Consider the following 42996-nt stretch of genomic DNA (forward strand, 5'->3'; position numbering starts at 1 on the left):
GGCGTTGATCGCGACGTATGGGCGTGGGCGGTCCGGTGATCCGTTGTGGTTGGGGTCGGTCAAGTCGAATATCGGGCATAGTCAGGCTGCCGCGGGGATGGCGGGTGTGATCAAGGTGCTGATGGCGTTGCGTCATGGGGTGCTGCCGAAGACCCTGCATGTGGACGCGCCGACGTCGAAGGTGGATTGGGTGGATGCCGGTGTGGCGCTGCTGACCGAGGCTCGGCCGTGGCCGGCGACCGGTCGCCCGCGCCGCGCCGCGGTGTCGGCCTTCGGAATCGGCGGAACCAATGCGCACGTCATCGTCGAGCAGGCGGCCGAAACCGGTGAGCGGACCGCGCGGCCGCCCGTGCCACCGTTGGCCGCGGCCCCGGACGTCTGGGTGCTGTCGGCGAAATCGGCCGCGGCACTGACGGATCAGGCCCGGCGGCTGCGTGACCATGTGCTCGCCCACCCCGAACTCGACCCGGCGGATATCGGCTACTCGCTCGCGACCACGCGGGCCCGGCTGCCCTACTCCGCGGTGGCGGTCGGGTCCGATCGTGCGGAGCTCCTGGCTGGTCTGGAATCGGTGGTCCCGGGTCGTGCGAGCGGGTCCGGCCGGGTGGGTTTCGTCTTTCCGGGCCAGGGCGCGCAGTGGGCGGGGATGGCCGTCGAACTGCTGAAGTGCTCGCCGGTGTTCGCGGCGCGGATCGAGGATTGTGCGAAAGCGCTGGAGCCGCACATCGATTGGTCGTTGTCGGAGGTGCTGGCCGGCGCCGAGGGTGCGCCGTCGCTGGAACGTGTGGATGTGGTGCAGCCGGTGTTGTTTTCGGTGATGGTGTCGCTGGCCGCTGTCTGGGAGTCGTTCGGCGTGCGCCCGGATGGTGTGATCGGGCATTCGCAAGGTGAGGTGGCCGCGGCGTGTGTGGCCGGGGTGCTGTCGCTGGCGGACGCGGCGCAGATCGTGGCCGTGCGCAGTCGGTTGGTGCAGCAGTGTGTGGTTCGGGCCGGTGGCGGTGGTGGAATGGCGACGATTGCCGAACCGGTCGAGCGGGTGCGGGCACGGGTGGCCGAGTGGCCGGATCGGTTGTGGGTGGCCGCGGTGAACGGCCCGGCCGCGGTGACGATCACGGGGGATGTGGAGGCGTTGACCGCGGTGCTGGATCGGTGTGCGGCGGAAGGGGTGTGGGCCCGGCGGGTGCCGGTGGACTACGCCTCGCACAGCCCGCGCGTCGAGCCGGTCCGGGAACCGCTGCTGGCCGAGTTGGCCTCGGTGACACCGATCGACACCACGGCGGTGCGCTTCCATTCCACCGTGCTGAATTCGGTGGCCGAGCCGTCGCGGTTGGATGCGCCGTACTGGTTCCGGAACCTGCGGGAGCCGGTGCAATTCGACGCGGGCGTGCGCGGTATGGTCGAACAGGGCTATCGGGCATTGATCGAGATCAGCCCGCACCAGGTGCTGGCCATGTCGATCGGCCAGTCGATCGAGGCCACCGGGCGCGACCTCGACGAGGTCGCCGTGACAGGCACGCTGCGGCACGACGACGGCGGCGCCGCGCGGCTGGTGTCGTCGCTGGCGGAGGCGTACGTCGCGGGCGTGCCGGTGGACTGGTCGGTGCTGTACGCCGGGCAGGACCGCAATCGAGTCGATCTGCCGCCGTATGCCTTTCAACACGAACGGTACTGGCCGGTGACGCAGCCGGTAGCGGATGTGCATTCGGTGGGACTCGCCGAAGGTGACCATCCGCTGCTCGCGGCCTCGATACGGTTGGCCGACGGCACGGGCCTGCTGGGCGCCGGCATCCTGTCCACGGCCCGGCAGCCGTGGCTGCTGGATCACCGGGTGTTCGGCGAGGTCGTGGTGTCGGGGACCACCCTGGTGGAGCTCGCGGCCGCGATGGGCGCCCGGCTGGGCCGTCCGGTCGTCGCGGAACTACTGCTCGAGGCGCCGCTGATCGTGCCCGAGGACACCGCGGTGCGCATACAGGTACGGGTGAGCGAGCCCGACGAGCGCGGGATTGCCGCCTTCTCCGTGCACTCGAATGCGAAACCGGCTGGGGAAGGACCGGATTGGGTGCGCCACGCCACGGGTCAGCTGACCGCCGAGTCGAACGCGGAACCAGACACCGGCGATGAGGACACCTGGCCGCCCGCCGGTGCGACCGAAGTGTCGGTCGGCGATCGCTACGATCGGCTGGCCGATCGCGGCTTCGGCTACGGCACCCTGTTTCGCGGGATGCGCACGGTGTGGCGGCGTGGCGAGGAGATCTTCGCCGAAATATCGGTTCCCACAGCGCCGCCCGGATATCTGCTGCATCCCGGACTGCTCGACTCCGCGTTCCACCCGGCCCTGTTCGCCACCGAGGACGCCGCCGAACCGCGGGGCGTGGTGCTTCCGTTCGTGTGGTCGCGGGTGCGCCTGCGCGGCGGCAGTGAGCCACCCCGCACGCTGCGGGTCCGGCTGAACCGGACCGGCCCGGACAGTGTCACGATGACCGCCATCGATCTCGCCGGGCGACAGGTGGTTTCGGTGGGATCGGTCACCTCACGGCCGGTCTCCGAGGCACAGGTGTCCGCGCGCACCGAACACTCGCTGTTCGGTATCGAATGGCTCGAGGTACCCGCACCCGCCCCTGCGCCCACGGGCCACAAGGCGCTGATCGTCACCGAATCCGATGCCGCCGGGGCGGATTCGCGCGCACACTGCTACTCCGACATCGACACCCTCATCGCCGCCCTCGGCAGCGGCGCGGTCACGCCGGACGTCGTACTGGTCCCGATCGTCGCGGCCGACGCACGCGATGTACCCGCCGCCGTGCACGCGGTGACACAGGGCCTGCTGACCGTCGTGCAACGCTGGCTCACCGCGGCGGAACTGTCCGGCGCGAAACTGGTGGTCTTGACTCGCGATGCCATGGGACCCGATGCGCCACAGACCCTTTCGGCCGCGCCCGCCTGGGGGCTGATCCGCAGTGCGCAGGCCGAGCACCCCGGTCGCTTCGTCCTGGTCGACCTCGACACCGACCGGGACGCGGATCCGGAGCGCTGGTGGAGCGAGGTGGATGCGGCGCTCGCCACCGGCGAACCCCAGATCGCGGTGCGCGCCGGGCGACTGCGAATCCCGAAGCTGCGGCCGGCCGAGGTCGCCGCGGCCGGATCCGTCCCCTTCGAGGCCGACTCCACCGTTCTGATCACCGGCGGCACAAGCGGTTTGGGTGCGGTGGTGGCCCGTCACGCGGTGGCCGAGCACGGCGTTCGTTCGCTGGTACTCGCGAGCCGCAGCGGTCCCGCCGCTCTGGGCAGCGCCGCTCTGGAGGCGGAACTGACCGCACTCGGAGCGCGGGTGCGGGTGGTCGCCTGCGATATCACCGATCGCGCGGCCGTCGACGAGCTGATCGCCACCATCGACGATCTGCGGGTGGTGGTGCACAGCGCCGGCGTGCTCGCCGACGGGCTGATCGAGACCATGAGCGCCGAACAACTGGACCGTGTGCTCGCCGCCAAGGTGGACGCGGCCTGGCATTTGCACGAGGCGACCCGGGACCGTGATCTCACGGGATTCGTCGTGTTCTCCTCCGCGTCCGGGGTGATCGGCGGTGCGGGACAGGCGAACTACGCGGCGGCGAACGTCTTCCTCGACGCGCTGGCCCACTGGCGGCGCGGTAACGGCCTGCCCGCGCAGTCGCTCGCCTGGGGTTACTGGGCCGAGGCCACCGCCCTCACCGGCGGGCTCCGGCAGGTGGACATCTCCCGGATGAGCGATCTCGGCGTCGTCGCGATGTCGGCCGAGGAGGGACTCGCACTGTTCGACACCGCCCTCGCCACCGCGACGCCGGTGCTGTGCCCGATCCGGCTGGACCCGGCGACACTGCGGGCCAGGGCGGAAGCGGGCGCCCTGGCGCCGATGCTGGACACGCTCGTTGCGGTGCGCCCGCACACCCGCGAAACCGCCGAGCGAGCCGCGCGATTGCGCGCTGAACTGACCGAACTGCCCGGCGCCGACCGGATTCGGCGCCTGCTGCAGGCGGTGCGCACCGAAGTGGCCGCCGTCCTGCACCACGACAATCCGAGCGCGGTGGGATCCGATGCGGCCTTCAAGGAGCTCGGGTTCGACTCGCTGGCCGCGATCCAGCTTCGCAACCGGCTCGGCCGGGCCACCGGGCTCACCCTGCCCGCCACCCTCGTCTTCGACCACCCGACGCCGCGCGCGGTCACCGGCTACCTGATCGCGGCGCTGTTCCCCGTCGACGACGAGATCGACTCGACCGCAAGCCAATTCGAGCCCTTCGGTGACGAAGCAGACGATATCGCGGGGATGGCGGACGAGGAGCTGGTCCGGCTGGCGCTACGCGCCGAACAGCGGTAGCCGCGAGAGGGAGTTGTCCATGGCCATGTCCACCGACGAGGTGATAGCGGCGCTGCGCGCCTCGATGACCGAGAACGCGCGACTGCGCGCCGAACAGCGTCGGGCCGCCGAGCGGGCACACGAACCGATCGCGGTGGTGGGGATGTCGTGCCGGTATCCCGGCGGTGTGCAATCGCCGGATCAGCTCTGGCGGCTGGTCACCGACGAGGTCGACGCGATCTCTCCGTTCCCGTCCGATCGCGGCTGGGACGTGGCCGCCGGTTACCACCCCGATCCCGAACACCCCGGCACGACCTACTGCCGTTCGGGCGGTTTCCTCTCCGGCGCGGCGGATTTCGATGCGGCGTTCTTCGGTGTGGGTCCGCGGGAGGCGTTGGCGATGGATCCGCAGCAGCGGTTGCTGTTGGAGGGTACGTGGGAGGCGCTGGAGGATGCGGGGATCGATCCGGCGTCGTTGCGCGGCAGCGATACCGGCGTGTTCGCGGGCTCGATGTACCGGGACTACGAGATTGCCACGCGTACCCATGCCGATCTCGGCGGACACTGGGGTGTGGGCTCGGCCGGCGCCGTGCTGTCGGGACGGGTGGCATATTCGTTCGGGTTCACCGGGCCCGCGATGACGATCGATACCGCCTGCTCCTCGTCGCTGGTCGCGGTGCATCTGGCCTGTCAGTCGCTGCGGCGCGGCGAATGCGGGACGGCTATCGCGGCCGGGGTGACGGTGATCGCGACGCTCGGTGTGTTCGTGGAGTTCTCGCGGCAGCGGGTGATGTCGATCGACGGCCGGTGCCGGGCGTTCGCGGCGGACGCGGACGGCGCGGGCTGGTCGGAGGGCCTGGGTGTGGTGGTGCTCGAGCGCCTGTCCGAGGCGCAGCGCCGGGGACATCGAGTGCTGGGGGTGATCCGGGGATCGGCGGTGAACCAGGACGGCGCCTCGAACGGTCTGACCGCGCCGAACGGCCCGTCCCAGGAACGGGTGATCCGTGCGGCGCTGGCCGACGCGGGACTGCGGCCCGCCGATGTGGACGCGGTGGAGGCGCACGGCACCGGCACGGTGCTGGGCGATCCCATCGAAGCCCAGGCCCTCAGCGCCACCTACGGGCACAAGCGCACCGGTGAACCCGTATGGCTGGGGACGATCAAATCGAATATAGGCCACAGCCAGGCTGCTGCCGGGATGGCCGGACTGATCAAGATGATCCTGGCCATCCGGCACGGTGTACTGCCCAAGACCCTGCACGTGGACGCCCCGACGCCCAAGTTGGATTGGGCCACCGCGGGTGTGCGGCTGCTGACCGAGGCCCGGCCGTGGCCGCGGGTCGAACGTCCGCGCCGGGCCGGGGTGTCGTCGTTCGGAGTGTCGGGCACCAATGCCCACGTCATTCTCGAGCAGCCGCCCGAACCGGTTCCACCCGATGCCGCGGAGGCGGTCGCGCCCTTCTCCGGGGGGCCGACGGTGTGGGTGCTGTCGGCGAAATCGGCCGCGGCACTGGTCGAACAGGCGCGGCGCCTGCGTGCCCACCTGCTCGACCGGCCCGACCTGGACCCGGTCGACATCGCCGCCGCGCTGGTGCGGACCCGGGCGGTACTGACCCATCGCGCGGTGGTGATCGGCGCCGACCGGGCGGAGCTGCTGTCCGGTCTGGACGCGGTGATCGAGGACCGGCGCGAGGACGACGTCGTCACGGGACAGGCCGACCGCCGCGACGGAATCGGCTTCGTCTTCCCGGGCGCGGGCGGGCAGTGGGACGAGATGGCCCGCGAATTGCTCGACACCGCACCGGTATTCGCCGAACGGATCGCCGAGTGCGCGAAGGCGTTCGAGCCCCACCTGGACTGGTCGCTGACCGAGGCGCTGCGCGGCGCGCCGTCGCTGGATCGTGTGGATGTGGTTCAGCCCGTGCTGTTCTCGATGATGGTGTCGCTGGCCGCGCTGTGGGAATCGTTCGGTGTGCGCCCCGACGGCGTGATCGGGCACTCACAGGGCGAGATCGCCGCGGCCTACGTGGCCGGGGCGCTGTCGCTCGAGGATGCCGCGCGGATCGTCGCCACGCGCAGCCGGATGATCGCCGACCGGGTGACCGGCGGCGGTGCCCTGCTGTCGATCGTGGATTCCGCCGAGGCGGTCCGCACGGTACTCGCCGAATTCGACGGCGATGTCTCGGTGGCCGCGGTCAACGGCCCCCGCTCGGTGGTCGTCGCGGGGGAGCGCGACGCGCTCGCGCGGCTGGAACGGCATCTGGCCCGGGCGGGAACCATGCGCTGGCTGGTGGACGGCGTCGAATTCGTCGCCCACTCCTCCGCGATGGACGTGCTGCGCGAGCCGCTGATCGCGGCACTGCGGCCGGTGCGAGCCCGCATCGCGGCGGTGTCGTTCTACTCCACGGTGACCGGCGCGGCGCTGGACACCGCGACACTGGACGGGGAGTACTGGTACCGCAACCTGCGCGACCCGGTGCTGTACGAACCCGCCCTGCGCGCGCTGCTCGCGGCGGGGAACGAGGTCACCATCGAGGTGGGTCCGCATCCGCTGCTGACGCTCGGCACCGAGGAAACGGTGTCCGACATGGGGATCCGTGTCGCGGTCCTGGGTTCGCTGCGCCGTGGTGACGGCGGTGCGCGTCGGATGCTGCGGTCGCTGGCGCAGGTCTTCGTGGCGGGCGTGACCGTCGACTGGACCGTGCTGTTCGCCGGTCGAGCTGGCCGGTGGGTCGACCTGCCCACCTACCCCTTCGAACACCAGCGCTTCTGGGCCGTCGGCGAGCACACCGGCGATGTGCGCACCATGGGCCTGGCGACGGGCGGCCACCCGCTGCTCGCCGGGTCCGTACAGCTGGCCGATGGTTCGGGCCTGCTCTGCACCGCGGGGTGGTCGCTGGATCGCTATCCCTGGCTGGCCGATCACGCGGTCTTCGGCGGGGTGGTGGTGTCGGGAACGACACTGCTGGAGCTGGCCGCCGCGGTCGGCGCGCGCCTGGAATGTCCGACCGTTACCGAACTTCTGTTGGAAGCGCCGCTCACCGTTCCCGAGGACAGCACGGTGAGTGTGCAGCTGCGCATCGGCGCGTCCGACGGCGGGCAGCGGGAATTCACCGTGTACTCGATGCTCGGCGCGCTCGACGACAATCGCGGCGACTGGGTGCGCAACGCCTCGGGTGTCCTGTCGGCCGAATCCGCCGATCCGACGGACGAGCAGTGGGGCGAATGGCCACCGCACGAGGCCGAGCCGGTCCCCGTGGACGGCTGGTACGACCTGCTCGCCGACCGCGGATTCGGCTACGGCCCGCTGTTCCAGGGTGTGCGGGCGGTCTGGCGGCGCGGGGCGGAGCTGTTCGCCGAGGTGTCCTCGCCCACCGCCCCGCCCGGATATCTGGTCCATCCCGGAATCCTCGATGCCGCATTCCATCCGGCCCTGCTGAGCCCCGGCCCGGATGCCGCGGCGGACGGCGTCGTACTGCCCTTCGCCTGGACGCGGGTGCGGCTACGGGGCGGGGCGACCCGGACGCTGCGTGTGCGGCTGCATCGGGTCGACGCCCAGACGGTGGCGATGACCGGCGCCGATACCAGTGGGCGCGTGGTTGTTTCGGTGGGATCGGTGACGTCGCGGCCGGTATCGGCGGCGCAGCTGGCCCCGGCCCGGCGGGCACAGGGCGCAGGGCTGTACGAGATGCGCTGGGAGCCGCTGTCTTCGAGCTCGGGTTCGTTCAATGACTTCGCGGTGATCGCAGGCGGATTCGACCGTCCGGCCACAGGTCCTGTCCGGTACGAGGATTCGAGTGCGCTCGCGAGCGCCGTCGCGGCCGGTACGCCGGTACCGGACACCGTGCTGGTCGCGGTGGGCTCCGATGCCCCCGATCGGCCGCGCCCGGTGCTCGATCGCGTGCTGGCGCTGATTCGCGAATGGGTTGCGACACCGGAGTTCTCGCATTCGCGACTGGTGCTCGTCAGTCGCGGCGGCGTCGCCGTCGAGCCGGACGAGATGCCGGATCTGTGCTCGACGGCGGTGTGGGGACTGGTGCGCAGCGCCCAGGCCGAGCATCCGGACCGGCTGGTGCTCGTCGACGTGCCCGTCGCGGCGGAGCCGATCGCCGCCGCCGAGGTGGCCGCGGCCGTCGCCAGCGGCGAACCGCAACTCGCGCTGCGCGCGGGCCGCGTGTTCGTGCCCCGCCTGGCCCGCGTCGGCGCGTCGGCCGGCCCGGCCGATGGCCTGGATCCCGACTCGACCGCACTGATCACCGGCGGTACAGGCGGTTTGGGCGCACTGCTGGCCCGGCATCTCGTGGTCACCCACGGTGTGCGGTCACTGGTATTGGCCAGTCGCAGCGGCCCCGCGGCACCGGGGGCGGCGGAACTGACGGCCGAGCTGACCGAGCTCGGCGCCGCGGTCCGCGTGGTCGCCTGCGATGTCTGCGATCCCGTGGCGGTCACGGAGCTGATCGACTCGATCGATCCGGCGCGACCGCTGCGCATCGTCGTGCACGCGGCCGGTGTCCTCGCCGACGCGACCGTCGAATCGGTGACCGGCGATCAGCTCGATCGCGTCTTCGCCGCCAAGGCCGAGGCGGCGTGGAATCTGCACCGGGCGACGCGGGACCGCGAGCTGTCGGCCTTCGTGCTGTACTCCTCGGCCTCGGGCCTGCTCGGCGGTCCCGGCCAGGCCGCCTACGCGGCGGCCAATGTCTACCTCGATGGATTGGCCCGGTGGCGGCGCGCCCGGGACCTGCCCGCCGTCTCGATGGCCTGGGGTTTCTGGGCCGAAACCACCTCGATGACAAGGGAACTCACCGCTGTCGACGTCTCGCGTCTCGCCGACACCGGCATCGTGGCGATGTCGCCGGAGGAGGGGCTGGGACTGTTCGACGCCGCGCTGGCGGTGAATCTGCCCGTGGTGGCCCCGATGCGGCTGGATACCGTCGCACTGCGAAATCGCGCGCGCGGCGCTGGACTGCCGCCGCCGCTGCGGGGGCTCGTGCCCGTGGCGGGCCATCGCGGCGACCGTGGTTCGGCGGAACAACTGCGGTCTCGGCTGGCCGCGATGGCGGCCCCGGAACGCGAACATCACCTGCTGGGCCTGGTCTCGACCGAGGTCGCGCAGGCGCTGCACCACACCGGCGCCGAGGCGGTCGAACCCGACCGGCCGTTCAAGGAACTCGGCTTCGATTCGCTGACCGCCGTCGAACTGCGCAACCGCCTCGGCCACAGCACCGGGCTGACCCTGCCGCCGACCCTGGTCTTCGACCATCCGACGCCGAAAGCGGTGGCGGCGCATCTGCTTCGGCTGTTGCGCCCGGCCGAGCCGATCGATCCGATCGAGCAGGCCGTCACCCATCTCGCCGCACTCGTCGAGGGCCAGTCTCGGCAACGGCGGGCCGCGATCGCGCAGCGCCTGCGGGCACTGCAGCAGCAGCTCGAAGTGGGCGAGGCCAATACCGAACAGGACGACGACGAGCGCATCCGATCCGCGAGCGCCAGCGAGATCTTCGACCTGATCGACCGAGACCTCGGAGTGGACTGACCATGTCGGAAATGCTGACCACGATGCTGTGGCACGCCCACGCCCGCGGTGCGCTGGGCGAGGCGCTCGCGCAGGTACGCGAGGCATCGCGCAACCTACCCACCTTCACATCCGCCGACCCGGCCGTACCGCGGCCGCTGCTGGTCAGCGAGGGGGATGAGGTGCCGAGGCTGATCTTCGTGCCGTCCTTCCTGGTCGGCTCGGGACCGCATCAATTCGCGCGAATGGCAGCGAGTTTCACCCGCCGCTCGCGTGCCTCGGCGCTGGTGCTACCCGGATTCGACCGGACCGGAAAGGTTCCGGCCACCTGGGACGCCGCGCTCGCCGCACTGGCCCTCGCGGTCGAGACCGCCACCCAGGGAAAACCCTTTGCGCTGGTTGGCTATTCGATCGGCGGCACCATCGCGCACGCGCTGGCGAGCAGGCTCGAGGCCACCGGATGCGCACCCGTCGGCATCGTAATGATCGACACCATACATCCGGAGGCCGCAGACCGGGCCGCGGCCTTCGCCTGGGCACTGGGCAGCGTCGTGGAGCGCGACCGCGAGGGGCGCCTGATCTCCGCGCGCGGTCTGCTCGCCATGGGCGCGTACTTGCGCATCTTCGACGAATGGACGCCGGACCGGGTGGACGTCCCGACCCTGATGCTGTCCGCCGAGGCCACCGCATGGCCGAAATGGCCGGTGGCGGACTCGGTTTCGGTGGTTGCGGCCGATCACTTCTCGATCCTCGACGAACACGCCGAAACCACCGCGAAACTCATCGAAGGCTGGCTGCCGCGGTAGCCCGGCGGTCAACCGTTCCAGCGCACCGCCGCGGCGGCGGCGAAATCGCCCGCGTGCGCGAATCCGGCCATCACGATGAGCTTGTCCGCGCCGACGACCCCGTCGCGGATTGCCATGTCGAGAGTGATCGGAACCGCCGCGCCGTAGAGATTGCCACATCGGTCGAAGCTGTCGAGATGCTGATCCGTGGTGAGTCCCAGCGCGTTTCGCCAATTGCGCAGGAACAGCCGGTTCGGCTGATTGGTGACCAGATAGTCGATATTCGAGATCTCCAGATTCTTGCACAGTTCGCCGACCACCTCGGGGATGAGATTGTTGCCCCGTTCGATGATTTCCTTCGATTTCTCCTGAGCGAAGGCGATTTCCAGCTCGCCGGATCCTGGTTCCCAGTACTTGCGGCCGTCGCCGGTGGCGGGCGACATATCCTGGGCGAATGCCGGGGTACTGCGTACGTGGACACCCAGAACGGGGGAGCGGTCGTCGGCGGTCAGATAGGCGACACCGCAGCCGTCACCCGCGAGCGCGGCGGCCTGGCGGGTACCGATCTCCGGTTGCGCGAACAATTGACCCGCGGTGTTCTGAACGTTCGCCACCAGTACGGTTTTCGCCTCGCCGGTGGTGATCATCGCCCGGGCGATCTTCAGCATGTAGGGGAAGGCCGCGCACCCGGCGTTGTGCAGATCGAGCACGAGGTCCGGTTCGCAGCCGAGCCGATAGGCGGATTCCGCGCCGCAACCGGTGATGCATTCGTCGGGCAGCAGCGTATTGGTGATCAACATGTCGACATTTCCGGCCGGTGCACAGCCGAGTCGTTCGAACATGGGTCGTGCGGCCTTCTCGACCATCTCCGCCGCCCGTTCGCCGGGCGCGATCCGGTGCCGCTCGGCGGGCGGGCGGAAAAGCGGACTGGTGGCCATGAAATCGGTTTCGGCGTCGGCCGGAGTGGGCGTGATCACCTCGGCCGGGAGATAGCTGCCGAAGGCCGCGATACTCATCGGATGCATTGGGCTGTCCTCCATGTTCCACCACCGGATCCGTTGCGCGCCAGCTGTTGCCACGGTGGTCGGGCGAACCGTATCTTCTCGAGTATGGATGTTGTCGTGGAAAAGTTCATGAAATGCACCTCCGACGAATATCTCGATTTCGTCATGGACGTCGAGCGCTACGCCGAGGTCGACGACAAGATAACCAAGATCGACTGGATTCGGCGCACCGGAAATGTGTTGCAGTTCAAATTCCGTCCGGCGCTGCCGGGTATGCCACGGCCGATGCCGAAGATGGTGCTCCAACTGACTCTGACGCCGGGGAAGCGCATCGATCTTACCCTGGCGCCACCGCCGCACAACAAACTGGCCAACCCGGTGATGAAGTACACCGGATCTTTCGTCTGCGCACCCGCCGTCGGGGGAACGATGGTGACGAGCTCGACGAGTCTCGCGGTCGTCCCCCCGCTGCGCTGGGTGATCGAGCCGATTCTGCGGCGGAATCTACCGCAGAATTTTCGTGCCGAAATGGAGCACGCCAAGGCGTATATCGAAAAGCTCAGCGCGGGCAAGGGTTAGGACGACAGCCGCACCTTCGCCGCGGACGTCACCGAGGACCGCCGCGCCCGGCGCGATCGCAGTGCCGCGACCGTCGCTCGCGCCAGGAATACCGGATGCACCGCGGTGAACATCGAGGAATTACGCGAGACCGCCTTGGTTACCCACGCGCCGACCCACCGGTCCTGCACCGCCGCGGACAGCATGAACTTCATCAGCAGCGACAGGTTCGGTCGCCTGCTCAGATCGACGATCTGCAGCTGATGCGGTAACAGGCGGATGCGATGGAGGCGCTGATAGCGCCGCGCGGCGGCATCGATCTCGGCGAAGGTGCCCGCCGCCAACGGCTTCGCTACCGCGTCGCTGAGCCATTCCGCCGTCTGCAGCGCCCAGCCCAGGCCCGCGCCTTCGGCCGGATCCGCCGACATCGCCGCATCCCCGACAAGGGCGACGCCGGGCGCGGTGATCCGCCAGCGGGTGATGCTCGGATAGTCGCGATAGCCGATCACGTCCGAAGTGCGTTCGGCCTGCGACAGATCCGGCACATCGGGCAGTCCGGCATAGGACGCGAGCAGCGCCGCCTCCTTGTCCTCAGCCTCGGCATACTGCTGCTTGCTCAGCAGTCCGGCGAGAATCGCGTGGCCGTCGTCCATGGCGCCGACCGAGACGATTTCCGGCATCTTCAGCCAGACGCTGAGCGAACCGTCTTCCGGCACTTGCACATTGCGGTAATACGCGAAAACGCAGGCGCGGCAATTTTCGGAAAGATGCGCGGACAGTCCGGCCAATTCGGCGACCTTGGTCGCGCGGCCGTCGGCGCCGATCACCAGGCGCGCGCCGAATCGCCGGTCCGCGCCGTCGATTCGCGCGACCACACCGTCGATTCTGCCCGTGTGATCGCGGGTCAATTCCCGTACTTTCGCGCCCAATATCAGATCGACCTGTGCCACTTCGGCGGCGGCCGCGCGCACCAGCGGGTCGAGTGTTTGGCGGCGGATGTTGTAACCGTGCGGCGGACGATCCGGTTGCAGCGGTGTGCGCAGCCAGCCGTACGGCGTCGAATAGGCGTCCCGCGCCGGTACACCGCCGGCATCCTCGATCAATTTGTCCAGACCGATGCGCCGCATGGTGGGCAGTGCGCTGGAACGGATGGAGGAGGTGCACAATCGCTTGTACGTTTTCGGATCGCGATGCGCCTCCAGCAGCGCGACTCGTAATCCGGTGCGACCGAGCAATATCGCCGCCGTACAGCCCGCCAGGCCGGAGCCTACAATCACTGCATCATAGTCGTCATTCATAACACTCTCTCCGGATGGGGAGCGGATGGAGCGCCGCGAACAGCACCGGTTGTTATCCTGGCATCCGGCGCGAGTCGGCCGCAAAGTCGACGACAGCACAATGCCCGGACCGATCGGTCCGGGCATTTCGGGATTGGTCGGATCAGTTGCTGGCGCCTGACTTTTCGAGATACGCTTTGGCCTGCTCGACTTCGGTTTCGATGTTCTGCGGCAGGTTGCGCCGCAGGATCGGCTCGACCAGCCAGCGTACAGCGGGATTGAGTTCGGCCGCCATAATCCTCGTGACCAGCACGCCGTTCTCGACAGGTTCGCAGGCGAAACTTGCGTTGAACTTCATGATTCGATTCCACAGCTTGTTCTCGGGCAGCGCGACCAGACTGACATCCACCCGCTTACCCGGCGTGAGAACGCCCTGCGCAATCATTTTCGGCGCCGGCCCGGGCAGACCCGGCATCGCGGGCCGGAACTTGAACTGTACGTGATTCCCCTCGCGCCGCACCCAGTCGAACGGGCCGAGCTTGTCGTCCACCCGTGCGTAGCGCTCGACATCCATTGCGAATTCCAGATATTCGTCCGGAGTGCATGCGATGAACTTCTGTGCCCTCGCCTCAACCATGATCACAGTGTACGGCGAAATGGTCCTCCCCCTGAACATTTCGTGCGCTTCGGTTGTCGATGTCGGCTGGTCGACTGGGGCAAGGATGGCGGCATCGGACGGTGGGGATTCGTTCTGCAGGACTCGGAGTATCCGACCCCCGCGCGCAAGTTGACAAGGATGGTCCGGATATCTGCGTGAATCGGATACCGCCTGCCATGGTTGTCTTATGAGTGACAGTGACAGCCGCGCACCGATCGTCGAGCCGGAGGACATCATCGACGTGTTCGTCGCACGCATACGCGCAGCGGACGCGGACGGCCTCGCAGCGCTGTACGAACCGGATGCCGTGCTGGCGGTACCCGGTGGTCCCGTCGTGCGCGGCCTGTCCGCGATCCGGGAGGCGTACGCACAGTTCCTCGCCACCGAACCGGTCTACGAGATCGGTGAGCGGCAGCCACCGCTACTGATGGGCGAACTGGCGCTGACCGCGCACCGCTGGCCCGGCGGTGATATCACCGTCGACGTGCTGCGCAGACAGCCCGACGGCACCTGGCTTTGTGTTATCAGTCAGCCCAGGATCAACTGACCGGCACACGCTGATGAGGTGATGAGATGGCTAAGGGCAAGGCCGGTTTCACCGAGGAGCAGTCGGCGTGCTTGGCCGCCTTGTACGGCCGGGCATTGGACGCGCGCAAGAACGAGCCCATTCTCGGCGATCCCACCGCCGAGGGCGCGATGCGCCGGATCGACTACGACTTCGGCAAGCTCGGGGTGAGCCACGTGACTGCCCTCATGGTCGCCGCCCGGGCCAGGCGGTTCGACGATATGGTCCGCGAGTTCCTGCGCGCGCATTCGACCGCGACGGTGCTGCACCTCGGCTGTGGCCTGGATAGCCGGGTCTATCGGCTGGCCCCTCCGGACTCGGTGCACTGGATCGACGTGGACCATCCCGATATCGTCGCGCTGCGCTCCGAGGTGTATCCCGACCAGCCGCCCCATTACACGGTCATCGGCTCGCCGGTCACCGACCCCGCGTGGGTGTCCCGTATCCCGGCCGACGCGCCGACGCTGGTAGTGGCGGAGGGCCTCATCCCGTACCTGCATCCGGACGAGGGCCGGGCGCTGCTGCGCGCGCTGGTCGAGCACCTGCCTTCCGGTGAGATGATCTTCGACGCCATGGGAAGTCTCGCCGTCCGGATGCAGAAACTGAATCCGGCCGTGCGGCGCACGAAGGCCACGCTCCGGTGGGCCATCGACGATCCACGTGAACTGGAGCCCCTCGGTCTCACCACGATTCGCAGTCTCGGCCCGGACGAGATGGTGCCACCACAGCAACGCGCCAAGGCCCCCCTTCCGTACCGCCTGCAGTTCGCGATGCTCGGAATGCCCCTGTTCCGAGATCTCGCCCATCTCATGCACGCCCGATTCGGCCAGGCGACCTAGAGGCCGCGACTCGAGCCGAAACAAGCCGCAGCCCAACAGCTTTGGTTGAGAGTGTGCGAGTCGAGGCCCTAAACTTCGGCTCACCCACTTCGGATCTGCCGATCGGCACCATCGCCGCCCGGATCGATTTCGGGCGTCTCGAAACGATGACCGTGTCTTTCGCGCGGCGCGTCGGCACCACCCCGCATCGCTATCGCGATCATTCACCAGGAGGATTTCGTGATCATTGCCATCGGGCTGTATTCGGGTTTCACCACACTCGACGCCATCGGACCGTATCAGGTATTCAGCACCGTGCCGGGCGCCGAAGTGGTGCTGTGCGCCGCCGAAACGGGCACGCTCGACGACGACCACAACCTGATGCACCTGCGCGTCGACGCCACGTTCGCTGATGTGCCGCGTCCCGATATTCTCCTGATCCCCGGCGGCCCGGCCTCGCTCGCACTCGCCAGGGACAGCGCCCCGATCGTCGACTGGGTACGCAATGCCCACCCGCACACCAGGTGGACCGCCTCGGTGTGCACCGGGGCGCTCATCCTCGGCGCCGCGGGCCTGCTCGACAACCGGCCCGCGGCCACGCACTGGCACTTCTACGACGAACTCGCCAAGTACGGCGCCCAACGGACCGAGGAGCGCATCGTCATCGGCGACCGAATCGCCACCGGCGCAGGCTCTTCTGCGGGTATCGATCTCGCATTGACGCTGGTGGCCGAATTCGCGGGTCCGGAGCTCGCGCAGGGCATCCAACTCGCGCTCGAATACGATCCCGAGCCTCCGTTCGACTCGGGTTCGCCGAGTAAGGCGGCCAAACCGATCGTCGACACCGTCTCATTCATGATCGATGCATTCGAAAAGGAATACAGCCGCGCAGTAGTTCGAGACTAGGAACCGTTCAGCGATGGAGCACGAGCGGCAGTTCATCGGGTCCACGAACCACAAGGGATGGTTTGTATCGGATCTCGTCACGTGGCGCGGCCAGTGACAGCTGGGAATAACGTGCCAGCAGCGATTCGAGCAGGACTCTGCTCACCAGGCGGGCGAGTGCCGCGCCGAGGCAATGGTGTATTCCGTGCCCGAAGGCCAGATGTCGCTTGTCCGCTCGGCCGATATCGAAAACGTCCGGGTTCGGATAATGGCGTTCGTCCCGATGCGCCGAACCGACCAGCAACAGGACCGGCTCGCTTGTCGGAATCGTGGTGCCGGAGATCTCCAGATCCTCGGTCGCGAACCGCCATAGCGAGCTGGCCTGGGGACCGTCGTAGCGAAGCGCTTCCTCCACCGCGTCCGCAGTGGTATGCCTGCCATCTCGCAGCGCGGCCAGTTGGGCGGGGTGGTCGAGCAGCGCGAGCAGCATGGCGCCGATCAGCCGGATGGTGGTCTCGTAACCGGCCACCACGAGACCCACGGAGGTGCCGATGAGCTCATCCGAGCTCAATACTCCGGTGTCGTCGCTGGCTGTGATCAACGCGGACAGCAGGTCATCGCCGGGATGCTCGCGCTTGCGGGCGACGAGCTCCTCGGCGTAACCCAGCAGGCTGGCGGTGGCCGCGGGCACCTGTGCCAATTCCGTGGGATCGGCAGTGAACACCAGGTCGCCCCACCGACGCAGGTCGGCCTCGTCACGCCGGTGTGCGCCGAGGATCGCGCAGATCACCCGGACCGACAGCGGCGCGGCGACCCGTGCGAGCATGTCGACGGGTTCGTCCACAGGTAGCGCGTCGAGCAGTTCAGCGACTGTGGCGCGGATCGCGGCCTCCCACTGTGCGATCCGCGCCGCGGTGAAGGTACCCGCGGCAAGGCTGCGGATGCGGGTGTGATCCGGTGGATCGAGGTTGACCATCGTGCGCTCGCCGACCGTGCCGGCCCCGAAGGCGAGACCCGCCGCGCGGAATTCGGGTCGTGCGGATCGGTAGTCGCTGCTCAATCGGGGGTCGGCGAAGCCGGCCCGGACATCGGCGTACCGGCTGACCAACCACACCCTGATGTTCACGAACGGGACCGGGACCGGGTGCACCGGCCGGTTGTCCCGCAGCCAGGCGTAGTAGGGATAGGGATTGCGAAAGAACTCCGGAGTGAACATCTCCGGCACGGCAAGTTCGCGTGCGCCGATGTCATCGAGCATCTGATGTTTCCTTGTCCCCCGAGGCCGATTCACCAGATGACCAACTGCGGTGCGGCCGAGACGATCCGCCGCGGTGTCGGCGAAGCCGGGCCAGCGTATCCAGCCACGAATGGCACCGTCAAAGAAGACCATCGCCGAATCGACACGGACTTTCGGGTTCGTCGATGCGCGGTAGCGGTGAGTTCTCACCTCCGTCGATGTGCATATGCCCTTGCGCGGCGGGACCTACCGGTGTCGGGAGATCTGCAGGCTCGGACGACGTCATCGGTCGACCGAGCGCAAACGGTGTCGGCTCGAGTCGGTTCACTCGCCCTACCCGTCGGGCGGTGGTCGGTCCGCTCGGTCGAACTCACGCTCGCCCTCGGCGACGGCGCGGTCGATCTCCGCTTGCTCGCGGTGTGTGCGGGCCTCGCCGCGGTTCAACGCGGCCTCGCTGCGATCCAGACGCGCCGCACTCGCGGTCAACAAGGCCCGGTTCCGCGCGACCGATTCCTGGACACGCCGGGTGACCGATGCGGTCGACACGCCGACTCTGCGGGCCTGTTCGTCCACCCGATGTTCCAGGGTATTGAGACGTTCCTCCCGGTCGTCGGCCGTGTGTTCGCGCTGGTCGGCGAACGCTTCGCGGTCGACACACTCCCATGATGACTCCGGGTGGTGTGTTGTAGTAGGGGCGAACAGACACCGCATCGTTGGCGCCAATGGCAGCGCATCCATGGTCGGGAGATGTCGAGGCCGAGCTCGTCCGCTCGGATGTTATATTGACCGCTGGCCAGGGCTCGATGTTTCGAGGCCCTGGCCAGCGTGTCGTACAGGGTGGCTGACGGGACTCGAACCCGCGACACCCAGGATCACAACCTGGTGCTCTACCAGCTGAACTACAGCCACCATTGCCGGTTGAATCCGGCGCGCTAGATCGTAACGCGTGTTGGGGTTGTGGACCTAATCGGGCTGGTCAACACGGGTTTCGGTGGGGGTGGTGAGGGCCGCGGCGATGGTGGCGATGTCGGTGGTGGAGGGGCCCGGGGCGGGGACGAAGGCGGTGCGGCGGTAGTACTCGAGTTCGCGGATGGATTCCTTGATATCGGCCAGGGCGCGGTGGGTGAGGCCCTTTTCGGGCTGGCCGAAGTAGATGCGCGGGTACCAGCGGCGGCACAGTTCCTTGATCGAGCTGACGTCGATCATGCGGTAGTGCAGATGGGAGTCCAGGGCGGGCATGTCACGGGCGATGAAGCCGCGGTCGGTGGCGATCGAGTTCCCGGCCAGCGGGACCGTGCCGGGGGTGGGGACCCACTCCTTGACGTAATCGAGGATCTGCTGCTCGGCCTCGGCCAGGGTGACGGTGGATCGGCGCACCTCGTCGGTGAGCCCGGAGCGGGCGTGCATCTCCTGGACCACGGGCGGCATCGCGGCCAGGGCGGCATCGTCGGCGTGAATGACGATATCCACGCCCTCACCGAGGATGTTGAGGTCGCTGTCGGTCACGAGCGCGGCCACCTCGATCAGCTTGTCGCTGTCCAGGCGCAGGCCGGTCATCTCGCAGTCGATCCACACCATGAGTTTGTCGGACACCCGCGTCACATTACTGGGTTGACCTGCCGGGTTTGCGCAGTGCGTTCGATAGGGTGGGCGCAGGATTCGGTCTTGGTCCAGGTAGATCGGCAATGTTGGCGCGAGTTGGCAGGGCGGATGGAGGATCGGCGATGACTACTCCCCAGGAGAAGGCGGCGGCGGCACGCAAGGCGGCCGAGGAGGCGGCGCGGGTGGCCGCCGAGGCGCAGGCGGCGGCGGACGCGGCCGAGAAAGAGGCCGCCGAACACGCGACCACGCGGACGAAAAGCGCCGAGAAGAAGGCGGATTCGGCCTCGGGAGACGAAAAGCATTCCGCCGGTTCGGGTTCGGCCGCCGCGCAGGAGATCGCGGCCGGTTACGCGGTCGAGGGCGCGGCCCTGGAGCTGGGCGCGGTGATGATCGACGGTCAGGTGGATTCGACTGCGCGCGTGCGTATTCCGCTGCGCACCATCAACCGTCACGGCCTGGTCGCGGGCGCCACCGGCACCGGTAAGACCAAGACGCTGCAAGGGATCGCCGAACAGCTGTCCGCGGCCGGGGTGCCGGTGGTGCTGGCGGATGTGAAGGGCGATCTGTCCGGGCTGTCGAAGCCGGGCGCGGCCAACGACAAGATCGCCGCGCGGGCCGCCGAAACCGGCGATACCGATTGGGCCCCAGCGGGTTTCCCGACCGAATTCGTCTCCCTCGGGACCGAGGGCATCGGCATTCCCATTCGCGCCACCATCACCTCGTTCGGCCCGGTGCTGCTCAGTAAGGTGCTGGGGCTCAACGCGACTCAGGAGTCCACCCTCGGCCTGATCTTCAACTGGGCCGACAAACAGGGCCTGGGGCTGCTGGACCTGAAGGATCTGCGGTCGGTGATCCAACACCTGACCAGTCCCGAGGGCAAGGAGGATCTCAAGGGCATCGGCGGTGTGTCGGCCGCCACGGCCGGGGTGATCCTGCGCGCGCTGGTGAATCTGGAGGGTGAGGGCGGGGACACCTTCTTCGGCGAGCCCGAGCTGGATCCGGCGGATCTGCTGCGCACCGCCGGGGGGCAGGGTGTGATCACGCTGTTCGAGCTGGGTGCGCAGTCGGCGCGGCCGGTGCTGTTCTCGACATTCCTGATGTGGGTGCTGGCGGATCTGTTCCAGACCCTGCCCGAAGTCGGCGATGTGGACAAGCCGAAGCTGGTGTTCATCTTCGACGAGGCGCATCTGCTGTTCAACGACGCCTCCAAGGCGTTCCTGGACCAGGTCGAGCAGACGGTCAAACTCATCCGCTCCAAGGGCGTCGGCGTGTTCTTCTGCACCCAGCTGCCCACCGACATCCCCAATCCGGTGCTCTCGCAGCTGGGCGCGCGCATCCAGCACGCGCTGCGCGCATTCACCCCCGACGACCAGAAGGCGCTGTCGAAGACCGTGCGCACCTATCCCAAGACCGGCGCGTACGACCTGGAGAAGGCGCTGACCTCGCTCGGCATCGGCGAGGCCATCGTGACGGTGCTTTCGGAGAAGGGCGCGCCCACCCCCGTCGCGTGGACCCGGCTGCGGCCGCCGCGTTCGCTCATGGACACCATCGGCGAGGACGCGATCCGCTCGCAGGCCAAGTCCAGCTCGCTGTACGGCAAGTACGGGCAGTCGGTGGACCGGGAATCGGCCTACGAGATCCTGGCGGCGAAAGTGGCCAAGGCCGAGGAGGATTCGCCCGCCCCGGCCAAGCCCGCCAAGCCCGAGCCGACGGCGGCCGATCGCATCATGAGCAATCCGGCGGTCAAAAGCTTCCTGCGTTCCGCGGCCACCGCCGCGGGCCGGGAGATCAGCCGCAGCATCTTCGGTACCCGTCGGCGATAAAAGCGTTCGCCGACGGGTTCAGGGGCTGGGACGTTCGCCGACGGGTTCAGGGGCTGGGACGTTCGCCGACGGGTACGGGGATGAGGGCGTTCGCCTGTACCGACGGCCCCGGCCGCTGTCCGGTAGGTCGGCGTGCCCGGAGGGATCTTCCCGAAGGAAGCGGACGCGTCGATCTGCCGTTATCGGTCGGGGCCGTCGGTGACCGGCTCGGGGCTCAGCCCAGATCGCGGCTGAGCAGGTCGGCCGGGGTCTCGCGGCGGAGCACCTCGCTGCAGCGGCCCTCGCGGACCGAGACGATCGGCGGGCGGCCGACGCCGTTGTAGGAGGAGGCCAGGCTGTGGTGGTACGCGCCCGTGCACGGGATGGCCAGGACCTCGCCGGGACGCAGGTCGGCGGGCAGGCTGACGTCGGCGGCCAGGATGTCGCCCGCCTCGCAGTAGCGTCCGGCCACGGTCGCGGTCATATGCGGGCCGGTGGGGTGGCGGTTGGCGACCACGGCGTCGTAGCGGGCGCCATAGAGCGCGACCCGCGGGTTGTCGTTCATGCCGCCGTCGACGATGACATAGGTGCGCCCGCCCTCGATGTGCTTGACCGCCATCACCCGGTACAGGGTGACACCGGCGTGGGCGACGATGGCCCGGCCCGGTTCCATGGCGATGTGCGGGCGCGGGTAGTGGTTGAGCGCGCAGGCCGCGTCGAGGGCGTCGTCGATGATGTCGGCCAGCTCGGCGAGGTTCATCTCGGGGTCGCCGCAGCGGTAGGCCACCGCATGTCCGCCGCCGAGGTCCAGCTCGGTCAGCGTCACCCCGTATTCACGGCGGATGCGGGCCAGCTCGGCGACCATGCGGCGCACGGCCTCGCCGTAGAAGTCCGGCTCGTGGATCTGCGAGCCGAGGTGGCAGTGCAGGCCCACCAGCCGCAGGTTGGGATGGCGCAGGATGCGCTCGATGGCCTCGTCGGCCTGGGCGCTGCCCAGCGGCAGGCCGAACTTCTGGTCGGTCACGCCGGTGCGTACGGCCGGGTGGCCGTGCACGTCGATATCGGGAGACAGCCGCAGCAGCACCTGCTGGGGCTTGGTGGCCAGGGCCGCGAGCAGGGTGACCTCGGTGAGCGAATCGATGACGATCCGGCCCACGCCCGCGGCCACGGCGGCCTCCAGTTCACAGAACGGTTTGCCGGTGCCGTGCAGCACGATGCGCGCGGGGTCGACGTCGGCGGCCAGTGCGATGGCCAGCTCGCCGGAGGAGCAGACGTCCACCGACAGGCCCTCCTCGGAGACCCAGCGGGCCACCGACTTGGTCATCAGGGCCTTGGCCGCGTAGATGATCTCGGCGTCGGGGAAGTACTTCCGATACGCCTGGCAGCGCCGACGGACCTCGGTCTCGTCCAGGACGTAGGTGGGGGTGCCGTACTGGTCGGCGATATCGGCCAGGGCCACGCCGCCGACGGTGATCCGGCCGAGGTCGTCGTAATGGGTTTCACACGGCCAAACAGAGGTGTCCACTCGTGGAGACGGCATTCCCGACCGCAATGACGGGAAGATCTCGAGCAGCGTCACGGCTTCTCCTGTGAGTTCCCCGCTTTCTCCTTACTGCGGGGCCATCGTCAGGACTACGCCGTTTCCAGGTGGAAAAAGCGCCTGGTTACGCGCCCTTGACACCCGGCCCGGCTATCTTGATGCCGCACTGACATCGATGTGATCGGGGAGACTCAGCCGCCCAGCTTCTTGTAGAACGAGCCCACGATGGGTGCGGTGATGGCCCGCGGGGCGTACTGGCCCGCGACGCTCATACCCTTGCTGATCAGGCCCGGGACCACGCGCATCTTGTTGCGGGCCAGGGCGTCGATGGACATCTTGGCGGTGGCGGCGGCCGAGACCCAGATGAAGTCCGGGATCTTGGTGCTGACCTCCTCCTGGTCCGGGTTGTCGGTGCGGACCGGGCCGGGGGCCAGCAGGGTCACGTTGATGCCGGTGCCGGTGAGCTCGCCGCGCAGGGATTCGGAGAAGCTGTTGGTGAACGCCTTGCTGGCGGCGTAGGTGGCGTTGTTGGGGATCGGCATATTGCCCGCCGCCGAGCCGGTGATGAGGATGCCGCCGCCGCGGCGCTCCAGCATGCCGGGCAGCACGGCCAGGGTCAGGTCGTGCACGGCGACGGCGTTGAGCTCCATGACCGAGCGCTCGAAGTCGGCATCGAGCTGCGCGACCGGGCCGAAGGTGGCCACCCCGGCGTTGTTGCACAGGATCGCGATATCGCGGGCGGCCAGCTCGGTGGTCAGCGGCGCGCGCTGCTCACGATCGGACAGATCCACCGCCCGCACCTCCGCGGTGATTCCGTACCGCTCGGTCAGCCGCTGCCCCAGCTCGGCCAGCAGCTCGCCCCGGCGGGCCACCAGGATCAGCGAATAACCCCGGCTCGCCAGCTCTTCGGCCAGCGCGGTTCCGATTCCGGAGGAGGCTCCGGTGACGACGGCACGGTTCTCGGCAGTGGGTGCGGGAAGGCTCACGCCCCGGGAGCCTACCGGTCGGCGCGCGAGCGTGTTCGCCGTCGTCGCGAGGTCGGGCCGCTCCCCGCTTCTCGTTCCCTGCCGTTCCGGGCGGCTCTGCTCGTTCCCTATCGCCCCGGGTCGGTCCCTCTCATTTCCCTGTCGTCCCGGCCCCCAGGCCGGGACGACAGGGTGTGGACAGCACCACCACCGAACGGGTGGATGCTGCACCGAAAACACGGGTGGTCGCAGGATGGGGGATTCGGTCGGGGATTCCTAGCGTGGTTGGCGGGCCGTTACCGCGTGGTGGCGGCGTTGATCGTAGGAGGGAATCGCGTTGGTCAGGAAGGGTTTTCGGCGCGCGGCCGCGGGGGTCGCGGCCGCCGCGGTGTTGGCGGGCAGTGTCGCGGCGTGTGATTCCGCCACGGCCACCGGGGATTCGGCGACGGCGCCGGGGCTCGCGCGGGTGCTGGAGGACATCGTGCGCGGCGGGTATCCCGGTGCGCAGGTCGTGGTGACCGAGCACGGGCAGGATCGGATCGAGTCGGCGGGAGTGGGTGATCTCGCCAGCGGCGAGCGATTTCGCGATGGCGACCACGTCCGAATCGGCAGCAACACCAAAACATTCGTCGCGGCGGTGCTCGCTCAGCTTGTTTCCGAAGGGCAGGTGGAGCTGGATGCGCCGGTGGAAAGGTATCTGCCTGGTGTGGTCGCCGGAAACGGCAACGACGGCGCCAAGGTGACGGTGCGGAATCTGCTGCAGCACACCAGCGGTCTGCCGGACTATCTGGCATCGGGCAATCCGGAGCATCGCGAGCGGCCCGAACCCGCACAGTTGCAAGCCGATTCGGAAACCGTGCGGTGGCGGCACTATGAACCCGCGGAGCTGGTGGCACGCGCCATGACCATGCCTCCGCAATTCGAGCCGGACACGAAATCGGTGTACACGAACACCAACTACATCCTGCTCGGCATGCTGATCGAACGCGTCACCGGTCGGCCCGTGGCCGCCGAGGTCGAACGCCGCATCATCGCCCCGCTCGGCCTGCGCGACACCTACTTCCCGGCGGCCCGCGAGACCGGCCTGCGCGATCCCCATCCGAGGGGTTATCACGAGCGCGACGGCGAGCGTATCGACTTCACCGATATGGACACCTCCTGGGCGGGCGCCGCGGGCGCGATGGTGTCCACGGGTTCGGACCTGAACCGCTTCTTCACCGCCCTGCTCGACGGAAAGATCGTTCCCGCGGCGCAATTGGCCGAAATGCAGAAGACCGTGCCGTGGGACCGCGACGCGGGCGGGTACGGGCTCGCCCTGATCGACATCCCCGTCTCGTGTGGAAAGAAGGTGTGGGGGCACGGCGGCAGCATCATGGGCTTCGAGACCCGCACCGGCGTCACCGCCGACGGCCGTGCGGTGACCCTCACCGTCAACCAATTGGCGCGCAACCAGCAAGATTACGACGTCGTCACCAAGGCGTTCGACACCGCGATCTGTGAGGCGCGACGATGAGGCACCGAGAAATACTGATCGTCCTCGCCGCCGCTGTGAGTCTGCTGGCGGCGGGCTGCGCAACGGCGGACCCCGCGCCGACTTCCGACCTGACCAACTTCGACACCCAACGGCCGCAATGGAAGTCGTGCGAGGTGGCGGTGCTCGATCAGGCGGGCGCCCAGTGCGCGGACATCACCGTCCCGCTCGATTACACCCATCCGCGGGGCGCCACGACGACGGTGGCGATCTCCCGGCTCGCCGCCGACCCGGCACAGCGCCGCGGCGTCATGCTGTCCAACCCCGGCGGGCCCGGCGGCCCCGGACTCGACTTCCCCCTCGAATTCGGCAAGGGCCTGCCCGCCGATGTGCGCACCCGCTACGACCTGATCGGCATGGACCCGCGCGGCGTCGGCCGTTCCGCACCCGTGCACTGCGGCTGGCCGATCGGGCTGTCGTTGCGGTCGGCGGGCCCCGACTCGGGCGGCTTCGCCGAGAGCGTCGCCCTGAGCCGCGACCTGGCGCGGCGCTGCCTGAGCGTCGAGGGTAACCGGCTGCCGCATATGACCACTCGCAACACCGCGCGGGACATGGACGTGATCCGGGCCGTGCTCGGGGTGGACCGGATCAGCTACTACGGCACGTCCTACGGCACCTACCTCGGTGCGGTCTACGCCCAGATGTTTCCCGGGCGGGTCGACCGCGTCGTACTGGACAGCGCGGTGGATCCGGAGCGCTACGGCATGGGCATGTTCGAGGACATGGGCGCGGTCAACGAGGCCGCACTGGACGAATGGGCCGACTGGGCCGCCGCCCGCGTCGGCGAATACCGGCTCGGCACAACGGCTTCCGCGGTGCGGGCGACGGTCACTACGCTGATCGAGCGGGCGGCCCGCGAGCCGATTCGGATCGGGTCGCATACCGTCGACGATCATCTGCTGCCCGTCCTGCTGTTCATGCGGGTCGGGAATCCGGAACGAAACCCCGAGCTGGCCGGAACGATTCGGCAGCTGGTTGACGCGGCGGCAGGGCAGCAGGTCCAACCCGGCCCGGTGCTGGCGGAGGACTTGGCGGTGATGGCGGCCGCGCGGGAGGAGTATTCGGGACAGGATGCCGTCCTGTGCGGTGACGTGCCCTTTCCGCGCGACCCCGAGTGGTATCGCCGGGCCGTCGAGACGAGCCGGGCGGCCCAACCCGTCTTCGGCCCGCTGCTCAACAACATCCCCACCTGCGCCTTCTGGCCCGATCCGGTCGAACCGCCGACCGAGGTGGGCAACGCCGTTCCCGCGCTGATCGTGCAGGCCACCGGCGACACCCGGGCCGTCTACCCCGCGGCGCGGGCATTGCACCGGGCGCTGACCGCCTCCCGGATGGTCACCCTGGAGAACGTCCGGATACACGGCATTCTCGGCACCTTCCGCAACCGTTGCGTGGAGGATTCGGTCGCCGCCTATCTCCGCGACGGCGCCCTGCCACCCGCCGATTTCACCTGCGCCGCCGAGTGATTCGAGGGCGAGATGGTCACCACCGAGCAGTTCCTCGTCGGCCCCGGCCCCGCGCCGGGGTGGGTGGACGGCGCACTCCTACGGGCCGCGGTCCACGTTCTGGTTCTGGCCGCCCGCCTGCTTGCCGTGCTGATCCGGCTGGCGGCTGCGGTCCTACGAGCGCTGTTTCGGCTCCATGATCGCCACACCCCAGCCGACGTGACCGGACCAGACGCTCGCTATCCGGCCGCCCTGCACGGCCGGTTTGGGATCGCTGATCGGCCCGCCCGCAGCGCGGACCGCGGCCACGGTGGCATCGAGATCGGCACTGCCGAAGGCGATTCCGGCGAGCATCGGCGGTTGGTCACCGGCGGCGACCACCTCGATGAACGCCTCGCCGACGCGGTAGAAGGCCATCTCCGGGCCGGACGGGCCGCGCGGGTGGAAGCGGCGGCGCGGCTCGGTGGCGAGTACGGCGTTCAGCCCGGCGACGGCCTCGTCGAGGTCGGGCACCCAGTAGACAACGTGATCGACGAAGCCGACACCGTTGGGATGGTCCGCCGCCCGGTCGGAGCGGGCGGCGACGACCTCGGGGATGCCGAGAATCGTCGGATCGGCGTGCACCGCGTCGAAGCCCCAGCCGGGTTGCACGCCCACCGCGCAATCCACCCGGCCGACCCGCATGAGTCCGTCGGTGACATCGAAACCCAATGCCGCCCAGGATTTCTCGTCACCGGGCAGCCCGAGCCGGTTCAGCAGTGCGATCACAGCGCCGCGGCCAGCCGGGTGCCCTGATCGATGGCGCGCTTGGCGTCGAGTTCGGCGGCCAGGTCGGCGCCGCCGATCAGGTGGACGCGCACGCCCGCGGCCTTCAGCGGCTCCTCCAGCTCACGCACCGATTCCTGTCCGGCGCAGACGATCACGTTGTCGCATTCGATGACGGTCGGCCGCTGCCGCTGCTCGCCGAAGCTGATGTGCAGGCCGCGGTCGTCGATGCGCTCGTAGTTGACCCCGCCGACCTGCTCGACGCCCTTGGCCTTCACCGCCGCGCGGTGCACCCAACCGGTGGTCTTGCCCAGGCTCTTTCCGAACGCTCCCGATTTCCGTTGCAGCAGTACGACTTCCCGCGCGGCCGGAGCGGGCCGGGGGGTGGTGAGCTGGCCGGGGGCGTCGGGATCGTCACTGGTGACGCCCCACTCCTCCTTCCACTCGTCCAGCTTCAGCGAGGGATGGCCCTCGACGGTGAGGAATTCGCTGACGTCGTAACCGATTCCGCCCGCGCCGATCACGGCGACCTTCTTGCCCACCGGACGGCCGTCGCGGACCAGTTCGGCGTAGGTGAGCACCTTCGGATGGTCGATGCCCGGGATGTTGGGGATGCGCGGGCGCACGCCGGTGGCGAGTACCACGTGATCGTAGCGGCCCTCGACCAGTTCCGCCGCGTCCACCCGTCGGTTCAGGAACACCCGGACACCGGCCAGCTCCAGCTTGCGGTTGTAGTAGCGGATGGTCTCGTTGAACTCCTCCTTGCCCGGAATGCGCCGGGCGATGTCGAACTGCCCGCCGATCTTGTCGTCGGCCTCGAACAGATCGACCTTGTGGCCGCGTTCGGCCAGGTTGACCGCGGCCGACAGCCCGGCCGGGCCCGCGCCGACCACCGCGATGCGCTTCATGCGACGGGTGGGCAGTAGCACCAGTTCGGTCTCGTGCCCCGCGCGTGGGTTGAGCAGGCACGACACCGTCTTGTGCACGAACGCGTGGTCCAGGCAGGCCTGGTTGCAGGCGATGCAGGTGTTGATCTCGTCCTCGCGGGTCTGCTGGGCCTTGCGCACCCAGTCCGGATCGGCCAGCAGCGGGCGGGCCATGGAGATCAGGTCGGCGTCGCCGCGGGTGAGGATCTCCTCGGCGGTCTCGGGCATGTTGATACGGTTGGACGCGCAGACCGGAATGCTCACGCGCGCCTTGATTTTCGCGGTGTACTCCACGAACGCCGCGCGCGGCACCGAGGTGACGATGGTCGGCACCCGGGCCTCGTGCCAGCCGATGTCGGTATTGATGATGCTGACCCCGGCGGCCTCCAATTCGGTTGCCAGCGCGAGGATTTCCGGTTCGGTCTGACCGTGCTCGACGAATTCGGCCATGGAGAGCCGGAAGACGATGACGAAGTCCGGCCCGACCGCCGCGCGCATGCGCCGCACGATCTCGAGTGGGAAGCGCCGCCGGTTCTCGGCGCTGCCGCCCCAGCGATCGGTGCGCTTGTTGGTGCGCGGTGCGAGGAACTGGTTGATGAGATAGCCCTCGCCGCCCATCACCTCCACGCCGTCGTAACCGGCGAACTTCGCCAGCTTCGCGCAGCGCACATAGTCGTCGATGGTGCGCTCGATGGCCTTGTCCGACAGCTTGCGCGGCTTGAACGGATTGATCGGCGCCTTGATCGCCGACGCCGAAACGCTGAACGGCACATACGCGTAGCGGCCCGCGTGCAGGATTTGCAGCGCGATCTTGCCGCCCTCGGCGTGCACGGCCTTGGTGATCGCGCGATGGCGGTACGCCTCGGTCCTGTTGGTGAGTTTGGCGCCGAACGGCAGCAGCCAGCCCTCCCGATTGGGGGCGTAGCCGCCGGTGATGATCAGGCCCACCCCGCCGCGGGCGCGCTCGGCGAAGTACGCGGCCAGCCGGTTGGTGTCCCAGGCCCGGTCCTCGAGGCCGGTGTGCATGGAACCCATGACCACCCGGTTGCGCAGGGTGGTGTGGCCGAGGTCCAGCGGCTCGAACAGGTGCGGATACGGATTGGGGGCGGTCATCGGATCACCTTTCGGTCGCGGAATCCGGAGGCGGGGCTGGCGCATCCGGGCCGGTGGCATACTGCGGCGCCAGGTCCCGGCGGAGACCGTCGAGCACCTCGTCGCACCATTCGATCAGGCCCGCCTCGGCCCGGATGCCGCCGCGCAGTACCAGGTACTGATGCAGGGCGGAACCGGTGAGCCGGGTCGGGTCGGGGAAGTCCTTCTTCTCGATGAGCCGATACACCTCGAGGCGCTGCGCGTGCTGCGCGCGGTGGCGGGCGACCTCGGCGCACAGCGCGGCCACATCGCCGTGCGCGGCGGCGCGAACCTTCACGCCCAGTTCGCTGCGCATCGGGCCGAAGTCGTCGCTGGGTTCGGCGATCCAGCGGCGCAGTTCGGCGCGACCGGCCGGGCTGACGGTGTAGACCTTCTTGTCCGGGCGGCCCTCCTGGGCGACGGCCTCGCCGCTGATCCAGCCCTGCTCCTCCATGCGCTTGAGCACCCGGTAGATCTGCTGATGGGTGGCGCTCCAGAAGAAGCCGATGGACTTGTCGAAGCGACGTGCCAGCTCATAGCCCGAACCGGCGCGCTCGGTCAGCGATACCAGCAATGCGTGCTCGAGGGCCATATCGCGAGGGTAATTGATACGTAGAGTACTATGCAACTTGGTGCATACCGAGCGGGTTATTTCCGCAGTTCACCGGGAAACTATTTGAGACCTCTTGTATCATCAACCAGGGTGCTCCGGCACCATCTTGGATACGGGAAGAGCACCTCGCCAATCCGGGAGGTTGACGGGGTGCTCTTCTGTCCGGCGGCGGCTCAGCGGGCCGCGCGGGCGGCGAGCGCCGCGCCGGCCGCGACCGTGGCTCCCACCACCATCGAGGCGATTCCGCAGGCGCGCAACGCGTCCGAACCGGCCAGCGACAGATACACCGAGCCGAAGGCCGCTACCCCGACCGCCATGCCCAGCTGGGAACTGGTCGCCAGGATGCCGCTGGCATCGGCGGCGAGCGCCGGGGGCACCGTGGCGAGGGCCCGATTCACCAAGGGGCTGAACGCGAGTCCGTAACCCATACCCAGTGCGGCGGTGACGACCAGCTCCGGCACTCCCATGCCGCGGCCCCCGGCCAGCAGCACCCCGAGCGCGACCATGGCCGCCGCCGCGAGGAGCAGGGCCGCGGGAATCATCGCACCGTGCCAGCGTCGGGGCATTCGCGACCAATACATCCCTGCCACGGCAAACAGCGCGCCGTTCGGGAGGAACAGCAGCCCGGCGTGCAGCGCCGAATAGCCGAGCGTGCCCTGCAGGTGGAGGGCCATCAGGAAGATCCATCCGCTGAATGTGGACATCACCACGAAGATCGTCGCCGCGGCCCGGATCAGCCCGGGCGCGCGCAGCACCCGATCGGCGAACAGCGGCTCACCGCCGCGGCCGTGCACCGACCGTTCGACCAGTACGAATCCGGCGAATCCGGTCACGGCACCGGCGAAGGCGAGCCAGGTCCACGCGGGCCAACCCTGCTCGTGACCGAGCGTCAGCGGTACGACGAAGGCCAGCACCGCGGGCGTGAACACGGCCAGCCCCACCAGGTCCAGCCGACGGTCCCGCCGCGTGGTCGCGGCGGGCAGCAGGCGCGGGGCCACCGCGAGCAGCGCCAGCCCGATCGGCACATTGACCAGAAATACGCCGCGCCAACCGGTTCCGGCCACGTCGGCGCTGACGATCAGGCCACCGGCGATCTGGCCCACGACCGTCGCGCCGGAGATCACCGCGGCATACGCCGACAGCGCCCGGGACCGGGCGGCGCCGCCGAACGTCCGCTGGATCAAGGTCATGACCTGCGGCACCATCGCCGCCGCGCCCACGCCCTGGCCGACTCGGAACACGACGAGCGCCGCGGCGTTCCAGGCCAGCCCGCAGGCCAGCGAGGCCACGGTGAACAGGACGAGCCCGGTGAGGAACATGGTCCGCTGCCCGACTCGATCGCCCAGCCGCGCGCCGGTGACCAGCAGCACGGCATAGGCGATCGTGTAGCCGGAGACGATCAGCTGCAGCGCCGAACCGTTCGCGCCGAGCGAGGTCCGGATCGAGGGGATGGCGACATTGACGATCGATGCGTCGAGCACCGCCATGAACTGGCCGAGCAGCACGACGGCGAGCACGAGATAGGCGCGGCGCGGGGTGGGGTCGAGGGTACCGACTGTCGATGGCGCCCGGGTCAGCGTCTGTGTCATGTCGTAGAGCCTGCGGCCGAGACGATTCCGGTAACAGGAGCCCGCTCATACGGGTACTGGCAGCACCTGGATACCGGGAACCGGGTGGGTGAGGATGGAGCCGTGACGGTCATCGACAACACGGCCTCCGATGCCCGGCAGATCCGCAGGGCGCGGCGCGGCGAGCTGGGGGCGTTCCTGAAGTCGCGGCGCGCTCGTATCACTCCGGCCGACGTCGGTCTGCCCGCGGGGCCGCGGCGACGCACGCCGGGGCTGCGGCGTGAGGAGGTGGCGCAGCTCGCGGGAGTCGGGCTCACCTGGTACACGTGGCTCGAGCAGGGGCGTGAGATCAATGTCAGTGTGCAGGTGCTGGACGCGGTCGCGCGGACGCTGGCGCTGGATCCGGTCGAGCGGGCGCATCTGTATCGGCTCGCGGATGTGCCGACCGTGCCCGGCTGGGATACCGAGGAGACCATTCCCGAAGAGCTGCAGGGGATTTTGGACCATCTGTATCCGCTGCCCGCCGCGTTGCTGTCGGCTCGTTACGACGTGCTCGCCCACAATGCGGCCTACGCCGCGCTGACCCCCGGTTTCGTCGGCGGTGACCGCAATGTGCTGCGCCGGGTGTTCCTCACTCCGTGCTGCTGCAATCCGTATCCCGGGCAGGGCGAACATCTCTGCCGAATGGTCGGATTCCTGCGTACCGCCTACGCGAAGAATCTGCACGATCCGGAGTGGACGGCCTTCGTCGAGGACCTCTGTGCCCGCAGTCCCCGGTTCGCGGCGCTGTGGGCACGTAACGATGTGGCCGCGCCGCTGGGCCGCTACCGGATGATCCGCAACCTCGCCTCCGGGGATATGGAGGTCATCCTCACCAGCATGTCGGTGCCCACCATCTCGGGGGCGTGGGTGCAGATCTTCACTCCCGCCGACGATTCCGCGTGGGAGAAACTGCGCTCGCTGCTGGCCATGTCGCCCGAGGAACGCGAGCGGCCGTGGCGGGAGCACTACGAGCGCGAACATGCCCGGGCCACGGCCTAGCCCGCGGTTGCCGAATTGCTGGCAACCGGTCCGGTTGCTGGCCGGTGGACCGGCGTCGCTGTCCGACTCGCCCGGTGTGGCGGCGGTATGCCTGGCGAATTCACATCCAACTCGAAAACCCTTGGCTACCATGGGCTGATGGCGCAGTCCTACGTCGTGACCGGCGGCGCGAGGGGGATCGGGCGGGCAATCGTGATGCGTTTGCTGACCCGTGGGCACGTGGTCGTGGTGGAGCGCGATACCGGTGGACTGACCGGATCGCCCTGGGACGGTGGCCGGGTCGCGCTGGTGCAGGGGGACGCGGGCGCCGAGGAGGTCGCCGAACAGGCCGCCGACGTCGCGCGCCGAGCCGGGCCGCTGGTGGGCTGGGTGAACAACGCGGCCGTCTTCCGGGACGCCGCGGTCGATTCCACCCCGGCCCCACGAATTCTCGAGCTGATCGAGGCGAATCTACGCCCCGCGCTGGCCGGATCCGCGGTCGCGATCCGAAACTTCCTGGCCGAGGGCACCGGTGGCGCGATCGTCAACATCAGCTCCCACCAGGCCCGCCGCGCCGTCCCGGGCGCGCTGCCCTACAGCACCGCCAAGGCCGCGATCGAGGGGCTCACCCGGGCGCTCGCGGTGGAATACGGCAGTCACGGCATCCGGGTCAATGCCATCGCCCCGGGCTCGGTTGCCACCGAACGCTATTCGGAATATCTGGCCGGTCTGGCCCCGGCCGCGGCGGCCTCGGTCGAGCGGGAGATGGCCGCCCTGCACCCGCTGGGCCGCCTCGCCACCAGCGACGAAATCGCCGCGGCCGTGGCGTTCCTGTTGTCGGAGGAGGCGAGTTTCATCAACGGGGTGAGCCTGGCCGTCGACGGCGGCCGATCGGTGCTGGCGCTGGACCCGGAGTCCCGCTGATCGATTCCGCCGGTCCGCACGACTCGGCCGCGCTCAATTGTCCGAGCGCGAATCGTCTCCGGATCGCGGTCGCTGCCTGTCACCCCCCACAGAGGGGTGTGGCCGCCAATGGAGTGCCCTTGCACAGGGGGTCTCGGCTATCGCCATCGTCATCGCCGCCATTGCGCGACTCCTCCGAGCCCCGTTTACCCTTGCCGTCCTTGTTGTTCTTGCCGTTCTTGCTGTCTTTGCCGTTCTTGGCATCATTCGGCTTCTCGGCGATATGCCGAGGCCCGGAGAAATCCGCCGCGAGGGCCGCACCCGCCGGGGCGAGGCCGGTCGAAATCATCGCCGCAACACCGACTACGACCACCCAGCCGAACCTACGGTCTGCCATCACACTCCTACTCCTTTCGGACATGGGGACAACGCGTACCTGCGCACGGTGCGGAGCAGGCACCGCCAGGCATTCGTTGCTGCCGAAAGGAAGGATGTGCGACGGCGGCGGGTCAGCGGTTTTCGGCCGAGCGCCAGGCCGCCATGCCCAGGGCGATGAGGCGGACCTGCCGCACCGTGCGCTCGATGAGGGCCGGGCGGTCGGGGCGCGGGGCCGAGACGTAGTCGGCGATGTGGTTGGCCACCGTGGACACGATCAGGTCGGCGGCCAGCTCCAGGTCCTCGGGGGACCAGGTGTCCAGGGCCGGGATGCGGGACAGATCCACCACCAATTCCCTGGTGATGAGCTGCATTTCGACCGCGATCGCGCCGCGCAGGGTGGCCGAGCCGCCGTGGCGTTCGCGGATCAGGAAGCCGTAGAGCTCCTCACGGCCGGTGACCTGGGCGAAGACGAAGCGGACGGTTTCGGCCAGGCGCGCGTCGGGGGTGCGGCGCAATTCCCGCAGGGCCAAACGCAATTGGCGCACGCCCTCGTCGACCAGGGCGGTGCCGAGTTCGTCGAGCGAGGCGAAATGGCGGTAGAACGCGGTCGGCACGATCCCGGCGGAGCGGGCGATCTCGCGCAGGCTCAGCGCCGCGAAGCCGCGGTCGGCGGCGAGCGCGAGGGTGCCGTCCAGCAGGGCCTGGCGGGTGCGCTCCTTGCGCTCGACTCGGGTCTCCACCTGCTCACTCATCTCGATGAGCATACATCCGTTCACGATGGGTTCCCTCACTCGTTTGTTGCGTCGGTCACATGTCCCGCAGGTTGAATAACTGCGGTACATCGGGGCACACTAACTGAGTGTACAGATGTGCACTGGAATTTTGGGAGATCATATGGTGGGACTCATCGACCTGGTGCAGACGCTGACCACGCCGCATCCGCTCGATCGCTATCTGGAACTGGTGCGGCCCACGCTCACCGTGCGCGATCTGCGCGCCGAGATCACCGAGGTGCGGCGCTCGACGCCCGGCTCGGTCACGCTGACGCTGCGCCCGAACCGGCAGTGGACGGGTCATCGCGCGGGACAGTACGTCCAGGTCGGCGTGCTCATCAACGGCGTCAAGCACACCCGCTGCTATTCGCCGATCGACCCGCAGGGCCGCGACCGCCGCTTGCGGCTGACCGTCCGCGCGCACGAGGGCGGACTGGTGTCGCAGTACCTCTACCGCGCGGCCGAACCGGGCATGGTCGTGGATCTGACCCCGGCCGCGGGCAGCTTCGCCCTGCCCGCCCCGCGCCCGGAGAAGATCCTGCTGATCAGCGGCGGCAGCGGCATCACCCCGGTGCTGTCGATGCTGCAGACGCTGGCCGCGGAGAACTATCCGGGCAAGCTGGTGTTCCTGCACTACGCCAAGGCGCCGGAGCGGGTGCCCCATCGCGCCGAGCTGGACGCGATCGCCCAGCGCCACATCAACTTCCGCATCGCGCTGGTCTATCCCTCGCTCGAGCTGGCCGAACAGCTCGACGGGGCGCCCTGGGTCGACGCGGCCCCGCTGGCGGGCGGCTACTTCGACTACGACCAGCTCGAGCGCATCGCGCCCTGGTTCGCCCAGGCGGAGACCTTCGTCTGCGGACCGGCGGCACTGATGTCGGCCGTGCGCACGGTTTTCGAGGCCGAGGAGCTCGAAAATCGGTTGCACACAGAGGAATTCACCCTCACCACCGCACCCGTCGATCCCGCCGAGGTGACGGGCGCGACCACCTTCTCCGCCAGCGGCGTGCGGGCCGACAACACCGGCGCCAGCCTGCTGGAGCAGGCCGAGGACGCCGGTCTCACACCGGAGTACGGCTGCCGGATGGGGATCTGCTTCTCCTGCACGGCGGTCAAGCGCTCCGGCTGCACGCGCGATCTGCGCAGCGGCGAACTGCACAACGATCCCGACCAGCCGATCCAGCTCTGCGTCAGCGCCGCGGTCGGCGACGTCGACATCGAAATCTGAACCGGGAGAACCACAATGGCGATACTGACCGAAACGCAAGACGGCCCGCTGGTATTGAGCCCGCAGCAGGTCGAGCAGATCGGCCGCGAGCTGGATGCGCTGCGCGACCGAATCACCGCCGATCTGGGCGAGCGGGACCGCGAATACATCTACTCGATCATCAAGGCGCAGCGCGGCTTCGAGATCGCCGGGCGCGGCCTGATGTATCTGGGTTTCCTGCCGCCGTTCTGGCTGGCCGGGGTGGCCGCGCTGAGCGTGTCCAAGATCCTGGACAACATGGAGATCGGCCACAACGTGATGCACGGCCAGTGGGACTGGATGCGCGAGCCGGGTCTGAATTCCCGTGCCTTCGAATGGGATACGGTCTGCCCGGGAGATCAGTGGCGGCACTCGCACAACTACATGCACCACACCTACACCAACATCCACGGTCGCGACCGCGACATCGGCTACGGCGTCCTGCGCATCGACGAGGCGCAGAAGTGGAATCCGTACTACCTGGGCAACCCGGTCTACGCCTTCGCGCTGATGATGCTGTTCGAATGGGGCGTGATGCTGCACGACCTGGAGGTGGAGAACATCGTCCAGGGCAAGCGCAAATGGTCCGATATCAAGCGGCTGGTCAAGGGTCAGTGGCGCAAGGCCGGTCGGCAGGTGCTCAAGGACTACATCGTCTTCCCGCTGCTGACCGGCCCGCTGTTCCTGTCCACCCTGGCCGGGAACGCGACCGCGAATCTGGTGCGCAACATCTGGGCCTACTCGATCATCTTCTGTGGGCACTTCCCCTCCGGCGTACAGACGTTCACCGAGGAGGAGACCGAGAACGAGACCCGCGGCGAGTGGTATGTGCGCCAGATGCTCGGCTCGTCGAATATCACCGGCTCCAAGCTGTTCCACATCATGTCCGGCAATCTGTCGCATCAGATCGAGCATCACCTGTTCCCGGATCTGCCCGCCAACCGCTATCCGGAGATCGCGCCGGAGGTCCGGGCGCTGTGCGAGAAGTACGGCCTGCCCTACAACACCGGCCCGCTGAGCAAGCAGATCGGCTCGGTCTGGGCCAAGATCTTCCGCCTCGCGCTACCGCCCGCGCTCGCCGGGAAAGCCCCGCAACCTGGTGTTATCGTGATGCGGGAGCGGCAACCTAGCGAGGTGGGCGGGTAATGATCGGCAAATTCGAAAGCAACAAGGACCTGATCCAGGAGATCACGTCGTCCGGGGCACGGCACGTCGGCAATATCGCCACGATCATCACCGGCACGGTGGCCGAGGTGACCCGCGAGATCGGCGAATGGATCACCGACGCCATCGAGATGCGGGAGGCTGCCGCGGCGGCCCAGCGCGATCAGGAGGCGGCCGAGCGCGTCAACGCCGATCGCACCGAGCCGGACGTGCTGGTCGACGAGCCCGAGCCGACCGGCCGGGCCAGCGCGGCGCAGCCCTACATCGATGCCGATGTGGAGGTCGTCGACGACGGTCGCTAGAAGACCGGCAGTCGACGGCGGTGCTCGATGACGTCGGTGATCAGGTCCTTGTAGCCGTCGGCGAGTTCGGCGAGGCGGACCCAGTGCAGGTGCGCCTCGCTGTCGACGCCGTGGCGGCTGATCACCGTGGCCCGCGCCCGCGAATCCTTCTTCCCGTGCCCGTTGCGGGCGGGCAGGCCGATCGCGTGCTGCGCGGCCACCCACTTCTCCGCCATCCGATCGATCACCGCGCCCAGCGTCTCGGTGTGCAGCGAGGCGCCGCGGCGGTGCGGAATGTGCTCGGCCACCCAGTTGTCGATGTGCGCGATCAGTTTCGCGCGCGTGAGGTCGATGTCCTCGACAAGCTGGCTGCAGGCGGCCACATGCGAACTCGAGGCGTCCGGTACGTGCGCGGCCTGATGGGCGCGCCGTCGCCGTTCGTGACATTGAGCAAGCTGGTAGGCCGCCTCGAGCACGCGATAATCCGGTCGACCGGGATCGGCCGGCTCGCGGAATGCCCGCAGCACGACCGCCACGGACGGCAACGCGTATTCGGTCGCCATGGGTGCCCCCCTTGGTAGGTCCCGACTGGATACGCCAGGGCCGAGGGGGTTTTCGGGGAGGGGCTCCCCTCGGCTCCGGCGCAGCCCCGCTGACCCGGACACGACAGTCACCACAACCGCTCACGGCACAGAGGAAACCGGGAAATCCGCGACGATGCAGAGAAGACTGTCCGGGGAAAGCAGGACATATTCAGGAAAGCGCGTCCGTGCAAGGCACGCAACCGGCTCCGCCCGAACTGACGAAGCTGCGTGACAATTGTTATACAGCATTACAACCGGGTTACACGATGGCCTGGATAGAGGCTACGTCGGGTCGGTAGGCGAGAAGGTACCCGTTCGTTGCGGTACCGAAACGCCCTGGTCGACTAGGGTGTCACCGCATGGCCGCCTATGTCTCTTCGCCCGAGCTGACCTTCGGCTTCCTGTTCGCCCTGGAGGATCCGGAGCGGATCGCCGAGGTGGTGCGAAACCTCATGGAGCGCCGCGCCGTCTCGGTGTTCCGCCTCGCGCACATGTCCGGCACCGACGGCCCCCCGGAGCGGTACGTGGTGAACTGGGCCGCCATCCCGCAGATCTCGATCACCACGGCCGCGCCGGACGACGAGCAGCTGCGCGCGAATCGCACCATGCTGGTCAACGCCTTCCTCGACGAGGAGGGGACGGTGAGCCTGTATTCGGCGCAGGGGACAGTGCCGGAATAGCGCTCAGCTGGCCACCAGATGCCCCGGACCCGCGAGCCGATGCAGCAGCACCTGCTCGAGCAGGGCGACCAGGACCTCCTTGACCGACTCCCGATCGCGGGCGTCGCATTCCAGCAGGTGGATGGATTCGTCCAGATCGAGCGCCTCGCGGACCTCGTCCAGGTCGAATCGCGGCTCACCGGCGAAGCGGTTGACCGCGGCCACGAACGGGGTGTTGCGCTGCTCGAAGTAGTCGAGCACGGGGTAGCAGTCCTCGATGCGGGAGGTGTCGACCAGGATGACCCCGCCCAGGGCGCCGTCGAGCAGGTCGTCCCAGAGGAATTCGAAGCGCTCCTGGCCCGGGGTGCCGAACAGGTACAGCACCAGGGTGCGGTCGAGGGTGATGCGGCCGAAGTCCAGGGCCACGGTGGTGGTGGTCTTCTGCGCGCGCAGGCCCGGATCGTCCACGCCGACCGAGGCCTCGGTCATCGCGGCCTCGGTGGCCAGCGGCTCGATCTCGGAGATCGCCCCGATGAAGGTGGTCTTACCGACGCCGAAGCCGCCGCTGATCACGATCTTGACCGAGGACGCCGACGGCTCCGGTGGGGTGGTGCGATCCTCAGAGTGCCCGTACAAGATCCCTGATCCTCTCGATGGCGGCGGTGGACAGTTCTTCGGCCGCGCGCACCGACGCATGTCCGGCGGCCACCAGATCGCTCACCACAACCCGGGCGACTCCGATCGGAACACGAAGCGTAGCAGCGATTTCGGCGATGGAGTGCGGTCGCTGGCACAGCCGCACCACGGTGTGCTGCTCGAAGCGCAGCGGCGCCGACAATGCGGCGGGGGTGGCGTGGACGAGCGACTCGATCCGCAATCCGTCGATCAGCGGGGTGGTCCGGCCGCCCGTCACCAGGAACGGACGCACCACCGGTTCCTCGGCCGCCGTGACCTCCCGCGCCGGATCATGCTCCGGCGCATAGGGGTCGGACCAGGACGCGGGCCGGTCCGGCGCGCTCCCGTCCGCGTCCGGTAGCCGGTAGTGCTCGGTCATCTGCGCAGCGACTCTCGCAATTCGGTGATCAGCGCCGGGGTGAGCAGTGCGCCCGCTCGGTCGGCCAGCACCGCCATCTGATAGCCGACCAGGCCGATATCGGCGTCGCTGTCGGCGATCACGCCCACGCAGCTGCCGTCCGCGATGGCCGACACCAGCAGGAAGCCGCGCCGCATCTCGATCATGATCAGCTTGAGGCCGTCGAAATCGTAACTGCGCGAGGCGCTTCGGGACAGGCTCACCAGTCCCGAGACCATGGCGGCCAGCCGGTCGGCGCCCGCGCGGTCCAGCCCCTCCGACATTGCCATGAGCAGCCCGTCCGACGACACCGCCACGGCGTCGCGCACCCCGTCGGTGGTGCGCACGAAATCGGCCAGTAGCCAGTTGAAAGTATGGGGACCGGTGTCCGGCAGATGCGTGGTCACCTGTTTTCCTCCTGTGTGGTCGAGGCCGAGATCCGTTGCCGCTCGGGCTCTTCGCCGCGCTGATGGCCCGCCCGGAAGTTGGCGAGCATGCTACGGACCTCCTCGGGTGAGCGTTCGGCAACGGGTGCCGCTGGGTGGGCGGGCGCCGCGGGTTTCGCGGTGGCACCTGTGTCGCGAGTCTTCCTGGTGCGTTTGACCAGACCGTTTCGAGTGCGTTGAGGCTCGGCTACGGGTGCGGGCTCAGTGTAGTGAGATCCGGTGGCCGGATCCTCCCAAATGGTCTGATTATCCGGTTCCGCCGGGGCATCGCCGCCGGAGATCAGCGCAGCGAAGGTGCCGGTGTCGAAGGACTTGTTGCGTTGCGCCACAGCGGCGTTCAGTGAATCCTTGATCGGCCCCGGCGGCAGTGTCGGGAACGGATCGGGCGGGGCGACGGCGCTGTGCCGCGGCGCTCCGGCGCGGGGCGCGGCGGGCGCTGGTTCGGCCGTGGTCGCCGGTTCGGGCGTCGGTCGCTCGCGCACGGTCGGCGTGGTGGGCTCGCTATCCGCCGGTTCGGCCGGGGTCGACGGTTCCGACGGTTCCGTCGGGGCCGACGGCTCGGCCGTACGGGCGGCGGACGGTAGCCGCAGCAGCGCCGTCGGCTCCGGGTCGGCGGGCGGCTCCGCGGGCGAGTCGTCGGGAGCCGCGAGCGCCTGGAAGGCTTGCGGTTTCGGCTCCGGGCGGGGCTTGTTCGAATCGGCGATCAGATCGCCGGGCAGCAGCATGCGCGCGACGACGCCGCTGACCGGCGAGACGGTCAACTCGATATCGATGCCGAGCTGTTTGGCCAGCCTGCCAACCACGTAGTGCCCCAGGAACCGGGTCGGCGCGACCAGGAAATCGGATTCGCCGCGCAGCCGCGCATTGGCCTCGGCGAGCTGATCCGCCGGCATGCCGACACCGTGGTCGACGACGGCGAGCATGTATCCCGGCCCGGTGCGGCGGCCGTAGATCTCCACCTCCAGATCCGGTGGGGAGAAGGCCAAGCCGTTCTCGATGAGCTCGGCCAGCATATGCGACAGCTCGCTGACCACCGCGCCCGTGATCGGCACCTCGTCGACCCGGCGCAGCACCACCCGGCGGTAGTCGTCGACCTCGGCCAGCGCGGCGCGGATCACGTCGGTCAGCGGGATCGGCTCCGACCAACGCCGCGGGCTGGCCTCACCGACCAGCACCAGCAGGCTCTCGGCGTTGCGGCGCATGCGGGTGGCCAGATGGTCGAGTTCGAACATATTGGCCAGCGCCTCGGGATCGAGCTCCTCGCGCTCGAATTCGCTGATCAGTCCGAGCTGGCGGCGCACCAGATTCTGATTGCGCCTGCCGAGGTTGGCCAGCGATTCGGTGGTGTTGCGCCGCAGCAGCGCCTGCTGCGAGGCCAATTCGTAGGCGGTGTGCTGCACGCGGTCGAAAGCCTGTGCCACCGAGGCGATCTCGGCGCTGGCCCCGGGCGGAGTGGTGACCGGCCGTGGCGCGGCGGGCTCGCCGTCGGTGGTGGACTGCCAGGCCGAGATCACCGACGGCAGCCGCCGCGAGGCCACCTCGTCGGCCTCGCTCGCCAGCACCCCCAGCGGGCGCACGATCGCGCGCATGCTCGAGACGACCAGCAGAATCAGCAGCAGCACGGCGAGGACCGCGAAACCGAGGTAGACGCCGAGCGCGGTGGCCGACGAGGAGCGCAGCTCGCTCGCGCGCGCGGTGATGTCGGCGCCGACCGAGCGCTGCACATCGCGCTGCGCGTCGATCACGGCCGTCATATTCGACCACCAGGTCGACGCCTGGACGGGCCGGGTCAGCGGTCCGCGCTCGGAGGCGATCGCGACCGCCTCCGCGTCCGAGGCCGCACTCGACTCGTTGGAGCGCGCCGCGGCGTCGACCGCCGCGTTCTGCGCCGCGGTCGCATCGCGCTGGAAGGCCGCCGCGGCGCTCTGCTTGGCGGCCAAAATCTTGAGGAACTGCAGATATTCGCCGGGGCCGAACGCGCCCGCGGTGAAGACGCCGTTGAGGAAGCCGCGCTCCTGGGCGGAGTACTCCTTGGCGTCACCGAGGGCGTAGAGCGCCTGCAGGCCGCGCCAGATCCGATCGTCCTGGGCGTGGCCCAGACCGGGGCGGGTCTGGTTCAGGGCGCCGATCGCGCCGCTGTAGAACTGGAAGACCGCCGTGCGGTCGGCGCGGCGGGCATTGACGTCGGCGCGGATACTCGTCAGCGAGCCCAGCTGATTGAGAGCCGTGCGCACCGGCGAGGCCTCGGAGGCGTTGTCCTCCAACGCATTCTGTAGCGACAGCAGCGCCCGGTCGGTGGCGGTGCGCTGCTTGTCCATGGCGGCGCGCAGCGTGGCGTCGCCGCCGAGCAGGCCGTTGGTGAGGCCGCGCTCGCGCTGCACCTCCTGCACCACGTCCTGTACCGACAGCGCGAGCGACACCGCATCGGTGGTTCGTCCGGTCGCGCGGTAGGCATCGACCTCGTCGACGATCACCACCCCGAGCAGGACCAGCACCAGGGCGATCGAAACCAGCAGCACCCGGGTCAGATGACCGCGGATCGTGCCGGGTCGGACCAGCCGGCCCGCAGCTGTGAGCCTGTCGCTACCGCTCGGCAGCAAGCGCGCTCCCCGGAATTGCACTTGTTCTCCCTCATCTCGATCCCCGTGGGCGCGCGTGGCGCGTTCCGCGGAGAATCAGAAGAAACGTGGCACACCGACGGGTTGTTCGCAACACGAGTGAGCCGGTAGTTTTCGGGGTTACCCGCGGTTGCGTGAACCGGCCGGTAGGGCGGGGGACGCCGATGATTTCGCGTTACATTGTTTAGCTCCACCTACACATTCGGACTAGGGCGTGTCCTGTAAGTGGTTGTGCGGGTTTGGGTGAGTCGGTGTCGTGGTTGTGTTAGCTGTATGCGGTGGTTGGTCGAGGTGAGGTAACTGATCGGGCCTGGGCTCGGATCGAGCCCATG

Annotated in this window: 35 protein-coding genes and 1 tRNA gene; 16 read left to right on the forward strand and 20 right to left on the reverse strand. The window is 68.7% G+C overall.

The features are described from left to right. Positions 1-4: 4 nt before the first annotated feature. From NDR87_RS35930 to NDR87_RS35940, 3 genes are read left to right on the forward strand one after another with little or no spacing between them, the layout of a single operon-like run. Positions 5-4351, forward strand: a complete 4347-nt coding sequence (locus NDR87_RS35930; RefSeq protein WP_286014463.1) for a type I polyketide synthase — start codon at positions 5-7, stop codon at positions 4349-4351. 19 nt (positions 4352-4370) lie between these two features. Beyond that, on the forward strand, positions 4371-9866 hold the full coding sequence (locus tag NDR87_RS35935; protein ID WP_251918584.1) for a type I polyketide synthase: 5496 nt from the start codon (positions 4371-4373) through the stop codon (positions 9864-9866). 11 nt (positions 9867-9877) lie between these two features. Beyond that, on the forward strand, positions 9878-10651 hold the full coding sequence (locus NDR87_RS35940; RefSeq protein ID WP_251918585.1) for an alpha/beta fold hydrolase: 774 nt from the start codon (positions 9878-9880) through the stop codon (positions 10649-10651). An 8-nt stretch (positions 10652-10659) separates the two neighbouring features. Here the strand turns inward: NDR87_RS35940 and NDR87_RS35945 are convergent, their stop codons facing one another. Then, entirely contained in the window at positions 10660-11646 is a 987-nt protein-coding gene (locus tag NDR87_RS35945; protein WP_251918587.1) for a 3-oxoacyl-ACP synthase III family protein, read from the reverse strand. Between the two features lie 93 nt (positions 11647-11739). Here NDR87_RS35945 and NDR87_RS35950 point away from each other — a divergent pair, with 93 nt between their 5' ends. Next, positions 11740-12213: an SRPBCC family protein gene (locus NDR87_RS35950; protein WP_251918588.1), complete on the forward strand. Its 474-nt coding sequence runs from the start codon at positions 11740-11742 to the stop codon at positions 12211-12213. Here NDR87_RS35950 and NDR87_RS35955 read toward each other — a convergent pair. Both NDR87_RS35955 and NDR87_RS35960 read right to left on the reverse strand, forming a co-directional pair. After that, positions 12210-13469, reverse strand: coding sequence for an NAD(P)/FAD-dependent oxidoreductase (locus NDR87_RS35955; protein WP_251918589.1), 1260 nt, complete (start codon positions 13467-13469; stop codon positions 12210-12212). The genes NDR87_RS35950 and NDR87_RS35955 overlap by 4 nt on opposite strands. Positions 13470-13632: 163 nt before the next feature. Continuing rightward, positions 13633-14106, reverse strand: coding sequence for a hypothetical protein (locus NDR87_RS35960; RefSeq protein ID WP_251918590.1), 474 nt, complete (start codon positions 14104-14106; stop codon positions 13633-13635). A 208-nt stretch (positions 14107-14314) separates the two neighbouring features. Here NDR87_RS35960 and NDR87_RS35965 point away from each other — a divergent pair, with 208 nt between their 5' ends. From NDR87_RS35965 to NDR87_RS35975, 3 genes are all read left to right on the forward strand, one after another. After that, complete coding sequence (locus tag NDR87_RS35965; protein WP_251918591.1) at positions 14315-14674, forward strand: nuclear transport factor 2 family protein; 360 nt, start codon at positions 14315-14317, stop codon at positions 14672-14674. Between the two features lie 26 nt (positions 14675-14700). Continuing rightward, positions 14701-15531: a class I SAM-dependent methyltransferase gene (locus NDR87_RS35970; RefSeq protein WP_251918592.1), complete on the forward strand. Its 831-nt coding sequence runs from the start codon at positions 14701-14703 to the stop codon at positions 15529-15531. Between the two features lie 219 nt (positions 15532-15750). Then, positions 15751-16416 carry a DJ-1/PfpI family protein gene (locus NDR87_RS35975; RefSeq protein ID WP_251918593.1) on the forward strand — a complete coding sequence of 222 codons (666 nt, stop codon included), beginning with the start codon at positions 15751-15753 and terminating at the stop codon, positions 16414-16416. 7 nt (positions 16417-16423) lie between these two features. Here NDR87_RS35975 and NDR87_RS35980 read toward each other — a convergent pair whose 3' ends face one another. From NDR87_RS35980 to orn, 4 genes are all read right to left on the reverse strand, one after another. Then, complete coding sequence (locus tag NDR87_RS35980; RefSeq protein ID WP_251918594.1) at positions 16424-17653, reverse strand: cytochrome P450; 1230 nt, start codon at positions 17651-17653, stop codon at positions 16424-16426. A 312-nt stretch (positions 17654-17965) separates the two neighbouring features. Beyond that, positions 17966-18370 (reverse strand): hypothetical protein, encoded by a 405-nt coding sequence (locus NDR87_RS35985; RefSeq protein ID WP_251918595.1) that lies wholly within the window; start codon positions 18368-18370, stop codon positions 17966-17968. A 98-nt stretch (positions 18371-18468) separates the two neighbouring features. Then, positions 18469-18541: transfer RNA gene (locus tag NDR87_RS35990), tRNA-His, on the reverse strand. 54 nt (positions 18542-18595) lie between these two features. Next, positions 18596-19225 (reverse strand): oligoribonuclease, encoded by a 630-nt coding sequence (gene orn / locus NDR87_RS35995; protein ID WP_251918597.1) that lies wholly within the window; start codon positions 19223-19225, stop codon positions 18596-18598. Between the two features lie 131 nt (positions 19226-19356). Between orn and NDR87_RS36000 the strand changes: the two genes are divergently transcribed. Continuing rightward, a complete protein-coding gene (locus NDR87_RS36000; protein WP_251918599.1) occupies positions 19357-21057 on the forward strand; it encodes a helicase HerA-like domain-containing protein in 1701 nt (566 codons plus the stop codon). Positions 21058-21271: 214 nt separating this feature from the next. Here the strand turns inward: NDR87_RS36000 and lysA are convergent, their stop codons facing one another. Next, positions 21272-22615, reverse strand: a complete 1344-nt coding sequence (gene lysA, locus NDR87_RS36005; protein ID WP_251918601.1) for a diaminopimelate decarboxylase — start codon at positions 22613-22615, stop codon at positions 21272-21274. A gap of 152 nt (positions 22616-22767) precedes the next feature. Continuing rightward, the gene (cmrA, locus tag NDR87_RS36010; protein WP_251918603.1) at positions 22768-23562 is read right to left on the reverse strand and encodes a mycolate reductase; all 795 of its coding nucleotides are present in this window, start codon (positions 23560-23562) and stop codon (positions 22768-22770) included. 316 nt (positions 23563-23878) lie between these two features. On the opposite strand from cmrA, the gene NDR87_RS36015 reads away from it, so the two are divergent. Together NDR87_RS36015 and NDR87_RS36020 are read left to right on the forward strand one after the other, a co-directional pair. Beyond that, positions 23879-25054 (forward strand): serine hydrolase, encoded by a 1176-nt coding sequence (locus tag NDR87_RS36015; RefSeq protein ID WP_251918605.1) that lies wholly within the window; start codon positions 23879-23881, stop codon positions 25052-25054. Continuing rightward, positions 25051-26538, forward strand: a complete 1488-nt coding sequence (locus tag NDR87_RS36020) for an alpha/beta fold hydrolase (RefSeq protein WP_251918607.1) — start codon at positions 25051-25053, stop codon at positions 26536-26538. The genes NDR87_RS36015 and NDR87_RS36020 overlap by 4 nt, the downstream gene beginning before the upstream one ends. 153 nt (positions 26539-26691) lie before the next feature. On the opposite strand, the gene NDR87_RS36025 is transcribed toward NDR87_RS36020, so the two are convergent. The 4 genes from NDR87_RS36025 to NDR87_RS36040 all read right to left on the reverse strand — a co-directional run bounded on the left by NDR87_RS36025 (position 26692) and on the right by NDR87_RS36040 (position 31541). Further along, entirely contained in the window at positions 26692-27285 is a 594-nt protein-coding gene (locus NDR87_RS36025) for a VOC family protein (RefSeq protein WP_251918609.1), read from the reverse strand. Beyond that, the gene (locus tag NDR87_RS36030; RefSeq protein ID WP_251918611.1) at positions 27282-29321 is read right to left on the reverse strand and encodes an NADPH-dependent 2,4-dienoyl-CoA reductase; all 2040 of its coding nucleotides are present in this window, start codon (positions 29319-29321) and stop codon (positions 27282-27284) included. Before NDR87_RS36030 ends, NDR87_RS36025 begins: the two co-directional genes overlap by 4 nt. 4 nt (positions 29322-29325) lie before the next feature. After that, entirely contained in the window at positions 29326-29931 is a 606-nt protein-coding gene (locus NDR87_RS36035; protein WP_251918613.1) for a PadR family transcriptional regulator, read from the reverse strand. Between the two features lie 194 nt (positions 29932-30125). Further along, positions 30126-31541 (reverse strand): MFS transporter, encoded by a 1416-nt coding sequence (locus NDR87_RS36040; RefSeq protein ID WP_251918615.1) that lies wholly within the window; start codon positions 31539-31541, stop codon positions 30126-30128. A gap of 102 nt (positions 31542-31643) precedes the next feature. Between NDR87_RS36040 and NDR87_RS36045 the strand changes: the two genes are divergently transcribed. After that, positions 31644-32561, forward strand: coding sequence for a helix-turn-helix transcriptional regulator (locus NDR87_RS36045; RefSeq protein WP_251918617.1), 918 nt, complete (start codon positions 31644-31646; stop codon positions 32559-32561). Between the two features lie 138 nt (positions 32562-32699). Further along, a complete protein-coding gene (locus NDR87_RS36050) occupies positions 32700-33464 on the forward strand; it encodes an SDR family NAD(P)-dependent oxidoreductase (protein ID WP_251918619.1) in 765 nt (254 codons plus the stop codon). A gap of 79 nt (positions 33465-33543) precedes the next feature. On the opposite strand, the gene NDR87_RS36055 is transcribed toward NDR87_RS36050, so the two are convergent. Next, positions 33544-33843 (reverse strand): hypothetical protein, encoded by a 300-nt coding sequence (locus NDR87_RS36055; protein WP_251918621.1) that lies wholly within the window; start codon positions 33841-33843, stop codon positions 33544-33546. A 109-nt stretch (positions 33844-33952) separates the two neighbouring features. After that, a complete protein-coding gene (locus NDR87_RS36060) occupies positions 33953-34573 on the reverse strand; it encodes a TetR family transcriptional regulator (RefSeq protein WP_251918624.1) in 621 nt (206 codons plus the stop codon). 142 nt (positions 34574-34715) lie between these two features. Between NDR87_RS36060 and NDR87_RS36065 the strand changes: the two genes are divergently transcribed. From NDR87_RS36065 to NDR87_RS36075, 3 genes are read left to right on the forward strand one after another with little or no spacing between them, the layout of a single operon-like run. After that, a complete protein-coding gene (locus NDR87_RS36065) occupies positions 34716-35822 on the forward strand; it encodes a ferredoxin reductase (protein ID WP_251918625.1) in 1107 nt (368 codons plus the stop codon). Positions 35823-35837: 15 nt separating this feature from the next. After that, positions 35838-36986, forward strand: coding sequence for an acyl-CoA desaturase (locus NDR87_RS36070; RefSeq protein ID WP_251918627.1), 1149 nt, complete (start codon positions 35838-35840; stop codon positions 36984-36986). Then, positions 36986-37306: a hypothetical protein gene (locus tag NDR87_RS36075; RefSeq protein WP_251918630.1), complete on the forward strand. Its 321-nt coding sequence runs from the start codon at positions 36986-36988 to the stop codon at positions 37304-37306. Before NDR87_RS36070 ends, NDR87_RS36075 begins: the two co-directional genes overlap by 1 nt. Here NDR87_RS36075 and NDR87_RS36080 read toward each other — a convergent pair. After that, complete coding sequence (locus NDR87_RS36080; RefSeq protein WP_251918632.1) at positions 37303-37848, reverse strand: DUF4254 domain-containing protein; 546 nt, start codon at positions 37846-37848, stop codon at positions 37303-37305. The genes NDR87_RS36075 and NDR87_RS36080 overlap by 4 nt on opposite strands. A gap of 380 nt (positions 37849-38228) precedes the next feature. On the opposite strand from NDR87_RS36080, the gene NDR87_RS36085 reads away from it, so the two are divergent. After that, the gene (locus tag NDR87_RS36085; protein ID WP_251918633.1) at positions 38229-38549 is read left to right on the forward strand and encodes a hypothetical protein; all 321 of its coding nucleotides are present in this window, start codon (positions 38229-38231) and stop codon (positions 38547-38549) included. Positions 38550-38552: 3 nt separating this feature from the next. On the opposite strand, the gene NDR87_RS36090 is transcribed toward NDR87_RS36085, so the two are convergent. Genes NDR87_RS36090 through NDR87_RS36105 form a run of 4 tightly spaced genes read right to left on the reverse strand, consistent with a single transcriptional unit; the run spans position 38553 to position 42667 of the window. Next, positions 38553-39167 carry an ATP/GTP-binding protein gene (locus tag NDR87_RS36090; protein WP_308212195.1) on the reverse strand — a complete coding sequence of 205 codons (615 nt, stop codon included), beginning with the start codon at positions 39165-39167 and terminating at the stop codon, positions 38553-38555. Continuing rightward, positions 39148-39582, reverse strand: coding sequence for a DUF742 domain-containing protein (locus NDR87_RS36095; protein ID WP_251918637.1), 435 nt, complete (start codon positions 39580-39582; stop codon positions 39148-39150). The genes NDR87_RS36090 and NDR87_RS36095 overlap by 20 nt, the downstream gene beginning before the upstream one ends. Then, positions 39579-40007, reverse strand: coding sequence for a roadblock/LC7 domain-containing protein (locus NDR87_RS36100; protein ID WP_251918639.1), 429 nt, complete (start codon positions 40005-40007; stop codon positions 39579-39581). Before NDR87_RS36100 ends, NDR87_RS36095 begins: the two co-directional genes overlap by 4 nt. Further along, positions 40004-42667: a nitrate- and nitrite sensing domain-containing protein gene (locus NDR87_RS36105; RefSeq protein ID WP_251918641.1), complete on the reverse strand. Its 2664-nt coding sequence runs from the start codon at positions 42665-42667 to the stop codon at positions 40004-40006. Before NDR87_RS36105 ends, NDR87_RS36100 begins: the two co-directional genes overlap by 4 nt. Positions 42668-42996 lie beyond the last annotated feature (329 nt).

The organism is Nocardia sp. CDC159 (assembly GCF_023740735.1).
GTDB classification, from domain to species: Bacteria; Actinomycetota; Actinomycetes; order Mycobacteriales; family Mycobacteriaceae; genus Nocardia; species Nocardia pulmonis.

Coding starts and splice junctions, on each gene's coding strand:
- NDR87_RS35965 (WP_251918591.1), top strand. CDS start 14,315: ATGAGTGACAGTGACAGCCGCGCACCGATCGTCGAGCCGGAGGACATC.
- NDR87_RS35935 (WP_251918584.1), top strand. CDS start 4,371: ATGGCCATGTCCACCGACGAGGTGATAGCGGCGCTGCGCGCCTCGATG.
- NDR87_RS35960 (WP_251918590.1), bottom strand. CDS start 14,106: ATGGTTGAGGCGAGGGCACAGAAGTTCATCGCATGCACTCCGGACGAA.
- NDR87_RS36050 (WP_251918619.1), top strand. CDS start 32,700: ATGGCGCAGTCCTACGTCGTGACCGGCGGCGCGAGGGGGATCGGGCGG.
- NDR87_RS35970 (WP_251918592.1), top strand. CDS start 14,701: ATGGCTAAGGGCAAGGCCGGTTTCACCGAGGAGCAGTCGGCGTGCTTG.
- NDR87_RS36060 (WP_251918624.1), bottom strand. CDS start 34,573: ATGAGTGAGCAGGTGGAGACCCGAGTCGAGCGCAAGGAGCGCACCCGC.
- NDR87_RS35950 (WP_251918588.1), top strand. CDS start 11,740: ATGGATGTTGTCGTGGAAAAGTTCATGAAATGCACCTCCGACGAATAT.
- NDR87_RS36070 (WP_251918627.1), top strand. CDS start 35,838: ATGGCGATACTGACCGAAACGCAAGACGGCCCGCTGGTATTGAGCCCG.
- NDR87_RS36085 (WP_251918633.1), top strand. CDS start 38,229: ATGGCCGCCTATGTCTCTTCGCCCGAGCTGACCTTCGGCTTCCTGTTC.
- NDR87_RS36065 (WP_251918625.1), top strand. CDS start 34,716: ATGGTGGGACTCATCGACCTGGTGCAGACGCTGACCACGCCGCATCCG.
- NDR87_RS36095 (WP_251918637.1), bottom strand. CDS start 39,582: ATGACCGAGCACTACCGGCTACCGGACGCGGACGGGAGCGCGCCGGAC.
- NDR87_RS36080 (WP_251918632.1), bottom strand. CDS start 37,848: ATGGCGACCGAATACGCGTTGCCGTCCGTGGCGGTCGTGCTGCGGGCA.
- NDR87_RS36040 (WP_251918615.1), bottom strand. CDS start 31,541: ATGACACAGACGCTGACCCGGGCGCCATCGACAGTCGGTACCCTCGAC.
- NDR87_RS35945 (WP_251918587.1), bottom strand. CDS start 11,646: ATGAGTATCGCGGCCTTCGGCAGCTATCTCCCGGCCGAGGTGATCACG.
- NDR87_RS36075 (WP_251918630.1), top strand. CDS start 36,986: ATGATCGGCAAATTCGAAAGCAACAAGGACCTGATCCAGGAGATCACG.
- NDR87_RS36000 (WP_251918599.1), top strand. CDS start 19,357: ATGACTACTCCCCAGGAGAAGGCGGCGGCGGCACGCAAGGCGGCCGAG.
- NDR87_RS35940 (WP_251918585.1), top strand. CDS start 9,878: ATGCTGACCACGATGCTGTGGCACGCCCACGCCCGCGGTGCGCTGGGC.
- NDR87_RS35980 (WP_251918594.1), bottom strand. CDS start 17,653: ATGCTCGATGACATCGGCGCACGCGAACTTGCCGTGCCGGAGATGTTC.
- NDR87_RS35985 (WP_251918595.1), bottom strand. CDS start 18,370: ATGGATGCGCTGCCATTGGCGCCAACGATGCGGTGTCTGTTCGCCCCT.
- NDR87_RS36035 (WP_251918613.1), bottom strand. CDS start 29,931: ATGGCCCTCGAGCACGCATTGCTGGTATCGCTGACCGAGCGCGCCGGT.
- NDR87_RS36020 (WP_251918607.1), top strand. CDS start 25,051: ATGAGGCACCGAGAAATACTGATCGTCCTCGCCGCCGCTGTGAGTCTG.
- NDR87_RS36030 (WP_251918611.1), bottom strand. CDS start 29,321: ATGACCGCCCCCAATCCGTATCCGCACCTGTTCGAGCCGCTGGACCTC.